Here is a 43,100-nt window from a genome sequence, read left to right as displayed (position 1 = left end):
CCCGATTTTCCGCCCAGGACTCACACCGAAAGCCCAGGATTCACGCTCAACGCCCTAGGCGCACAGTCAACTTCGCGGGCTCACACCGAAAGCCCAGGATTCACGCTCAACGCGCCAGGCGCACAATCAACTTCGCGGGCTCACACCGAAAGCCCAGGATTCACGCTCAACGCCCCAGGCGCACAATCAACGCCCTAGGCGCGCAATCAACCACCGCGGACGAGATTGACCGCTCGGGTATTCGCTCGTTCCCAACGTCAGAGCTTGCTGACCGGGGCATGGTTGTGCATCAGCTTGACCCGCCCCGCGCTGCCGAAGTCGATCAGAGACATCGCCGATTCGCCGACACCGGAAACTTCCTCGACGCGGCCCAGGCCGTACTTGTCGTGAGTCACCCGATCACCAGGCCCCAGAACCAGCAGCGGGCGCTTGCTTCCCGAGCGTGCCGGCGACGGGCGCGGGGCACCGAACCGGCCGGCACCGCTTACCGGCGCACTGAACGACGACTTCGGCGCGGTGCGCCGCCAGTCGATGAGCTGCTGCGGAATTTCCCGCAGAAATCGAGACTCCGGGTTGAGCATCGGCTGTCCCCACGAGGACCGGACGATCGCGCGGCTCAAATACAGCCGCTGCCGCGCCCGGGTGATGCCGACGTAGGCCAGCCGCCGCTCCTCCGACAGCTCGGTCGGGTCGTCCAGCGCCCTCATGTGCGGGAACATCCCGTCCTCCCAGCCGGTGACGAATACGACCGGGAACTCCAGACCCTTGGCGGTGTGAAGTGTCATCAACGTGACCACACCGGCACCGTGCTCGGGGATCTCGTCGCTGTCGGCCACCAGCGACACCCGTTCCAGGAACGCCGCCAGCACACCGGTGTCCGGCACGTCTTCGTCTTCGGGCGGGCGGTCGGATTCCAGCGCGGCGGCGTTCGCTTCGTCGATGGTGAATTCATGTGCGACGCTTACGAGTTCGTTGAGGTTGTCCAGCCGGGCCAGCTCCTGCGGGTCGGTAGACGACTCCAACTCTCTGCGATAGCCGGTCCGTTCCAGCACCGACTCCACCAGATCGCCCAGGTCGTCATCGAGGCGACCGCGAAGTTCGTCGAGCATCTCGACGAAACCGGTGATGGCCTTCTCCGCGCGGCTGTTGAGCATCGGAACCTTGCCGGCGGCCGCTGCCACCAGCGCATCGGCGAACGTAGCGCCGGTACTCTCCGCGTACACCGCCACACAGGCTTCGGCGCGGTCACCGATGCCGCGGCGCGGGGTGTTGAGGATGCGCCGCATGCTCACCGCGTCACCGGGATTGTCCAGCACCCGCAGGTAGGCGACGATGTCGCGGATCTCCTTACGCTCGTAAAAGCGCACTCCCCCAACGACTTTGTACGGAATACCGGAGCGGATGAAGACTTCTTCCAGCGACCGCGACGAGTTATTGGTGCGGTAGAAGACGGCGACGTCGTTGTAGGTGATATCACCGCGTTCGGCTAACGTGTCGATTTCCTGCGCGACGAACCTTGCCTCGTCGTGCTCGTTGTCCGCGACATAGCCGACGATCAACTCCCCCTCACCGGCATCGGTCCACAGCCGCTTCTCACGCCGACCCGCGTTGCGGGCGATCACCGAGTTGGCCGCCGACAGGATGTTCTGCGTCGAGCGGTAATTCTGTTCCAGCAGAATCGTTTTGGCATCCGGGTAGTCGCGCTCGAAGTCTTCGATGTTGCGAATGGTGGCACCGCGGAACGCATAGATCGACTGGTCGGCATCGCCGACGACGCACAACTCCGCCGGCGGCACCCCGTCGGCTGACAGTCCTGCGGAATCGTCCGAGCCGCGGCCCACCAACTCGCGCACCAGCACATATTGCGCATGGTTGGTGTCCTGGTATTCGTCGACCAGGACATGCCGGAAGCGCCGCCGGTAGTACTGCGCGATCTGCGGAAAGGTCTGCAGCACCGCGACGGTCTCGCTGATGAGGTCGTCGAAGTCCAGCGCGTTGGCCGCCCGCAGCCGCCGCTGGTATTCGCCGTAGACGGACGCGACGGTGCGGGCCAGGTCGTCTGAGTCGTCCGACAACGCCGACACCGCCCGGTGCGGGTCGATCAACTCGTTCTTCAAGTTGGAGATGGCGTTGGCCAGCAGCCGGGGCGAATACCGCTTGATGTCCAGGCCCATGTCGCGGCCGATCATCTGCAGCAGACGCCGCGAATCATCGGCGTCATAGATAGAGAAGTTGGAGTTCAGGCCCTCGATCAACGATGCCTGGCTGCGCAGGATTCGCACGCAGCTCGAGTGGAACGTGGACACCCACATGTACCGGGCCCGGTTGCCGACCAGCCGGATTACCCGTTCGCGCATCTCGGCGGCGGCCTTGTTGGTGAAGGTGATGGCCAGAATCTGCCCGACCCCGACTTCGCGGGCCGCAATGAGGTACGCAATGCGCCGCGTCAACACCGCCGTCTTACCCGATCCCGCGCCCGCGACGATCAGCAGCGGCGAACCCTCATGCACCACCGCCTGGCGCTGTTGCGGGTTAAGGCCTTCGAGCAGTCGATCCGCCTCTGGGACTTGGTTCGGGGCCGTTGCGTGCACACTCATGTCTGTCCAAACTTACCGCCGCGGTAGGACACCTTTGCGCCGGTGGGGCCCTTGGTGGCACACTCAGTTCGTGCTCCACACACAGCGTCGTTTTTTCTATGGGTACCGGCCAGCGGTGCCCGTGGTTTAGCTGCTGTCGCAGAGCCCCGTGGTCCGCTTCGGATTCGGGGCTCGATTCTTGTGGGAGGTCCTGACGCCGAATGAGACCAGAACCCCTACAACACAACAACGCGGAGTCAGCAGAAATGAACGCAGAGACAATCCAAGCCCCCGAGTCCGACATCGACGAGTTGCGCCATGAGATCGACCGGCTGGACGCCGAGATCCTTGCCGCGGTCAAGCGGCGCGCCGAAGTATCCCAGGCAATCGGCAGGGCGCGCATGGCATCCGGTGGCACCCGCCTGGTGCACAGCCGCGAGATGAAAGTGATCGAGCGCTACAGCGAACTCGGTCCCGACGGCAAGGACCTGGCGATGCTGCTCTTGCGATTGGGACGCGGCCGGCTCGGTCACTGAACGCGCAATTGCGGGCTGTGAACACCACCTACCAGCGAGAACTGGGTACCGGCCAAACCGGGGATTAGGGTCGAAGCATGACCCGCATCGGCGACGATGCAGTGGGGGCACCCCCAGTCGCGCAGCGGCGAGGGGAATGAAGCGATGAGGAGGAGCGCCGCTGATGACTGCCGTGCAATCAATCCCTGACATCACCGCCACGCCGGCATGGGACGCTCTGCGCAGACATCACGAAAAGGTCGGACAAACGCACCTACGGCAGCTGTTCGCCGACGATCCCGATCGCGGCCGTGAGCTCACCCTCACGGTCGGCGACCTCTACATCGACTACAGCAAACACCGCGTCACCCGCGAGACGCTGCGGCTGCTGGTTGATCTGGCTAGAGCCGCCAACCTCGAAGAGCGCCGCGACGCGATGTTCTCCGGCGTCCACATCAACACCTCGGAAGACCGGGCGGTCCTGCACACCGCGCTGCGGCTGCCCCGCGACGCCGAGCTGGTTGTCGACGGCCAGAACGTCGTCGAGGATGTTCACGCAGTCCTAGACGCGATGGGTGACTTCACCGACCGGTTGCGCAGCGGCGAATGGACCGGGGCCACCGGCAAGCGCATCAGCACTGTCGTCAACATCGGCATCGGCGGTTCAGATTTAGGCCCGGTGATGGCGTACCAGGCGCTGCGTCACTACGCCGACGCCGGGATTTCGGCGCGGTTCGTCTCCAACGTCGACCCTGCCGACCTGATCGCGGAGCTTGCCGACTTAGACCCTGCCACAACACTTTTCATTGTTGCTTCCAAAACGTTCTCGACACTGGAGACGATAACCAACGCCACCGCCGCGCGTCGCTGGCTGACCGACGCCTTGGGTGACGCGGCGGTGTCCAAACATTTCGCCGCCGTCTCCACCAACAAGCGTCTGGTCGACGACTTCGGTATCAACACCGACAACATGTTCGGCTTCTGGGATTGGGTCGGCGGACGCTACTCGGTCGATTCGGCGATCGGGCTGTCGCTCATGGCCGTCATCGGCCGGGAGGCCTTCGCCGACTTCCTGTCCGGATTCCACATCGTCGACGAGCACTTCCGGACGGCCCCGCTGGAATCGAATGCTCCTGCGTTGCTTGGCCTTATCGGCCTGTGGTACTCCAACTTCTTCGATGCGCAGTCCCGCGCGGTGTTGCCGTACTCGAACGATTTGGCGCGTTTCGCGGCTTATCTTCAGCAGCTGACCATGGAGTCCAACGGAAAGTCGACACGGGCCGACGGCAAGCCGGTGAGCACCGATACCGGCGAAATCTTCTGGGGCGAACCGGGAACCAACGGGCAGCACGCCTTCTATCAGTTGCTGCATCAAGGGACCCGGTTGGTGCCGGCGGACTTCATCGGCTTCAGTCAGCCGTTGGACGACCTGCCCACCGTCGAGGGCACCGGCAGCATGCACGACCTGTTGATGAGCAACTTCTTCGCCCAGACCCAGGTGCTGGCGTTCGGCAAAACCGCCGAGGAGATCGCCGACGAGGGCACCCCGGACGACGTGGTGCCGCACAAGGTGATGCCTGGCAACCGGCCGTCGACCGCGATTCTGGCAAACCACCTTACGCCGTCGGTGCTGGGCCAATTGATCGCGCTCTACGAACATCAGGTCTTCACCGAGGGCGTGATCTGGGGCATCGACTCGTTCGACCAGTGGGGTGTGGAGCTGGGCAAGACGCAGGCCAAGGCGCTGATTCCAGTGATCACCGGTGATGAGTCGCCGGAAAAGCAGTCGGACAGCTCGACCGACGCCCTGATTCGTCGTTACCGAAGCGAACGGGGTCGCGCGGGCTGAGTAAGGTCAGCCGCGAGGTCGCAGGCCTCGTTTTGGATACCTCATTCGTGTGCCGGTGCTATTTTGAATGACCCCGAGCACAGACATCCTCCGAGCTCGGCGCGACAGAGAGTTCTTGGGAGGAATTAAATGAAGAAGATCGCACTGGCAGCACTGGGGATCGTCGCGCTGGCCTTGGCGTCGCCGGCTAATGCCGATACTGCCCACTACCTTCAGTGCATAAAGCACAGCACGATGGCCGGGGTGTCGTTCCCGTTTGATGACAACACCGCGGTGCAGATCGGCATTGAGGCCTACCACGCAACCGGCGGACCTCCCCAGACGCCTGCGAAAGTCAACCCAGAGATCACCGTCCTCATGCAGAAGTACAACCTGAATGAGGCTCAGGCGAACGCAATTGCGCAATGCGTGACATATAGCAGCGACAACGCGCCGGATGGTGTGTGACGAAAGCTCATCGTGGTCGTCGTGTGACCGCAATCGACGACGACGTCAAAAACGCGATCGACATTGGATATGGCCGCGGCGGCGACGAACTATTGCAAAACGCCAATAATTGCCGGTTGACCTCGTAATACTTATGGCCATCTTCGTATTTCGGTCGGTCGACGGCGACCGCAGGGGAGGCAAGGATGGCTGGCCCGGTGGATGAGGTGATGTTCGGGCGTTATCGGCTGATGTCGTTGATCGGCGAGGGCGGCATGGGCAAGGTCTATAAAGCCCACGACACGGCGATCGACCGCGACGTCGCCGTCAAAGTGCTGCCCAGCGAGCTGGGCGCCGAGCCCGGGTATCGGGAGCGGTTTCGCCGTGAAGCCCATACCGCCGCACGTTTGAGCGAGCCGCACATCGTCCCGATCTACGACACCGGTGAGATCGACGGTCAGCTCTATCTGGTGATGCCGGTGATCGGCGGTGTAGACCTGCAGGCTCTGCTGAAACGCGACGGACCGATGAACCCCCAGCGCGCCGTCCACGTCATCGAGCAACTCGCGGCCGCCCTGGATGCCGCCCATGCCGTCGGGCTGGTGCACCGCGACGTCAAGCCATCCAACGCGCTGGTGACCGCGCGTGATTTCGTCTACCTGATTGATTTCGGAATCGCTCACAATGCATCGGCCAGCAAGCTGACGAACACCGGCATGCTCGTGGGAACCATGGCCTATATGGCCCCGGAGCGCTTCATTGGCGGGACTGCCGATGCCCGCAGTGATGTCTATGCGTTGGCGTGTGTGTTGCAAGAATGCTTGACCGGTCATCAGCCGTACCCGGGTAAGAGTATGGAGCAACAGATCGCCGGGCATTTGACGATGGACCCGCCCCGGCCCAGTGCGCAGCGTGCCGAAGTACCGGTGGCGTTTGACGAGGTGATCGCGACCGGTATGGCCAAAGACCCCGAGAAGCGGTACCAAACTGCTCATGATCTGGCCACCGCGGGTCAGCAGGCACTGGCTAGTAGGCCATCGGTCGTCACGCAATCCGCGCCCACGCTGGCGGCAATGCGCCCGCCGGCGCCACCACCGATACCGCCCGACCGTTTCCAACCGCTGGTCGGCCCGCCGCCGCCGGCGAGCAGACCGAAGTCATCGAAGGCCCCGATATGGGCCGCCGCAATCCTGGTGGCTGTCGCCCTGACGACTGTGGTCGTCGTTCTCGCGGTAGTCCTCAACATGCCCTCCAAGGGCGGTACCGCAGCGACCCACTCTCCCACCTATTCCACCTATCCCTCCGCTCCCACCTATTCGTCTTTTCCTGCACCGACGGCTACGCCCACCCCCACCTATCGGACGACACAGCCCCCGGTGGTGGTGCCGCCGACCACCAACCCTCCGGCTCCGGACCTTTACATCGCCATCGCCAGCTCGCCGCCGGACGGATGGGGTTGGGCACAGTCCAGCACCTCAATGGACGCGGCCAAGTCTGCGGCGATCGCGAAATGCAGTGAGGTGAACAAGAACTGCTCGTTGCGGGCTTGGGCTACAAACGGCTGTGTCGCGCTGGTGACGGGCAACGGATTTCTTCAGGGCGGATACGGATCGACCTTGGCTGCAGCCGAGCAAGACGCCCTGACTAAAAACCACGGCGGAAGAGTCTTGAAGTCAGTGTGCACATCCTGAAAGAGGTTGCGCCAGCAGCAATCTAGGCGCCGACAGGTCGGCCCGTCAGCTCGGAGCCGAGTCGACGGACGAAGGTGCGCAGCCGCTCCTGGGAAGCGGTCCGGGGATCACTGAGATGCAGCTGCAGCAATTCGCGACCGGCCGCATGCAGGATCCGCGCGGTGTACTCCGGCTCATGCAGCGCGGGATTGTGGCGCAGCAGTTCCCTGACAAAGAACTTGAGCACGACGGCTTGCGACTGCGCCAGGCGGGCATACAACTCCGGCGGAGCGCCCTGCGGCGGAAACAAGAACAGCCGCCAGGTAGCGGGGTGGGCGTCGACAGCGGCCAGCACACCGTCGAACGCGAGCACCAGAGACTGATCGTCGGCGGCAGCATCCAATCCGGAGATCGCCTCGGCGAACTGCGCGCCGGCCCGTGCCGCCTCACGGTCGATCAGTTCGACGAACAGGCCCGCCAAGTCGCCGAACTTCTGATAGATCAACGATCGATCGATGCCGGCAGCCTCGGCGATGCGGTTCGGGGTTGCCGCGTGGAATCCCTCGGCGTCGACGATCGCGTGTGTGACGTCGAGAATCTGTTCGCGACGCCCCTCGGCGGTCATGCGCCGCTTCGGATTGTCCCTGGCCGACCGCGTCACGCTTGACAGCATAACTAACACCTTGTGAGTATTACTCACTAAGTGTTAGTTAGCGGGAGGTTGTGATGGTCACGTACTACCCCGAACTCGCGCGGCGAGTCCGAAGCCAGCGCGATCTGCAGCCCGACCTCTACGGGGACTTCGACTTCGACCAGCAACCCGATCGCCTGGCCACGGAGCCCGACGTCGACTCCGCCCTGCCCACCTGGGTCGCCGACCGCGCGCCGATCCTGGAGGACGACCGCGTCATGGAATTGATCAGCACGGCCACCCTGCTTGGCGACGTCGTCGCCGATCCCTATGCGGCACTGATGAACTCGCACAGCGTCGCGCACCTGATCGAGATGCTCAAGACGGCGTGCCGCGAGGGAATCGAGGCGGTGCCCGACGCGCCTCCCGAGCTGGTGACATTCATCGCCGCCATGGAGGCCGCCCCGGAGTGGATCGACTTCGACCTGGTACGCGAAGGCGCTCGCCAAGAGCGCATTCCCGCGGCGCTGCTGGCCCCCTTCATCACGCGCGGAGCTTTCATCGCGACCTTCACCAACACCTATGCCGCGCTGCCGATGGCCTTGACCGGCGCTCTGTCGGGCAAGCGGGCTGCCCGCCGGGTCAACGAGACGGCCAGCTTCTTCGCCGTCACCACACTGCCCGGCGCGCTGGACCGGTACGGCCCCGGCTTTGAAGCGGCCGCCATGGTCCGGCTGATGCACTCGATGGTCCGCTACAACGCCCTGAAGAAACCGGACAAGATGGGCCGCAGATGGAACACGGCCATCTATGGCATGCCGGTGCCGCAGGTCGACCAGATGCCCGCCGGAATGATCGGCCAGTACCTGCTGGCCCGGAGGGCGCGTCAGCAGGGCCGGTCGAAGTTCACCGCCGAAGAACGTGCTGTCGTCGAATTCGCCAGGTATCGCTGCTTTTTGCTCGGCCTGCCGCAGGAACTCCTGCCCGCCGAACCCGCCGACATCATGCACGTGTTGCACGCCCGCTCGGCACTGCTGCGCGACGGATTCGACGACATCTGCCGCGAACTCGTCAGCGGCACGATGGCGGCCTATCTGCGGCCCAACACCACCCTGTTCGACCGTTGCGCCGAGGCGGTCGAGAAGAGTTTCAGCAAGCTCACCTTCGTCCGCACCTTCTGCGGCGGTGATCGCGACATCGCCGAGGCCATGGGTGTCTCCCTCGGGCCGACGGATCTCATCCGCGTCGCCCTCACCGCGCCCTTCATCATCGGAAGGTTCAACGTCGTGAGCCAGGCCAGTCGCGTTCCCGTGCTTCGGGACATCACTGACGCATACGTCATCGGGCTGCTCAAGCTCCGGCTGGCGACCTACGGCAAACCCGAATTCACCACCGACGCAGCGCATTACACCCCGGCGTCACACTGACTACCGGCGCGAGCGTGCGCAGTTGTACACGGTCGGGCGGCGTGTCGCGTACAAACACGCACGCTCGCGGCAGGAAAGCGTCAAGCGAAGCGCTTGGTCAGCGGCGGTGGCAGCACCCGCATCAGCTGCACCAGCGGCGCCCACGGCCACCACGGCACCGCGGCCCTGCTCGGTTCGCGTTCGATGGCGCCGACGAGTGCTTTGACGCCAGTTTCGTTGTCCACCATCAGCATTGTGCTCTCAGACTTGCCGGTCATCTCCGACTCGATGTAGCCGGGCTCCATCACCGAGACCTTGATCGGGCCTTTGGCATACTCGGCGCGCAGTGATTCGCCCAGGGAGCTCACCCCGGCCTTGCTCGCCGCGTAGGCGGCTTTGACGCCCGGCACCCCCTTGTTGCCGAGCACCGACGAGATGAGCACCAGATGTCCCGATCCACTCTTGTGGAACATCTCCAGCGCGCTCTCGATCTGCACGAGCGCGGATACCAGGTTGGTCTCGATGGTTGCCTTGTTCGCCCACAGCTTGCCGGAGCCCAGCTTGGCGCCCTTACCGATGCCGGCGTTGACGATGACGCGGTCGATGCCGCCCAACTCGTCGGCCAGCTCGGCGAACACCTTGGGCACCTGCTCGTGGTCGTTGACGTCCAGCGCCGCGACGGCGATCTTGACCCCTGGATACTGTTGGGACAGTTCGGTTTTGAGTTCTTCGAGCCGGTCGGTACGACGGGCGCACAGCGCCAGGTCGCGGCCCTTGGCGGCGAACGCGCGGGCCATTCCCGCGCCCAAGCCAGAGCTGGCACCTGTAATGAGAATTTTCTGCCGAGTCACCCGACCATTCCAGCAGACCCGCTGGTCCGCTTGCACCTGACCCTATTACGGGCAGTAGGTCGACTGTGCTAGGTGCACTTGTTGCTGTACCTGCTCCACAGAATGGTTAGGGTTGGCTTTCTGGAGGCCACTGACCACGGCGTCGAATGTATCTCCACGACCCAGGTGGTCACAGACCTTATGCGCATTGTCTAGCGCGTTCGGCGGTTTAAGATGTTCCCCTGGGTAAATTTGCTGGAGGGCAGCAAGATACTGGTCGTCCTGCGCCTGGTCAGCCGTTGCAGGCGCGGCGCCGACCATTCCCGCCGCGGCCAATCCCGCTACGCCAGCGGTGAATACTGCCAACTTCGGCCTTGCCCGTCCCCGACGTCGATCACGTGAAAGCATGGCGTCTCCTTGCTGTTTTCGCATTGCTACTGAGATCTCAGAATTTATTGGGATCGTTCTGTCGGGGATACAGGGATTTCCCTGGAATTCAGCTAGAGAACCTCAGCCGAGGCGACGCTCGTGCAGCGCGATTACTTCAGCAGCCGCGACATGCGCCGGTCGGCCAGCACCTTGCCGCCGGTCTGGCAGGTCGGGCAGTACTGAAAGGACTTGTCCGCAAACGACACCTCACGCACCGTATCGCCGCACACCGGACAGGGCAGCCCGGTGCGTGCGTGCACCCGTAGTCCGGACCGCTTCTCCCCTTTGAGCATCGCGGCACCCTGGCCGACGGACCGGCTTACCGCGTCGGTCAGCACCGAAACCATCGCGTCGTGCAGGGTGGCGAGCTGTTCGTCGGTCAGCTTCGCCGCGGTGGCGAACGGTGAGACCTTCGCGACGTGCAGGATCTCGTCGCTGTACGCATTACCGATCCCGGCGATCACTTTCTGGTCGGTGATGACGGTTTTGATGCGGCCGGTGTTTCCGGCCAATAGCCGGGCCAGGTCGTCGGGGCTGAGCTCCAGCGCGTCCGGGCCCAGCGCGGCGATACCCGGTACCTGCTGCGGGTCTTGAACATCCCGGACGAGCCACACCGCCAGCCGTTTCTGGGTGCCGGCCTCGGTGAGGTCGAAGCCCGGCGCGCTTCCAGGCGTGCCCAGGTGGACGCGCAGCGCGATCGGTCCCTTGCCGGGGCGCAACGGCGCGGGCGCCAACTGGTCGGACCACCGCAACCAGCCCGCCCGCGACAGGTGCGCGATCAACGACAGCTTCCCGACGCGCAGGCCGAGGTACTTACCCCATCGCTCGGCTCCCTCGACCGTCTGCCCGTGCAACGCATTGATCGGCGGGTCGAAGGTCTTCAGCACCGACAGCGCGGCAACATCGACCCGCCCGACGGTCAGACCGACGGCGTGGCGCCGCAAATGGTCAACCAGCGCTTCGATCTCGGGAAGTTCGGGCACGCGACCAGTCTGCCCCACCGCGCCCTTCGGTACCGCTTACGCGGGCGGCGTCCTGACTAGATAGGTGTCCATGATCCAGCCGTGTCGGGCTCGGGCGTCGGCACGAAGCGCTTGGATACGCGTCCCGACTTCGCCGACGGTGCCGTCGACCAGCAGCTCGTCGGCGGTGCCCAGATAGGCACCCCACCAGATCAATGTGTCGGCAGGGCAAACCCGAAAGGAGCAGTCCGCGTCGAGCATCACCACGGCCGAGCCGGCCAGCCCGTGCTCGCGCAGCTGCCTGCCGGTGGTGATCAGCACCGGTTCGCCGACCTCGTTGAGCGGGATGCGGTGCCGGGCCGTCAATGCCTGCACCGCCGTGATGCCCGGAATGACGTCATAGCCGATATCGACTTCGGCGGACACGGTGTCAAGGATGCGCAGTGTGCTGTCGTACAGCGATGGATCACCCCAGGCCAGGAAGGCGCCTACGCCGTCCGGGCCCAGTTCGGCAGTGATGGCCGACGCCCACACCCGGGCCCGGGCCGCGTGCCAGTCGGACACCGCGTGACGGTAGTCGCCGCCAGTAGCCCGGGGCGGGTCGGGGAGCTCGACGAATCGATACCCGGGCTCGCTGATGAACCGCGCGCAGATTTCCCGGCGCAGCGCAACCAGGTCGCTTCTCGTCTCACCCTTGTCCATCGCGAAGAAGACTTGGGTGTCGTTGAGCGCCTCGATGGCCTGGACGGTCAGGTAGTCGGGATCCCCCGCGCCGATGCCGATGACGTGGATGCGCCGACTCACCAGCCAAGCCTATTGCGGTCGGCCGAATCGATACCTCAAACCCCTAGCCGATACCTGCGGTACCGCATACCATAGGTATGACATCGATTGTGATCTGCCCGCACGTCTGACGCACCGAAGGGACGCCAACGATGACCACTGCGGTCAAGCCGGACGGGCCGAGTCGAGACGAGTTCTCCGAACGCCTGCTCAAGGGCTCGGTCAAGAAGTCATACGAGCCGGTCGTCGACATCGACTGGGATGCGCCGCTGGACCCGGACAAGTTCTTTCTGCCGCCTCGGCTGATATCGCTCTACGGGACCCCGATGTGGGACGAGATGACCCGCGAGCAGCGGATCGAACTGTCCCGCCAGGAAATGGTCAACACACTGTCCGCGGGGATCTGGTTCGAGAACATGCTCAACCAGTCGTTGTTGCGCACCATCCTGCACGAGGACCCCACCTCCAAGTCCGTTCATTACAAGCTCACCGAGCTGGGCGACGAGACTCGCCACATGGTGATGTTCGGCAAGGCCATCGAGCGCATGGGCGCCAAGCCGGTACAACCGCGCCGGATCCACCGGATGATCATCAACCTCCTGCCGCTGGTGTTTCAGCGTGGCTCGGCGCTGTGGGTGGCTGCCCTGATCGGTGAGGAAATCTTCGACTCGCTGCAACGGCAGATGATGGACGACCCGGAACTGCAGCCGATGATCCAGCGCCTGATGCGGATTCACGTCACCGAAGAGGCCCGCCACATCCAGTTCGCGCGCGACGGCGCACGCAAGCGGGTGCAGACGATGCCGCGGTTCAACAGGTGGGTGATGGCCAACGTCAACGGGCTCGGCGGCTACTTCTTCCGGTACCTGTTCAACAACCCGATTCCCTACGCGAGGGTGGGTCTGGATGCGGCGCGGGCACGCAAGCTGGCGCGCAGCAGCCCGCACCGGCACGAGGTCCACAAGTCCGGGTTCGCGCCGCTGGCGGCATTTTTGGCCGAGGTGGGACTGCTCGGACCGATCGCGCGCTTCGGGTGGAAGCGGACCAAGTTTCTGTGACGGCCATAGTCGTCGGCGCCGGTGTCATCGGACGGGGCGTAGCGACCGAGCTGCTGACGGCCGGCGTCACCGACTTCGTGGTCCTGGACAAGGCGCCTCAAGTCGGGCGCGACTGGCCGCCGGCGCTGGCCGACCGGCTACGGACCGGCTGCGAAATCGTCGGCTCGGTGTTCGACGACGACACCGACACCTGGACGTTGCGAACCAGCGCCGGCGAGACGTTGCGGGGTCGCGCCGTCATCGCCGCTCACCGACCGCCGTTCCAGCCATGGATACCGGAACTTAACGGGCACAACGACTTTCGGGGAGCGTCGTTCCACGCATCGGACTGGGATCCTGATTTCGATCCAGCCGGCAAGCGCATCGCGATGCTCGGCACGGATGCGGCTGCGGGCTATCACATCGGCCGGCTGAAGGAAGCGCCCGAGCCCTCGAAGGCCTCGGTTACCGTCTTGGCGCACGCACCGCGCTGGGTGGTCACGCACATGACGCCGTGGCTGCCGCTGCGCACCGTCCCGGTCCTGCGCTGGCTGCGCGCCCGCACCGGGCCCCGCAGCGGACCGTCGGTGGTCGACTCGCCGATCCACACTCTGACCCAGGCGGGCATCCGCACCCGCGACGGCGTTGAGCACCGCGTCGACGCCATCGTCTACGGCACCGGGTTCCAGATCCCCGACCGCGTGTCCGACGAGTCGCTGGTCGGAGCCTGCGGTCTGACCATCCGGCAGGCCTGGTACGACGGCATGGAGCCCTACGTGGGGATCGCCGTGCACGGTTTCCCTAACTATTTCTTCATCACCGGGCCCGATATCGGCATGCAGACCCGCTGCGTCGCCCAGTGCGTGGCGCTCCTGGACGGCACCGGTCGGACCCGCATCGAGGTGCTGCGCAGCAGCCAGCAGGTGTTCAACGAGCGCGCCCACCTGGGGCCGGCTCAGGTTCATCGGGCGATCAAGGCGTTCGACCTGACGTCCGGCGCGGCCGACGACGAGGAGACCTACGACGGCGCGGCGACGCTGATCATCGCCGGCGCCGCGCATCAGGTGCGCGTTCGGCTCCGAGGCCACCTCGATCCGATCGACGGCAATTACCACTGGCAGGGCACGGTATTCAGCTCGATACCCGACGACACGCTCAAACAGACGCGGGCGGCGACGCTGACCGTGGGCGAACGCACTGCTCCCGCGCGCATCGTCGAGCAAACACCGTGGGGCACACACTCCATCGCCGGGGTCGGCGCGCCGCCCTACCAGCTGATCTCTTAGCTGTTGACATCCGCGGAATACGGTTAAGCTGCCCCTAACCACACCGGAGGGTTGTCCACAACCTAAGTGGGTAATACACGTTAGTGTTGCGCGCAGCGGAGGATCAGACGCGACGAGATCGACATGTAAGGCGTAACCGACGGCGGTGCTTGCGACTGGCAACGTCGAGGCATCTTCCCGACTCGCCCCCGGATAGCGCTGCCTGCGCAACTCGCGCCGAGCGCACCGCGTCAACCAGCTCGCACGTCGAGGATGGTTAACGGAAATCAGAAGTTTTATGCCGCCGAAAGGCGGCATTCGTCGGCAATCGACCAGCTGAGGAACTCGAGGAGCACGAGATGGAACGGGACGACACGACGGCATCGGGCTGCCGGTTCGCGACGCCTTACCGCTTTTCGACCACATTTGGTGCGGGTGCGAAAGGGGCCGCGCGGTGAGCGCGATCGCCGATTCGGCGAGCCCGCTGGCCGTTGCGTCGCGTACCGAGGAATCAGTGGTCGTGCTGACCGTCGACGGTGTATTGGACACCGCCAAGTCGGCGGCCCTGCTGGACAGCATCATGAAGGCCACCCGCGAGGGGCAGTCCGCGGTCATCATCGACGTCACCGCGCTACGAGTGCCCGAAGAATCGGCGTGGTCCATCTTGTTGGGCGCGCGCTGGCAGACCGAAGGGCGCTCCGACGTGCCACTGCTGCTGGTCTGTGCGAATCGCACCAGCCGCGCGGCGATCGAACGCACTGGGGTGGCCCACTTGATGCCGGTGTACGCCAGCACTAAGACGGCGATGAAAGCCGTCGCCCGGCTTCCACGCAACAAGGTCCGGCGTGCGCAAGCGGAGTTGCCCGCCCACCTGACCAGCCTCCGCGAGTCGCGTCAGCTGGTCCGCGAGTGGTTCACCGCCTGGGCGCGGCCGCGGCTCATCCCAGTCGCGCTGGTGGTCGTCAACGTGTTCATCGAGAACGTGCTGGAACACACCGGCAGCGAACCGCTGATGATGATCGAGAGCGAGGGCCAGACCGCGACCATCGCGGTGTCCGACACCAGTTCCACACCCGCGGTGCGGCTGCCCTCGCCGGCGAAGGGCATCGACGTCTCCGGCCTGGCGATCGTGGCTGCGTTGTCGCGGGATTGGGGCAGCACTCCCACCGCGTCGGGCAAGACGGTCTGGGCGATCATCGGTCCGGAGAACCAGCTCTAGGCGCCCCCGGCGCGGGCCAAAATTAGAACACGTTCTAGTCTCGTGTTAGTGCCCGCCGACGGAAGGTAGATGACGTGCGGTTCAGCTTTGCGGAGTCACTGACCGATCCTTCGTTCTACATCCCGATGGCCAAGGCGGCGGACGAGGCCGGCTACCACAGCATGACGATCGCCGACAGCCTGGCCTACCCCTTCGAGTCCGACTCCAAATACCCGTACACACCCGACGGCAACCGCGAGTTCCTGGACGGCAAAGAGATCATCGAGACCTTCGTGCTGACCGCGGCACTGGGCGCGGTTACTTCGCGGTTGCGGTTCAACTTCTTCGTCCTCAAGCTTCCCGTCCGCCATCCGGCGCTGACCGCCAAGCAGGCGGGTTCGCTGGCCGCGCTGATCGGCAACCGGGTAGGACTCGGCGTCGGCACCAGCCCGTGGCCGGAGGATTACGAGTTGATGGGTATCCCATTCACCAAGCGCGGCAAGCGGATGGACGAATGCATCGAGATCGTCAAGGGTCTCACTACCGGCGACTACTTCGAGTTCCATGGCGAGTTCTACGACATTCCCAAGACCAAGATGAGCCCGGCTCCGACGCAGCCGATCCCGATCCTGGTCGGCGGCCACGCCGATGCCGCGTTGCGCCGTGCAGCGCGCCTGGACGGGTGGATGCACGGCGGCGGCAGCGATCCCGAGGAACTCGACCGGCTCATCGCCAAGGTCATGCAGTATCGCGAAGAAGCCGGCAAGAGCGGACCGTTCGAGATTCATGTCATCTCGACGGACGCCTACACCGTGGACGGCATCAAGCGGCTTGAGGACAAGGGCGTCACCGACATCATCGTGGGCTTCCGCTGGCCCTACATCAAGGGACCCGACACCGAACCGCTGGAGACGAAGATCCGTCACCTGGAACGGTACGCGGAGAAGGTGATTGCGAAAGTTTAGCGGCGGTCGCAAGCGCGGCGAAGCCGGGCGCAGCGGGCCGCCGCCATCAGATTAAGCGGTCACAGGGAATCCCATTTGGGCGCCCGCTTCTCTTGGTGCGCCTTGGCGGCTTCGGCCGGGTTGTTGGTGAAGCCGGTAAGCATCTGGGTACGGTTCTCGATCTCGACGGCATGACGCAAACTGGGCGCGTCCAGCGCGGTATTCAACCCAATCTTGGTCTGCCACACACCGAAAGCGTTGTTCTCGGCGATCGACCGCGCCATGTTCAACGACGCCGTAATCAGATGATCCGGCGCCACCACCTCGTGCACCAACTTGATGCGATAGGCCTCGTCGGCGTCGATGATGCGACCGGTCAGCATGAGTTCGCGCGCCACCCCGGCGCCGACGATCTTCGGCAGCAGATAGCTGGTGCCCATGTCCATCGACGAGAATCCCGCCCTGATGAACACCGATCCGAACCGTGCGTTCTCGGATGCGATCCGGATGTCGCAATGCAACGCGAAGGCCAATCCGCCACCGACCGCGACGCCGTTCACCGCGGCGATGACCGGGATGGGTAGTTCGTAGAGGCGGACGTACTGTTCGGCCAGACGAACTTGAGCGTCATAACTGGTCTTGAAGGGCGGGGTCGGCCGAGTGGTCTTGGTCCAAGCCTGACCTTCGCCGCTCAGGTCGGCGCCGGCGCAGAACCCGCGTCCGGCGCCGGTCAGTATCGCTACCCGGTATTCGCCTGAACCGAGTGCGTCCAGGCAATCGTCCATCGCGTCGATCAGCGACCCGTCGATGGCGTTCAGGCGCCTCGGGCGGTTCAGGGTGATCAGGGCGATTTCATCCTCGAGAGTTCCAAGTTCGACAGCAGCCATACCCGCACCGTAGGACACAGCGGGCGCTCAGGGATGCGACCTACCGTGGATTCGGCGCAACGTCGAAGGAGATTCCGCAAAATGACACGAACCGAAAGCGACACCTGGGACCTGGCCAGCAGCGTGGGGGCGACGGCCACCATGGTCGCCGCGGCCCGCGCAGCAGCGAGCCGGCGCGCGGAGCCGGTCATCACCGATCAGTTCGCCGAACCGCTGGTGCGCGCCGTCGGGCTGGAGGTGTTCACCAAGGTGGCCGCCGGCGAGCTGGATTTCGAGGATTTCGATCGAGACCTCGGATTTCCGCGGGTGACTGACACATTCGCGGCTCGCGCCCGCTATTACGACGACTACTTCGCCGAGGTAACCGCTGCGGGCATACGGCAGGTCGTGATCGTGGCCGCGGGGCTGGACTCGCGTGCTTACCGGCTTTCCTGGCCGACGGGAACGACGGTGTACGAAATCGACCAGCCCGAGGTGATCGGGTTCAAGACCTCGACGCTTCGTAAGCTCGGCGCCGAGCCCGGCGCCCAGTACCGGCCGGTGGGCATCGACCTTCGCGAGGACTGGCCGGCCGCACTACGGGCGGCCGGCTTCGACGCGACGGAGCCTACCGCGTGGCTGGCCGAAGGCGTGTTGATCGGCTTTCTGCCGCCTGAAGCCGAGGTTCGGTTGCTGGACAACGTCATTGCAATGAGTGCTGTGGGCAGCCGGTTCTCTGCGGACTACGGATCGCTCAACGCGGGTACGCCGGACGCGCGGGAACAGGCCCGGCTGATGGCCGCAGGCTGGCGGGCGCAGGGCCTGGACCTCGACATCGCCGAGCTTGCTTACCCCGGTGAGCACACCGACGTCGCCGCGCACCTGGAAGCACACGGCTGGCAGACGTCGACGCGCGGACTGCCCGACCTTTTCCGCGCTGCCGGGCTACCCGAGTTGGCGGAGGACGATCGGCGGAGCGCCGCGGCCACGATTCAGTTCGTGCGGTCCGGCAAGCAGTAGCCGCGAAGGCGGCGCCGCGGGAAATGCGTTGCCCGTTGCGCTTTCGCGTGAGCGCTGTGTACTGGTAGCCCCAGGAGTCACTCCAATCGCGGGCCTTCGCCTTGAGTGTGAACTGACGGCTTTCAGTGTGAAACAACGGCTTTCAGCGTGAACGTAGGGTGGGCCACAGCGCTAATTTTCACCCTGGCTTCACTCCCAAAGCCCTGGATTCACAGCCAAAGCCCAGACTTCACAGCCACGCTCACCTTGAGGCGATATGGACAACACTCCGAATTTCCAGTTACGGGTGGGACTCAGGACGAACGCTTGGCCAGCCACTCGGCCTGCATCACCAGCAGCGCCATCACTTCCAGCTGGGGTGTGTCGGTATCAAGTTCGCGGTAACGCTGGTAGACGTTGACGACGACGCGCTCGGCGTCCAGCCAGGTCGCGTATTCGCCGAGGTCGATCGTGTCGGCGGCCTCGGACCACGACAGACCCTTGCGGTAGGCGGCCTCGGTTTGTTCGGAGACGTGAGCGAGATAGCCGCGGACCGCGCGGATCCCGTCCGGATCGGTGACGGGACCATGCCCGGGCACCACCGTCGGCGCGTCCAGCGCGATCATCGCATCGCAGGCCGCGATCCAATTGGCGATCGGCCCCGCCCACACGATCGGCGTGCAGCCGATGAACAGCAGGTCCCCGCCGAACAGCACTCCGGCGTCGGGCACGTGCACTACCGAGTCCGCGGCGGTGTGCGCGGGACCCAGATTCAGCAGCGTGATCTGCCGGCCGCCGACGTCGATGGTGAGCTCGCGGTCAAATGTAAGGTCGGCGTTGCGCAGGTTGATGCCGCTGAAGTCAAAGTGCCCGAAGCGTTCTCGCGCGTACGGAGTGGCAACCGGACCGAGGTTGCCGGTCTGCGTCATGACCAGCATCTCCGGTGGCATGCCATGCGCGATCTCCTCGGCCGTGCCCGTGGCGGCGATGATTCGCACCGACGGGTCCAGCAGCTGATTGCCGTGCGTGTGGTCGCCGTTGGAGTGGGTGATCAGCACGTCGGTGATGGGTGCGCCATCGGTGATGGACTTCATCGCGGCGAGCATCTCGCGGGTCAGCGCCAAGTCGAAAAGGGTGTCGACGAGCAGCGAAGCACCGTCGCCGGCGACCAGCCCCGCGTTGCTCCAGCCGTATCCCCCATCCGGCAGTGTCCACGCCCACACCCGCTCGCCGACGTCGTGCAACCCGCGGGTGTAGGGGACCCGTGCGGGCGCGCGGTTGACCCGACCGGGGGCCGGTGCGGCATCCGGATTGGGCCGCGGCGCCAACGGGTGCGGCGCGCCGCTGGCGCGGACGGTTTGACGGGTCTCCCCCAACCCCTGTACCCGCAGGGTGACGACGTCGCCGTCGTGCAGCCAGCCCGGAAACGATTCCAGTGCGGTAAGACTCAGGTGTTCGACGAGAGTGCAGGTGGGTACTGTGCCGGAGCCGAAGACGTCGCCGGGGGTGAGCGTCACTCCGCGCGAGGCGTAGGAAATGACTTCACCGAAGCTCCAATCCATTTGCGCGGTGGACCCCGAACCGATCACGGTGTCGTTCACCAGTGCGCTCACCTGAAGGTCGAGCTTGCCAGGATGTGAGGGGTGGCGGTAGGGCTCCAGCTCATCCGGGGTGACGAGGTAGGGGCCCAACGTGACGCCGCTGTCTTTGCCTTTGGCCTGCCCGATCGCCAGCTGTCCCTCCAGCTGCTGCAGATCTCGGGCAGACCAGTCGTTGAAGATTGTGTAGCCGATGATGGCGCGTTCGGCTTCGTCGACAGTGAGGTCCTTGCCGCTTGTTCCGATGACCGCGGCGACCTCCAATTCGAAGTCCTGCCAGGCACTTCCGGGTGCCATCGGCGCGTCGTCGTAGGGACCCAGCACGGTTGCCGGACAGGCGAAGTAGAACGCGGGGACGCGGTACCAGGTGTCGGCGAGTACCCGTCCGGCACCGAGTGCGGCCTGACAGTTGCGCATGTGGTCCAAAAAACACAGTGAGTCCCGGATCGACGGCGGGCGCGGGATCGGGGCACGCAACCTTACGTCGGCCAACGGGACCGCGTCGTCGGAACCCAGTGCCTGCTCACCGGCTTCGCGCAGCCCGTCGGCGCCACGGCCGACCAGCTCCAGCAATGTCACACCCGGCGGCGCCGGATGGATCATGTCACCGGACAGCACTCCGGTACGTTCACCACCTTCCGGGCCTTGATACGTCACCCATTTCATTCGCGTATCACCTCACTCGGTTTCTTGTCCGGTCGCAGCCCCCGCCAACTCGGTTGGCGCAACCGGTTATCCGGGGTCCACTCGCTGTACCGCACCTCCCCGACCAGAACCGGTTCGACGAAGGTAACCCGCTTCGCGTCGGGTGCTGGGAGCGGTGCGTCGAACGGCGAGTTGTCGGTGTGCAGCGGTGTCAGCGTGGCCTTGAGGTTGGCTAGGTCGCGTTCGGTGAAGCCGGTGCCGACCCGTCCGGCGAAACGCAGGCCACCGCCAGAGGGGATGCCGATCAGCAGCGCGCCGATGCCGCTGCTGCGTCCGCCCTCTCCGGCACGCCACCCGCCGATGACGACTTCCTGCGTGTTCCAGTGCTTGTCCTTGACCCACGACGCCGACCGGCGGCCCGGCTGATACGTGGAGTCGCGCCGCTTGGCGACCACGCCCTCCCAGCCGTGCTGGCGGGAGTACTCGAGCGCCTCGGCGCCGTCACCGGGCAGCAGCTCCGGAACAATGAGATCGCCTGCGGCGGCAAGTGTTTCCAGCAGCTTTCGCCGGTCGGAGTAGCGGGCCCGCAGCAGCGAGCGGCCGTCCAGATAGAGCAAGTCGAACGCCCAGAACTCGATGCGGGTGGCGCGCACGCGGTTCTGCATTTCGTTGAAGCTGGGCACACCGGACTTGTCGAGCGCCACCACCTCGCCGTCGATCACCACGTGGTGGTCACTGAGAGCTTCTGCCAATGAAAGCAATTGGGGATATTCCTTGGTGACGTCGCGTCCGCTGCGGGACCTTAACCGCACGTCGCCGTGATCGGCGTCGACGAGTAACCGGTAACCGTCCCACTTGCCTTCGAAGGCCCACTGACTCGCCCTGAGGTTCGCCACCGAACCGTGGGTCGCAAACATCGGTGCCAGCGAGTCGAAGTCGAAGAACTTCTGATCCTTCATCCGGTGCGCCAGCCACTGGTCGCCGTTGGTTTGAATCAGGGCGTAGCGCCCGGAGATCCGGCTACCGTGCAGGTTGACAATGACCTCACCTTTTTCGGCGGAGTCATTGAACTTTTCGGTCTCGTAGGTTCCCGAGTCCCAAATGATCACCTTGCCCGCACCGTACTCGCCCTTCGGGATATTGCCCTGGAACGTGCCGTATTCCAAGGGGTGATCCTCGGTGTGTACCGCCAGGTGATTGACCGCCGTCGTCTCGGGCAGGTTCTTCGGCACCGCCCACGACACCAGCACCCCGTCTCTTTCCAGCCTGAAGTCGTAGTGCAGCCGGCGGGCGTGATGCTCCTGGATGACGAACGTATTGTTATGGCCGGTAATGGGTTTGGCGGCCGGCACCGGTTCTGGCGTCTTGGATGAGTCGCGCATGCTGCGGTACTTGGTCAGCCGGTCCGCGCCGGGCATATCGGCGTCCAGCGCCGCCAGCAGATCGCCGTCGCGGGCCACTCGGGTCAGTACCTCGTCGTAGCGCAGCTGGCGCAGCGAATCTGGGTCGTCGAGTTCCTCCCAGCTGCGTGGTGCCGCGACCGTCGGGTGCTCCCGGCCACGCAGTGAGTAGGGCGCGATGGTGGTCTTCGCACCGTTGTTCTGGCTCCAGTCCAAGAACACCTTCCCGGCGCGCAGACTTTTGGTCATCGTCGATGTCACCAGCTTGGGCATCGTCTTTTCCAGTTGCTGCGCAACGCGTTTAGCCAAAACAGAGGCTCCCCGGCTACTCACCGGCTCATCTAGCGGCGCGTAGAGGTGCAGGCCCTTGCTGCCGCTGGTGAGCGGGAAGGTGGTCAGCCCGATGTCGGTGATCAGATCCCTTACGGCGCGGGCCACCTCGGCCAGCTGGGCCATCGTCACGCCCTCACCGGGGTCCAGATCGAACACCAATCGTGTTGCCGGGCCCGGGTTTAGCTTTTCGCCTTTTCGGGTCCACTCGGCGACGAAGCGCCACTGCGGCACGTGCACCTCGAGCGCCGCCTGCTGCGCGATCCAGGCCAACCCGGGCGCGCTCTCGATGATCGGATACGTCGTGGTTCCGGACCGGTGCGTCACGCTGGCGCGCGGCAGCCAGTCCGGCGCCGAAGATGCCAGCTGCTTTTCGAAAAACGAGGCCTCCTCGACGCCGTTGGGCCAGCGTTTGCGGGTTGCCGGGCGCCGTGCGATATGCGGGACCATGAACTCGGCGATCGCGGTGTAGTAGTCGAAGACGTCGCGCTTGGTGGTTCCGGTGGCGGGGTAGAGCACTTTGTCGGCGTTGGTCAGCGTCACCCGCTGTTCCGGAGCCTTCGAGCCCATGGTGTCAACGTACTTCGTCGGGCTCGGCGGCCGGTAGAAGTAAGCACGGCGAAACAGCGGTTCCGGTGCCGCCGTCAGTACGCCAACCCGCCCATCAACAGCCCACTGTGGCGCATTTCACTGCACCGGTTAAACGCCTGTTGACGCCTGCAATATCCGATGTAACGGCGCGGTGCTCACTTAACGATTGCCGTCACGGCGGGTAGGTTCGACGACCAATGCGCCATGCCGACTGCCTGACGAGTGTCGTCACCCAGGGCTGCACCACTGCTGTTCCGCTGAGTAACGCCACATTGAAACTACATTCCCAACGGATGGACGTGCCCACCTATGACAGGTCGGCACTCCAGCGGGGTGTCGTTCACATCGGCGCGGGCAACTTCCACCGTGCTCATCAGGCCGTTTACTTCGACGACCTGGCCTGCTCGGGCATTTCCGATCAGTGGGGCGTCACCGGCGTCAGTCTTCGCTCCCGCGACGTCAAAGACGTGCTGTCGGCTCAGGATGGGCTTTACACCGTCGTACAACGCGGCTATGACCGCCAAACGGCCCGTGTGGTCGGCTCGATCGGCTCCTACCACTACGCGCCGAACGACACCGCTGCGGTCCGCGCCGCTCTGACTGATCCCCAAACCCGCCTCGTCAGCCTCACGATCACCGGCAACGGGTACTTCCTGGATCCGGTGACCCGCGAGTTCGATGCGGACAACCCCGACGTGCGTGCCGATCTTGTCGCGACGGATGGCTTTGCCACCGCGTGGGCATATCTGGCCGAGGCACTCGAGCAGCGTCGTCGCGCCGGTACCGCCCCGTTTACGGTGCTGTGTTGCGACAACATTCCCGACAACACCCAGGCCGCGCGAACCGCTCTGGTGTCGTTCGCCGCTCTACGCGATCCCGGGCTCGCCCGCTGGATCGACACACATGTCGCTTTCCCGTCGACCATGGTCGACCGCATCACCCCGCAGACGTCGAACTCGGAGCGCCAATTCGTCGAGCGCACCTTTGGCGTCGCCGACAAGTGGCCGGTGCTCACCGAACCGTATAGCCAATGGATCATCGAGGACGCCTTCAGCGACGGCCGCCCACCGCTCGATGAGGTCGGCGCCCAGTTCGTGACCGATGTCAGCGATTACAAGCTTCTCAAGACCCGTCTGCTCAACGGAACTCATATTGCGATCGCGTGTTTGGCCACGCTGGCGGGCTTTCAGCGCACCGACGAAGCGATGGGCAACCCCGTCATCTTCGATTACGTCGAGCAGCTCATGCGCGATGAGGTTCAGCCGCTGCTGCCGGCGGTGCCGGGGATGAACACACCCGGCTATCGGAACACGTTGCTCACTCGGCTGAGCAACCCCCGGATGAGCGACCAGTTGTCGCGACTGGCGCGCCGGGGATCGGAGAAGATGGCGTCGTTCCTGCTGCCGTCCCTGCATGAGGCGATCGAGCAGGACCGGCCGCACACGCTGCTGATGTTGGCTCTCGCGGGGTGGGCGCGCTATCTGCGCGGCTACGACCTCAACGGTCGCACAATCCGCATCGACGACCCGGAGTCAGGATTGCTCACCAAGTTGGCGACCATGGGAGGCGATAACCCTCGTCCGTTGCTGCGGCATGAAATCCTCGCCGACCTCCGTCTGATTCCCGGTTTCACAGAGCGCCTTGGCGTCATGATCGCGGACATCGATGAGCATGGTGTGATACCCACTCTGCGTCGAGCGTTGCAGGACAATGCGCGGGAGCTGGTGTTGCAATGAACCAGCCCGTCACGTTCATCCGCCCATTCGACCCGGCGCCGATCACCACCTTGCTCTGTGACGCCGATGACAACCTATTTCCTTCCGAGAGGCCGGCGTTCGACGCGTCGACCGAGGTTACGAATCGTTTCCTGGCCAGGTTCGGCGTGACCGCCCCGCTCAGCTCTGATGAGTTGCGTAAGCGGGCCGTCGGGAAAAACTTTCGTACCACGGCTCTCGACTTGGCGGTGCAGTGCGAAGTGCCGCTCGATGAGACGTTGGCGCAGGGGCGTCCCGCCGCGGTGGTTGCTTCAGCCGGCGACTTGGCGAGCGGCGACACGTTGTCCGCCGACGAACTCGAGCAGTGGGTGCGCGAAGAGCGCGAACGGGTCACCGCTCATCTGGCTGTCACCCTGACACCCGATCCGCAGGTGCTGGAACCGTTGCGAAACCTCGCGACGCACTACGCACTCGCGGCGGTCAGCTCCAGCGCCAGCAAGCGTCTGCGTGCGTGCTTCACGGCGACTGGCCTCGACTCGCTGATTCCAGAGTCTGTGACCTTCAGCGCGGAGGATTCTCTTCCGGTGCCGACCAGCAAACCCGACCCGGCGGTGTATCTGCACTCCGGCCAGGTACTGGGCGTCCAACCCGAACAAGGGCTGGCCATCGAGGACTCGGTGGCCGGCGTGGGTTCCGCGGTCGCAGCCGGCTACGCCGCCGTCGGAAACCTGATGTTCGTGCTGCCTGACGAACGAGATTGCCGCCGTGCAGAATTGATCGATGCCGGCGCAGTCGCGATAACCGACTCGTGGCGCGCCCTCGCTGACGCCCTTATGTTGTCGACCGCGACAGGTGGAAGCTCCCCCCGTAGGTAGGCGTCCGCGACCCGATTCGGGCCGTGGTCCGGGGAGGAGGTGGACAATCGTGTCCAGCGTGATGAACCTGAACAATGCAGCTCTGACGAGGCTGTCGATCGAAAAGCCGAGCTATGACCGCGGCGCCATCGGCGTCGGTATTGCCCATATCGGCGCCGGTCACTTCCACCGCGCCCATCAGGCCGCGTACATCAACCTGCTGCTGCAGCAGGGCCTGGCGCACGAGTGGGGCATCTGCGGTGTGGGGGTGATGCCGGCCGACTGGACCATGCGCGACGTCCTCGATGGTCAGGACGGCCTCTACACGCTGGTCCTGGAAAATCCGGACGGCAGCCGGGACGCACACGTGATCGGCTCGATCATCGACTACCGCTACGCGCCCGACGATCCCGAGTCGGCGCTGGAGGTACTGGTCGCGCCGTCCACCCGGATCATCTCGCTGACCATCACCGAAGGTGGTTATCGCGACCCGGACGGGCCCGCGTTCGCATTGATCGTCGAGGCCCTGGAGCGGCGCCGCGCGCGCGGGATCGCCGCACCGACGATCGTGTCGTGCGACAACATCGAGAACAACGGTGAGATCGCGCGACGGGCCGTCCTCGCGAATGCCGAAAGCCGAGATGCCGGCCTGGCGCAGTGGATCGGCGACGAGGTCCGGTTCCCGAGTTCGATGGTGGACCGGATCACCCCGGCCACAACCCTGCAGATGGCCGCGGAGGTGCGGCGCGATTTCGGCGTCAACGACCGGTGGCCCGTGGTGGCCGAGCCATTCACGGCCTGGGTGCTCGAAGATGATTTCGCCGATGGCAGGCCACCGCTGGAAAAGGCGGGCGTGCTGCTGGTTGACGACGTCGCTCCGTACGAGTTGATGAAGCTGCGACTGCTCAACGCCGGCCATCAGTGCCTGGCCTACTTCGCCCATCTGTGCGGCTTCAAATTCGTCCACGAGGCCGCGAGCGATCCGTTGTTCGCCGAATTCCTGCTTGCCTATTTCGAATCCGAGGCCATCCCGACGCTGCCACCGGTGCCCGGGATCGACCTGCACGACTACACCCGCACGCTGGTCGAGCGGTTCTCCAACCCGGGCTTGCGCGACACCGTGGCGCGGCTGTGCGCCTACTCGTCGGATCGCATCCCGAAATGGCTGATCCCGGTGATCTGCGACAACCTCGCCAGCGACGGCCCGGTCCGGGTGACGGCGGCGGTGGTGGCCAGCTGGGCCCGCTACGCCGAGGGCACCGACGAATGGGGTTCGCCGTACGAGGTGGTGGACCAGCTCGCGGACTCGCTGATCCCGATCGCGCGCTCGCAGTACGAGAATCCCACCGCGTTCATCGAGATCGCCGCCGTGTTCGGCGATCTGGCCCACCAGCCGCGCTTCGTCCAGGCATACCGCTGGGCGCTGGACTCGTTGCACAACCGCGGGGCACGGGCAACCCTGGAGGCGTTGCTACACGATGAGGCGGTGGACCCATGACCCGCGGGCTGGTGATCGGTGAGGCACTGATCGACACCGTCAACGGGGTCGATCATGTCGGTGGCAGCCCGTTGAATGTCGCCGTCGGATTGGCCCGGCTGGGACGGGGCGTGGATTTCCTGACCCACATCGGCGACGACGCACCCGGCCGGCACATCGCCGAATACGTCAAAACTGCTGGCGCACAATTAATCCCAAGCAGCGTTGCAGCTTCCCGGACACCTAGCGCGGTGGCGACCCTGGCCGCCGATGGCTCGGCCAGCTATGCCTTCGACCTGGACTGGGAGCTCTCCGGCATACCACCGGTGCCGCCGCCGCTTTTCGTGCACACCGGATCCATCGCCGCGGTGCGCGAGCCGGGCTGCCTGGCCGTCGCGGCCCTGCTCGACGCCTACCGCGTGTCGGCCACTCTCACCTTCGACCCCAACGTGCGACCGTCGCTGATCGTCGACCGGGATCTGGCCCGGGAAAGAATCGAGCATCTCGTTGAGCGCAGCGACGTCGTGAAGGCCAGCGCGGACGACCTGCGCTGGCTCAATCCCAACCACCCGCCGGAGGTGACCGCCCGAACCTGGCTGGCGTCGGGGCCCGCGGTTGTCGCGCTGACCCTGGGCGATCAGGGTTCGGCGGCGTTCTGCGCGGCCGGCGAGGCCCGAGTGGCCGCGCGGCCGGTGCAGGTGGTGGACACTGTCGGCGCCGGTGACGCTTTCATGGTCGGCCTGCTCGACACGCTTTGGGAACAGGGCCTTTTGGGTGGCGGGCGCCGCGCCGCGCTCCGTGGTATCAGGCTGGATGCGCTGACGGCGGCGCTTGACGCGGGGAGTGTGGCGTCGGCGCAGCGGGTCGCGCAGGCTGGGGCATAAGTAGCGCGAGAAGACGCAAAAGCCCCCGAATTCCGCCCGAATTAGGGGCTTTTGCGTCTGCTCGGCATTACGTGGGCATACTTACACCATGCGCTCCATCTGGAAGGGTTCGATCGCCTTCGGGCTGGTAAACGTCCCGGTCAAGGTGTACAGCGCCACTGAAGATCACGACATCAAGTTCCATCAGGTGCACGCCAAGGACAACGGACGCATCCGATACAAGCGGGTCTGCGAGGTGTGCGGCGAAGTCGTCGAATACAGCGATCTCGCCCGGGCCTACGAATCTCCCGACGGCCGAATGGTCGTGATCACCGACGACGACATCGCCACGTTGCCCGAAGAGCGCAGCCGCGAGATCGAGGTTCTGGAGTTCGTCCCGGTCAGCGAGGTCGACCCGATGCTGTTCGACCGCAGCTACTTCCTTGAGCCGGATTCGAAGTCGTCCAAATCGTATGTGCTGCTGGCCAAGACTCTCGCCGACACCGACCGGATGGCGATTGTGCATTTCACGCTGCGCAACAAGACCCGGCTGGCGGCATTGCGCGTCAAGGATTTCGGCAAGCGCGACGTGATGGTGGTGCACACCTTGTTGTGGCCCGACGAGATCCGCGACCCCGATTTCCCCGTGCTGGACAAGAAGGTCGACATCAAGCCCGCCGAACTCAAGATGGCCGGGCAGGTGGTGGACTCGATGGCCGACGACTTCAACCCCGATCGCTACCACGACACCTATCAGGAGCAGCTGCAAGAGCTGGTCGACGCGAAACTCGAAGGCGGGGAAGCGTTTACCGCCGAGGAGAAACCGACGGAGCTGGACGAGGCCGAAGACGTCTCCGACCTGCTTGCCAAGCTGGAAGCCAGCGTGAAGGCCCGCTCGGGTAGCAGCAAACCTGCAAAAAAGACCACCGCGAAAAAGGCCAGCCCCGCTAAAGCGGCCAAGAAGACCCGCGCAAAACAGGCGTCGAAGTCCTAACCAAAGCGGCCTCGATTCACATATGCTCATCGTGCTGCCGATCCTGAACCTAGGAGTCCTGTGAAGTTCAAACGAACTGGCACCGCGTTAAGCCTGGTGGTCGCCAGCACACTGCTGTTATCGGCTTGTGGTGGCCATTCGAATACCCCGTCGGCGTCAACATCGAGCACTCCCTCGGTGCCGGTGAACTGCGGCGGTAAGAAGAAAATCAAGGCCGCCGGTTCGACCGCGCAGAAGAACGCCATCGAACAATTTGTGTATGCCTACATACGCGCATGCCCCGGCTACACGCTGGACTACGAAGCCAACGGCTCCGGTGCCGGACTGAAACAATTCATCGGTGGCCAGAGCGACATGGCGGGTTCCGACTCGCCGATGGATCCGGCCAAAGGTGAGACCGACCGGGCATCGGAGCGTTGCGGATCGCCGGCGTGGGATCTACCGGTGGTGTTCGGTCCCATTGCGGTCACCTACAACATCAGCGGCGTGACCTCGCTGAATCTCGACGGGCCCACGGTTGCGAAGATTTTCAACGGCGGCATCACCAAATGGGATGACCCGGCGATCAAGGCACTCAACGGCAACAACGCTCTACCGCCGACGCCCATCCACGTCGTCTTTCGCTCCGACGAGTCCGGCACTACGGACAACTTCCAGAAGTACCTCGATGCCGCTTCCAACGGCGCGTGGGGAAAAGGCGCCGGAAAGGTGTTCAAGGGTGGCGTCGGTGAGGGCGCCGAACACAATGACGGCACGTCGCAAGCTCTGAAGAGAACCGACGGGTCGATTACCTACAACGAATGGTCGTTCGCCGAGGGCCATCAATTGATGAAGGCGCAAATCATCACCTCAGCGGGTCCCGATCCGGTGCCGATCAACACCGAAACGGTCGGCAAGACGATTGCCGGGGCTACGATCAAGGGCCAGGGCAATGACCTGGTGGTGGACACGTCGACGTTCTACAAGCCACAGCAGCGCGGCGCCTACCCGATTGTGCTGGTGACCTACGAGATCGTCTGCTCGAAGTACCCCGATACGCCCACCGGCACTGCCGTAAAGGCTTTCATGCAGGCCACAATTGGTGACGGCCAAACCGGTCTGGACGAGTATGGCTACATTCCGTTGCCGAGCGCGCTTCAATCGAAACTGGTGCCGGCGGTCAACAGTATCGCGTAAATGCGTGCATCACCCTGAGCCACAACGGGTTTGGGTGTGCTCCGACCGATAAAAGTCGATGCTGTCCGCTGGCAACTGTGTGGGGAGTTTTCAAGATTCACTGTGAGTAACGCGATTCTGTAGCGCGTTGGTCGCCGAGGATTTACCGTGTGGTAACCATCGGTTTTCCGAAGGCTTGTTAGGGCCGTCCGGAATGGGTGGCGGGTGAAGGGAGCGTCGACGGTGAGTAACGCCGTTTCGCGGGAAGGGTCCCTGTTCGGGCCCTATCAGCTGGTGCGTCTCATAGGTCGCGGCGGGATGGGCGAGGTCTATGAAGCCGAGGACACCCGCAAGCACCGGGTAGTGGCGGTCAAGCTGATCTCGGCGCAGTACTCCGACAACTCGGTGTTTCGTGCTCGGATGCAACGTGAAGCCGACACCGCGGGACGGCTGACCGAGCCGCACATCGTGCCGATCCATGACTATGGCGAGATCGATGGCCAGTTCTACGTGGAGATGCGCTTGATCGACGGCGTCTCGCTGCGGCAGATCCTGACCCAGACCGGTCCTATGGCCCCGGCGCGGTCGGTCGCGATCATTCGCCAGATCGCCGCCGCGCTGGATGCCGCCCACAGCGCCGGCGTCACCCACCGCGATGTCAAGCCGGAAAACATCTTGGTCACCAACCAGGACTTCGCCTATCTGGTTGATTTCGGTATCGCCCGCGCCGCCTCTGATCCCGGACTGACCCAGACCGGAACGGCTGTCGGGACCTATAACTACATGGCCCCGGAGAGGTTCGGCGACACTGAGGTCACCTACCGTGCCGATATCTACGCGCTGGCCTGCGTGCTGGACGAGTGCTTGACCGGTTCGCCGCCATATTCGGCCCAAAGCGTCGAACGACTGATCGCGTCGCATCTGATGGAGCCTGCGCCGCGGCCCAGCCAGCTTCGGCCCGGCAGAGTACCGGCGGCATTGGACGATGTGATCGCGAAAGGCATGGCCAAGAATCCGCTGGACCGCTATCTGAGCTGCGGTGATCTGGCTGAGGCCGCTCATGACGCGCTCACCACATCCGAGCAGCGCCAGGAAGCCACCATTCTGCGGCAGGGCGACAACGAGACCCTGATGGCCCCTGTTGTCGATCCGAATGTGGCCGGCTGGTCCAGCTACAGCGGCTCGGGTGCCCAGCCGCAGCAGGCCTCCGGCGGCTACCCGCAGCAAGGCTCCGGCGGCTACGCACAGCAAGGCTCCGGCGGCTACCCACAACAGGCCTCCGGCGGCTACCCACAACAGACTTCCGGTGGCCACCCGCAACAGGCGACAGGTTCCTACGCGCAGCAGTCCTCGGGTGGCTACCCGCAGCAGACCTCGGGCGGCTACCCGCAGGCACCGACGGCCATGGGACCGACACCGCAGCAGCAGGGCTCGCGCGATTACCCACAGGCCGCAACGGCCATGGGACCGACGCCGCAATACTCCAGCGGGGACCAGACCATGATGGGGCCCGCGCAGCAATTTCCCACTGGTAACGAGACCATGATGCGTCCCGTGCCGACGGACAGCGGCGGTCACACGCCGGCGCCCAACACGTCCGACCAATGGACCCAGGCCAGCCCTGCAGTAGGCGGCGGCTGGCCCAGCCAGCCGGGCGTCGGCGGCACAGGCCAGCAGGCACCGCCCAGCCAGCAATTCGAGCCCGCGGGCAAGCGCCGGGACAAGAAGAAATTGCTGCTTATCTTGGCAGGAGCCGCGGCGCTCTTGCTCGCGATCGTGTTGATCGCCGTGTTCGCGTTTGGCGGTTCGGAGAACACCCCGGGACAGGCGGAGCTGAAGCCGGGGCAACAACAAGAGCTGCCGTTCAAAGGCCTCAACTTCCACCTGTCCCCCGGCGGGGTGGCGGTGGACAGTTCCGGCACCGTCTACGTAACCAGCCAGGGCATGTACGGCAAGGTGGTGGCATTGCCCGCCGGGTCGAGCGCGCCGGTGGTGAAGCTATTCACCGGACTGTACGAGCCCAAGGGCATAGCGGTGGACAGCAGTAGCAGGATCTATGTCGCCGATTCCAACATGCGAGTCGTGACGATGGGAGCCGGATCGAACAACCAGACCGACATGCCTTTCGCCGGTCTCGACTACCCCGAGGGCCTGGCGGTGGATTCCCACGGCGCCGTCTATGTCGCTGACCGCGGCAACGCGAGGGTGGTGAAGCTGGAGCCGGGGTCGACCAACCAGATCGTGCTCTCATTCGACGGGCTCAAAAACCCCGACGGCGTCGCCGTGGACAGCAGTGGCAATGTCTACGTCACCGACACCGACCACAACAGGGTGCTGAAACTGGATGCCGGGACGGGCACCCAGTCTGTCCTGCCATTTACCGGCCTTACCCTGCCGTGGGGAATCGCGGTGGATAAGGACGGCGCCGTCTACGTCACCGACCACGACAACAACGCTGTGCTGAAGCTGCCGGCCGGAGCGAACGCCTCGACGGTGTTGCCATTCCAGGGCCTCAACACGCCCTTGTCGGTGGCGGTGGATAAAGACTTGAACGTGTACGTTGCAGATCGCGGCAACGGGCGGGTGCTGAAACTCAAGCAGTGACCGGCTACCGGCGTCGTCGGCTGGTAATTAAGCGGATCGCCGCGGCGGTCAGGTTGATCAATGCCACGATCAGAATCAACGTCAGCGCAGCACCCCAATACCGCAGGATGCTGGCCATTTGCGGTTGGTTGTATTCGGTATAGATCAGCAGCGGCAACGAGGCCATATTGCCGTGGAAAATGTCGTAGTTGATCGACCGGCTGTACCCCACCAGCACCAGCACCGGCGCCGTCTCACCCAGGACGCGGGCGAGCGCCAGCAGGACACCGGCGACGATGCCCGGCATCGCGATGGGGAAGACGATCCGTACGATCGTTTTCCATTTGGGAATTCCCAACGCATAGCTGGCTTCTCGCAGTTCGTCGGGCACCAGCCTGAGCATCTCCTCGGTGGCCCGGATCACCACCGGCAACATCAGCAAGACCAACGCCAACGACACCGCGAAGGCGCTCTGCTCAAATCCCAGGGTGAAGATCCACATGCTGAAGATGAACAGCGCAGCGACAATCGAGGGCACCCCGGCGAGCACGTCGACCATGAAAGTGGTTAGCCGCGCCAGTCGTCCAGAACCGTACTCCACCAGGAACACCGCGGTCATGATGCCCAGCGGCACGGCGAGGATGGCAGCCATTCCGGACTGCACCACGGACCCATAGACGGCGTGGTACACGCCGCCGGCAAGCTCGTTCGGCAACACTCCTCGCAGCGAGTGGGTCCACCAGCCCGATCGGGTGGCCGCATACCAGCCGCGCGCGATCACCACCCACAGCACCCAGACCAGCGGTATCAGCGCGATGATGAATGATGCGACGAAAAACGTTGCCGCAATGTTGTTTTCGATTCGTCGCCGGAGGCTCAGCTGGCGAACCACCGTCGCTTTCAGCGGCCGGTCGAGCGCATCGATACTCATTGCGCGCTCACCCGTTGACCTTTCCGCCGGCGATCGCCCGAGCAATAGCGTTGACCACGAACGTCAGGACGAACAGCGCGAATCCCGCGGAAATGTAGGCTCCGGTCGGCAGTGGTTGGCTGAATTCCCCTGCTGCGGAGGCGATCTTGGAAGCGAACGTATTACCACCGTCAAACAGCGACCACTTCCCCGGTTTGGGTGCCGAGCGCAGGATGATCAGCACGGCCACCGTTTCGCCCAGCGCGCGACCAAGACCCAGCATCGACGCCGCGATCACACCGCTGCGACCGAAGGGCAGCACGGTCATTCGGATGACTTCCCATTTTGTCGCGCCCAGCGCTTGGGCTGCCTCGATGTGCATATGCGGCGTCTGCCGGAAGACTTCTCGCGACACTGAGGTGATGATGGGCAGGATCATCACCGACAGCACGATGCTGCCGGTGAAGATAGTGCCACCACCGGCCAGCGATACGTTGCCCGACTTGAACAGAAACAACCATCCCAGGTGGCTGTTGAGAAACCGGGCGAATGGTTCGATCTGCGGTGCCAGCACACGGATCCCCCACAGGCCGAAGATGATCGACGGCACCGCGGCCAACAGATCAACCACCGCGGCAAACGGACGGGACAACCTCTGCGGTGCGTATTGGGTGAGGAACACCGCGATCCCGATCGCGATCGGTACGGCCAACACCAGCGCGGACATCGAACTGAGCACCGTGACCATCAACAGGTCGCGGATGCCGAAATTGAGGTTCTTGTCGTCGTAGGTGTCGAATAGCGCACTGGTGAAGAAGTTTGCGTGGTTCGCGCGCAACGACGGGACGGCACGAAGCAGTAGGAATACTGCGATCAGCAGGATCGCGGCGACGATCGTGGAACCGGCTGCCCCAGCGGTCAACTTGAACAGCCGGTCGCCACGTCGTGCCGCGCGCCCATCCGGGGCCGCTAGCGCGGACTTTGACCCGTTTGGGCGTTGCCGCCGCGCTAGCGGTCCGCGGACCATAAGGAAATCAAATCAGGCAATGGCGTTGACCGCAGCCGACAACCTCGTTTTGAAACTGTCCGGAAGCGGGACATAACCGTTGTCCGCCAAGCCATTTTGTCCAGGGCCAATGGTGGCCTGCAGGAACGCCTTCACGGCTGGGCCGGTATCGGCGTCCGGATACTTCGAGCAGACGATTTCGTAGGTCGCCAGCACGATCGGGTAGGAGCCCTGCTGCGACGGGTTGTAGAACGACGACGTGTCGATCTTCAAATCGTTGCCCTGCTGCGGAAGCTTAGCCCCGGCGATCGTCTTTCCAACCGAGTCGGTACTGATCGCGACCGCATCGCCACCCGCCGACGTGGCAACCTTGGCCGTGTTCAGCTTCTGCGACTGGGCGAACGACCACTCGGTGTAGGTAATCGAACCTGGGGTGGTCTTGACGGCGTCCGCGACGCCCTGGCTGCCCTCGGCGCCCTCGCCAGTGCCGCCGTTGAACGTCTTTCCGCCGCCCTTGCCCCAGGCACCCTTGGAAGCGGCATCCAGGTATTTCTGGAAGTTGTCCGTAGTACCCGACTCTCCCTTGCGGTAGACGACGTGAATCGGGTCACTGGGCAAGTGGGAGCCCCTGTTCAGATCCTCGATCGCGGGATCGTTCCATTTGGTGATGTCACCTTTGAAGATCTTCGCGAGCGTAGAGCCGTCCAGGTTCAACGAGGTGACGCCGTTCAGGTTGAAGGCGACCGCGATCGGGCCGAAGACCACCGGCAGGTTCCACGCCGGTGAGCCGCAGCGCCCCTGCGCCGCAGTCGCCTCGTCGGGGCTAAGCGGTACGTCTGAGCCGCCGAAATCGGTTTGCTTGCCGGTGAACTCGCGGACTCCGGCGCCCGAACCACCGCCCGTGTAGTTCAGCGTGTGATCGGGGCAGGCCTGCTCGAATGCCTTGGAGAAGAGGTTCATGGCGCTTTGCTGCGCCGTCGACCCACTGGCCTTCAGCGTTTTCTTACCGCCGCAGCTGACGTTCCCTCCGCCTGCCCCCGACGGGCCCGACGTTGCGCTTCCTCCGGTGGCATTCTTGTCGCTACCACATCCTGACAACACCAGTGCGCCGGTTGCCAGGACGCTCACCACGGCGCCAAATCGTTTGAGTTTCAATTTAGTTCCTCACGGTTGAAATGAAACATGTTCGCCGCCGCCCCTCTCCAGCAGCTTTGCCAGCCGTCTTCTGCAGGCACGACGTTACATTAGCAACATGTAACATTCGATAGTTTCTTCGGGCGACACTTTCTTGAGGGAGTAGTCGCTGCTCAGCCACTCCGGACCGCCCTGGATTCGTTCGCTACATCCGTGTGCCAAACTAGAACCTGTTACAAAAAAGCTGCCATCCTCATCGGCTGGGTTGGTGCCGGCTTCGGCCGACAACTGAAAACAGAGAGGCCGCAATGATCCTGGACAGGTTCCGTCTCGACGATAAAGTCGCTGTCATCACCGGTGGCGGTCGCGGGCTGGGGGCGGCCATCGCGCTGGCTTTCGCCGAGGCCGGAGCGGACGTTGTGATCGCTTCGCGAACGCAGTCTCAACTAGAAGCCGTCGCCGAACAGGTCCGCGCCACCGGCCGGCGCGCGCACGTCGTCGCCGCCGATCTGGCCCATCCCGAGTCAACCGCTGAGCTGGCCGCCCAGGCCGTCGACGCGTTCGGGAAACTGGACATCGTCGTCAACAACGTCGGCGGGACTATGCCGAATACGTTGCTGACCACTTCAGTCAAGGACCTCAAAGACGCGTTCACCTTCAACGTCGCCACCGCCCACGCCTTGACAGTCGCGGCCGCTCCGTTGATGCTCCAGCACTCCGGCGGCGGCAGCATCATCAACATCACCTCCACGATGGGCCGGCTGGCCGGACGTGGCTTCGCCGCCTACGGCACCGCGAAGGCGGCGCTGTCGCACTACACGCGGCTGGCGGCGCTGGACCTGTGCCCTCGCATCCGGGTCAATGCCATCGCACCTGGCTCGATCCTGACCTCGGCGCTGGACGTAGTGGCCGCCAACGACGAGCTGCGCGCCCCGATGGAGAAGGTGACCCCGATGCGTCGCCTCGGCGACCCCGTCGACATCGCGGCCGCGGCAGTCTATTTGGCGTCCCCAGCGGGCAGCTTCCTCACCGGCAAGACGCTCGAGGTCGACGGCGGCCTCACCTTCCCCAATCTCGACATCCCTGTCCCGGACCTGTGATGACTCGCGAGAAGACGCAAAAGCACCCGCACGCACGGCGTGTCGGGTGCTTTTGCGTCTTCTCGCGGTCTCATCCAGACCCCTAAGGAGCCCGTCATGGCCATACCCGTCGTCCAGCTTGGCACCGGCAACGTCGGCATCCACTCGCTGCGCGCGCTCATCACCAACCCGGACTACGAGCTCACCGGCGTCTGGGTGTCATCGGATGCCAAGGCCGGCAAGGACGCCGCCGAAATCGCCGGCCTTGCGGAGTCGACCGGCGTGAAAGCCAGCACCGACCTGGACGCCGTATTGGCCACCGGTCCGCAATGCGCGGTCTACAACGCCATGGCCGACAATCGGCTGCCCGAGGCGCTGGAAGACTACCGGCGTGTCCTGGCAGCCGGGGTGAACATCGTCGGCAGTGGGCCCGTCTTTTTGCAGTGGCCGTGGCAGGTACTGCCCGAGGAGCTGATAAAGCCACTGGAAGACGCTGCTCGCGAAGGTAATTCGAGCCTGTACGTCAACGGTATCGACCCGGGCTTCGCCAACGACCTGTTGCCGCTGGCCTTGGCCGGCACCTGCCAGAGCGTCGAGCAGGTGCGGTGCATGGAGATCGTCGACTACGCGACTTATGACAGCGCCGTCGTCATGTTCGACGTGATGGGCTTCGGTAAGCCGATGGACGATATCCCGATGCTGTTGCAGCCCGGCGTGTTGAGCCTGGCGTGGGGATCGGTGGTCCGGCAGCTTGCGGCGGGCCTGGGTATTTCGCTGGACGAGGTCACCGAAACCTACGTCCGGGAACCGGCACCGGAAGCCTTCGACATCGCCTCGGGTCATATTCCCGAAGGCAGCGCCGCGGCGGTGCGGTTCGAGGTGCGCGGCATGGTCGACGGCGAGCCCGCCGTCGTGCTGGAACACGTCACTCGGCTGCGTGAGGACCTGTGTCCGGATTGGCCCCAGCCCGCGCAGCCGGGCGGTTGCTACCGCATCGAGATCACCGGCGAACCGTCCTACGCCATGGATATCTGCCTGAGCAGCCGCAACGGCGATCACAACCACGCCGGGCTGGTCGCAACCGCGATGCGGATCGTCAACGCGATCCCGGCCGTGGTGGCTGCCGCACCGGGGATCCGCACGACCCTCGATCTGCCCCTGGTCACCGGGCGCGGGCTCTTTGTGCCGAGCAGACGCAAAAGCCCGTGATTCGGCCCCGGATTAGGGGCTTTTGCGTCTGCTCGGCGGGGTGAAACAATTGCGTTCCTTTCGGCGTTGCGATCAGAGTCGTTGCGCCGAAAGGGGATCCCATGTCGAATCGTCGATTTCTGATCACCGGAGCGTCAAAGGGCATTGGCCGCGAGGTGGCTGACCGGTTGGCAGCCGGGGGACACCAGCCGATCGGCCTCGCCCGGTCTGCGCCTTCGGATTTTCCCGGGCAGTTCCGCGAGGTCGACCTCGCCGATCGGGCCGCGACCGCGAAAGCCCTCGAGCGGATTGTTGCCGAAGGCTCCGTCGACGGGGCGGTCAACAACGTGGGTTTGGCGCGCTTCGGCCGCATCGGCTCGATAGACCTTGACGATCTGTTCGCCACCTATGACATGAATGTGCGCACCGCGGTTCAGGTGGTGCAAGCGGTGCTGCCCGGCATGTTGGCCAATAAATGGGGTCGCATCGTCAACGTCACCAGCTTGACGACGCTCGGGGTCGCAGAACGCACTCCGTACGCCGGCGCGAAGGCCGCGCTCGAAACGGCAACGCGTATCTGGGCCGGTGAGCTTGCCTCCACTGGCATCACCGTCAACGCGGTAGCTCCCGGACCCATCGAAACCGAGATGTATCGCGAACGTAGCCCCGTGGGATCGGAGCGCGAATCCCGCCTGCTCGAAACCATTCCGCTGCGCCGGGTTGGCACTCCCGCTGAGATCGCCCATGTGATCTGCATGCTCTTGCATGACGACGCCGGGTACCTGACGGGTCAGATCGTTCGGGTCGACGGCGGCGGCAGCATCATCTCGGCCTAACGCGCCGGCGAGCAGACGCAAAAGCCCGTGATTCGGGCCCGGATTAGGGGCTTTTGCGTCTGCTCGCGGTCCTTCGGTTAACCTCACTTTCCTATCCGGGTTGACGAAATTGAGGGTCGAAACGTTGGCGCAGGGCACTCAGACCTCGCTCAAGACGAGCTGGTATCTGCTCGGTCCAGCCTTCGTCGCGGCCATCGCCTATGTCGACCCCGGAAATGTCGCGGCCAACGTCAGCTCCGGCGCGCAGTACGGCTACCTGCTGCTGTGGGTCATCGTCGTGGCCAACGTGCTGGCGGGCCTGGTGCAATACCTGTCGGCGAAGCTCGGGCTGGTGACCGGTCGCTCGCTGCCCGAGGCGATCGGCAAGCAGATGAGCCGCCCGCTGCGGCTGTCGTTCTGGTTGCAGGCCGAACTCGTGGCGATGGCGACCGATGTCGCCGAAATGGTCGGCGGGGCCATCGCCTTGCACGTGCTGTTCAATCTGCCGCTGCTGGTGGGCGGGGTGATCACCGGCGCGGTGTCGCTGCTGTTGCTGATGGTCAAGGACCGTCGCGGCCAGCTGTTGTTCGAGCGTGTCATCACCGGGTTGCTGCTGGTGATCGCGGTCGGCTTCGCGGCCAGTTTCTTCGTCGCGACTCCCCCGCCCGGCGACGTGCTCGGCGGACTGGTGCCGCGGTTCCGCGGTACCGAGACGGTGCTGTTGGCCGCCGCCATCCTGGGCGCCACCGTGATGCCCCACGCGGTTTACCTGCATTCGGGTCTGGCCATCGACCGGCATGGACATCCCGAAGAGGGCCGACACCGCCGTCACCTGCTGCGAGTCACCCGCTTGGACGTAGTCCTGGCGATGGCGGTCGCCGGAACGGTGAACGCGGCGATGCTGCTGGTCGCTGCGATCAACCTGCAGAACCACGGCGTGGCGGCTTCCATCGAGGGTGCCTACACGGCCATCCACAACACCTTGGGGGCCACCATCGCGGTGCTGTTCGCGATCGGGTTGCTCGCGTCCGGCCTCGCGTCGTCGTCGGTGGGCGCGTACGCCGGCGCGCTGATCATGCAGGGGTTGCTGCACCGGTCGATCCCGATGCTGGCGCGCCGCTTGATCACGCTCTGCCCGGCCGTGGCGATTCTGGCGCTGGGCTTCGACCCGACGCGCACCTTGGTGCTCTCCCAAGTCGTGCTGTCTTTCGGGATACCGTTCGCGGTGCTTCCGCTGGTCCGGCTGACCAGCAATCGCAAGCTGATGGGTACCGACACCAACCATCCCGTCACCACCGTCGTCGGCTGGGCGGTGGCGATCATGGTCAGCCTGCTCAACGTCGTGCTGATCTATCTGACGGTGAGCGGGGCGGCGTAGCGCGCAGGTCAGACCGTGCGGCAGGATGGAAAGCGTCGTCAACCGTGAAGGCTTGCGGGGAGTTAGCTTGCGTCAACATATTTCGGTGACGGGCTGAATGCCGGCCCGCCGCCATTCTTATTTCGCATACGGTTCCAACCTGTGCGTCAGGCAAATGGCAGCGCGCTGCCCCGACGCAACGGATCCCCGCCCCGCGGTGCTCAACGATCATGACTGGCTGATCAACGAGCGTGGCGTTGCCACCGTCGAACCGTTCGTCGGCAACCAGGTGCACGGCGTGCTCTGGCAGGTGTCCGACCACGACATGACCGCCCTCGACAGCGCCGAAGGGGTACCGGTGCGCTATCGGCGCGACCGCCTGACCGTGCACACCGGCGTCGGGCCGGCACCGGCGTGGGTCTACATCGATCATCGCGTGACTCCGGGTCCACCCCGGCCCGGCTATCTGTCGCGGATCATCGACGGCGCCGTGCACCACGGGCTGCCGCAAAGCTGGATCGACTTCCTGCATCGCTGGGACCCCGTGCATTGGCCGCGGCCAGTAGTGCCGTCTGCGGATGGGCCGCATTCACTTTCGGCACTGTTGATCGAGCCGGGGGTGGTCGAGACCAGCCGGCTGCGGTCGCGTTTCGGCTTTCTCGCCATTCACGGCGGCGGCCTCGAGCAGATGACCGACGCAATCGCCGAACGCGCTGCCGAGGCGGCCGGGGCGTCGGTGTATGTGCTGCGGCATCCCGACCGATACCCGCACCACCTGCCGTCGGCCCGTTTCAACCCGAGCGAGTCAGCTCGGCTGGCCGAGTTCCTGGAACACGTCGACGTGGCGGTCTCGCTACATGGGTACGGCCGCATCGGACGCGGCACCCAACTGCTGGCCGGAGGCCGCAACCGCGCACTGGCCGCTCACGTGGCCCGGCATATCGACCTGCCGGGATACGAGGTTGTCACGGATCTCGACGCCATCCCGCCTGAACTGCGGGGTCTGCATCCGGACAATCCGGTCAACCGGGTGCGCGAGGGTGGGACGCAGCTGGAGCTGTCGGTTCGAGCCCGGGGTCTCAGTCCGCGCAGTTTCGCCCCGTCGACGATGCGGGCCGGAAAGGGCCGGTCTAACCATGGTTCGCGCGACGACGGCTGGCCACCAGTCACCACAGCCCTGGCGCAGGGCTTGGTGGCCGCGGCACGGTCCTGGTAAGTGTTACTTAGATCGTTTAACGGAGGTAGTCGGTGGCCAAGGACTTTCGCTTCGCGCTGAGCATCCGCTTCTTCAAATCCCGCGTGGCATTGGAGGAGACAGCCAAACGCGTGGAAGACCTTGGGTTCGACGCGATCTGTGTGCCCGACCATCTCGGCGCGGCTGCACCCATGCCGACGCTGACCGCCGTGGCGATGGTGACCACGAGGCTCCGGCTGAGCATGTATGTGCTCAATGCCGCCTTCTACAAGCCGGCCCTGCTGAGCAGAGATCTGGGCGCTCTGGACCAGCTCAGCGGCGGACGTCTGGAGATCGGGCTGGGCACCGGTTACGCCCGTGAAGAGTTCGACGCCGCCGAACTGCCTTATCCCAGCGCCGGAGCCCGGGTCGACTACCTCGAGCACATGACGAAGTACCTTAAGCAGCACCACCCGACCACACCGATCCTGATCGCCGGCAACGGCGACCGGGTACTGACCCTGGCCGCTCGGCATGCCGACATCATCGGCCTGACCGGTTCCCGTGTGCGCGACGTCGACGACCCCCTGGCCGAACGCATCGAGTTCGTCCGTAACGCCGCCGGTGGCCGCTTTGACCCACTGGAGCTGAACCTGGCGATCACCGCCGTGCCGGCCGAGGGCGAGACCATGCCGGACTTGTCAATGACGCGCAGGTACGCATCGGAGCTGTCCGATGAAGAGTTGTTGGAGCTGACTTCGGTGCTCAGTGGGTCACCCAGCGAGATGGCCGATACGTTGACCGGCTATCGCGAGAAGTACGGCGTCACATCCTTCACCGTGCAGGACAAACATATTGACAACTTCGCGAAAGTGATCGCTGAGCTGCGGTGATATTGATGCACTTTCGATACAGATGTAAATTTGATGTTCGTCGCGGACTTGAGCACATGGTGCAGATTTATCCGCGACGCGACGTGGCTTCCGACACCTGGCAGCCGCCCACACCGCGCCGCCTCGGTCCGTTTCGTGTGTCCGAAGACGCGTGGCGCGAGCTCGCCAACAAGGCCTGAGTCACCCGTGCTCTCGATCGATACGAACGTCCTGCTGTATGCGCAAAACCAGGATTGCCCCGAACATGGCGCCGCCGCCGCCTTCCTCGTTGAGAGCGCTGGTCGGACGGACGTCGCAGTTTGTGAGCTCGTGCTCATGGAGCTGTATCAATTGCTGCGGAACGCTGCGGTGCTAACGCGGCCGCTCGACGGCCCCGAGGCGGCGGAGGTCTGTCAGACGTTCCGTCGTAACCGGCGGTGGGCGCTCATCGAGAACGCCCCGGTGATGAAGGATGTGTGGGTATTGGGGGCAACGGCCGGAACTGCTCGCCGGCGCCTATCTGACGCTCGCCTGGCGCTGACCTTGCGCCACCACGGTGTCAACGAGTTCGCCACTCGAAATGTCAACGACTTCAGTGACTTCGGCTTCTCACGCGTGTGGGACCCGATAACGCCGGCCCGCTGACCCGGCTTGTTGAGAGCGTTTGCGCGCAGATTTGGAACCCGCCGCTCACCTGCGCCTTCGCCACTGTAGCGAGCTGTAGCAGAGATTGCTACGATTGCCTCCATGGCTAGGACGATCGCGCAGCGCGACCTCCGCAATGACAACGCGAAGGTGATCAACGCGGTAGCGGCGGGTGAGACGTTCGTCGTGACGCGCAATGGCGAACCGGTGGCCGAACTTCGGCCGATGCGGGCCGTCCGCCGCACATTCATCACTCGCGATGAACTCGCGGCACTGGCCGGCGCAGCGGTGCGCATTGATCATCGTCAGTTCCGCGCCGACCTGGACCG

General features: G+C 64.5%; 37 protein-coding genes and 2 pseudogenes (1 of these 39 cut by a window edge). 26 read left to right on the top strand and 13 right to left on the bottom strand.

The annotated features are described in order from the left end of the window. Window positions 1-257: 257 nt before the first annotated feature. Window positions 258-2,597 carry a DNA helicase PcrA gene (pcrA, locus tag AC5Y21_RS17605; protein ID WP_499914107.1) on the bottom strand — a complete coding sequence of 780 codons (2,340 nt, stop codon included), beginning with the start codon at window positions 2,595-2,597 and terminating at the stop codon, window positions 258-260. A 200-nt stretch (window positions 2,598-2,797) separates the two neighbouring features. Between pcrA and AC5Y21_RS17600 the strand changes: the two genes are divergently transcribed. From AC5Y21_RS17600 to AC5Y21_RS17585, 4 genes are all read left to right on the top strand, one after another. Beyond that, window positions 2,798-3,112, top strand: coding sequence for a chorismate mutase (locus tag AC5Y21_RS17600; protein ID WP_499914105.1), 315 nt, complete (start codon window positions 2,798-2,800; stop codon window positions 3,110-3,112). 163 nt (window positions 3,113-3,275) lie between these two features. Then, window positions 3,276-4,940, top strand: a complete 1,665-nt coding sequence (gene pgi / locus AC5Y21_RS17595; RefSeq protein ID WP_499914104.1) for a glucose-6-phosphate isomerase — start codon at window positions 3,276-3,278, stop codon at window positions 4,938-4,940. Between the two features lie 129 nt (window positions 4,941-5,069). Further along, a complete protein-coding gene (locus tag AC5Y21_RS17590) occupies window positions 5,070-5,387 on the top strand; it encodes a hypothetical protein (protein ID WP_499914103.1) in 318 nt (105 codons plus the stop codon). 185 nt (window positions 5,388-5,572) lie between these two features. After that, window positions 5,573-7,057: a protein kinase domain-containing protein gene (locus tag AC5Y21_RS17585; protein WP_499914102.1), complete on the top strand. Its 1,485-nt coding sequence runs from the start codon at window positions 5,573-5,575 to the stop codon at window positions 7,055-7,057. A 22-nt stretch (window positions 7,058-7,079) separates the two neighbouring features. Here AC5Y21_RS17585 and AC5Y21_RS17580 read toward each other — a convergent pair whose 3' ends face one another. Continuing rightward, window positions 7,080-7,661: a TetR/AcrR family transcriptional regulator gene (locus AC5Y21_RS17580; protein WP_499914120.1), complete on the bottom strand. Its 582-nt coding sequence runs from the start codon at window positions 7,659-7,661 to the stop codon at window positions 7,080-7,082. A 101-nt stretch (window positions 7,662-7,762) separates the two neighbouring features. Between AC5Y21_RS17580 and AC5Y21_RS17575 the strand changes: the two genes are divergently transcribed. Next, a complete protein-coding gene (locus AC5Y21_RS17575) occupies window positions 7,763-9,094 on the top strand; it encodes an oxygenase MpaB family protein (RefSeq protein ID WP_499914100.1) in 1,332 nt (443 codons plus the stop codon). An 80-nt stretch (window positions 9,095-9,174) separates the two neighbouring features. On the opposite strand, the gene AC5Y21_RS17570 is transcribed toward AC5Y21_RS17575, so the two are convergent. The 5 genes and pseudogenes from AC5Y21_RS17570 to cobF all read right to left on the bottom strand — a co-directional run bounded on the left by AC5Y21_RS17570 (window position 9,175) and on the right by cobF (window position 12,098). After that, a complete protein-coding gene (locus AC5Y21_RS17570; protein WP_499914098.1) occupies window positions 9,175-9,924 on the bottom strand; it encodes an SDR family oxidoreductase in 750 nt (249 codons plus the stop codon). A 45-nt stretch (window positions 9,925-9,969) separates the two neighbouring features. Next, the gene (locus AC5Y21_RS17565) at window positions 9,970-10,224 is read right to left on the bottom strand and encodes a DUF732 domain-containing protein (RefSeq protein ID WP_499914118.1); all 255 of its coding nucleotides are present in this window, start codon (window positions 10,222-10,224) and stop codon (window positions 9,970-9,972) included. A 218-nt stretch (window positions 10,225-10,442) separates the two neighbouring features. Next, complete coding sequence (locus AC5Y21_RS17560) at window positions 10,443-10,946, bottom strand: zinc finger domain-containing protein (RefSeq protein ID WP_499914116.1); 504 nt, start codon at window positions 10,944-10,946, stop codon at window positions 10,443-10,445. A gap of 123 nt (window positions 10,947-11,069) precedes the next feature. Beyond that, window positions 11,070-11,315 (bottom strand): annotated as a pseudogene (locus AC5Y21_RS17555) (DNA-formamidopyrimidine glycosylase family protein); the annotation flags it as partial. 36 nt (window positions 11,316-11,351) lie between these two features. Next, the gene (cobF, locus tag AC5Y21_RS17550) at window positions 11,352-12,098 is read right to left on the bottom strand and encodes a precorrin-6A synthase (deacetylating) (RefSeq protein ID WP_499914097.1); all 747 of its coding nucleotides are present in this window, start codon (window positions 12,096-12,098) and stop codon (window positions 11,352-11,354) included. Between the two features lie 131 nt (window positions 12,099-12,229). Between cobF and AC5Y21_RS17545 the strand changes: the two genes are divergently transcribed. The 4 genes from AC5Y21_RS17545 to AC5Y21_RS17530 all read left to right on the top strand — a co-directional run bounded on the left by AC5Y21_RS17545 (window position 12,230) and on the right by AC5Y21_RS17530 (window position 16,542). After that, complete coding sequence (locus tag AC5Y21_RS17545; RefSeq protein ID WP_499914095.1) at window positions 12,230-13,135, top strand: AurF N-oxygenase family protein; 906 nt, start codon at window positions 12,230-12,232, stop codon at window positions 13,133-13,135. Window positions 13,136-13,407: 272 nt separating this feature from the next. Next, entirely contained in the window at window positions 13,408-14,400 is a 993-nt protein-coding gene (locus AC5Y21_RS17540; RefSeq protein WP_499914115.1) for a DUF4873 domain-containing protein, read from the top strand. A gap of 433 nt (window positions 14,401-14,833) precedes the next feature. Then, complete coding sequence (locus AC5Y21_RS17535) at window positions 14,834-15,598, top strand: STAS domain-containing protein (protein WP_499914093.1); 765 nt, start codon at window positions 14,834-14,836, stop codon at window positions 15,596-15,598. 74 nt (window positions 15,599-15,672) lie between these two features. Beyond that, window positions 15,673-16,542, top strand: coding sequence for a TIGR03619 family F420-dependent LLM class oxidoreductase (locus tag AC5Y21_RS17530; protein WP_499914091.1), 870 nt, complete (start codon window positions 15,673-15,675; stop codon window positions 16,540-16,542). 59 nt (window positions 16,543-16,601) lie between these two features. Here the strand turns inward: AC5Y21_RS17530 and AC5Y21_RS17525 are convergent, their stop codons facing one another. After that, complete coding sequence (locus AC5Y21_RS17525) at window positions 16,602-17,408, bottom strand: enoyl-CoA hydratase/isomerase family protein (protein WP_499914089.1); 807 nt, start codon at window positions 17,406-17,408, stop codon at window positions 16,602-16,604. Between the two features lie 81 nt (window positions 17,409-17,489). On the opposite strand from AC5Y21_RS17525, the gene AC5Y21_RS17520 reads away from it, so the two are divergent. Beyond that, window positions 17,490-18,407: an SAM-dependent methyltransferase gene (locus AC5Y21_RS17520; RefSeq protein ID WP_499914087.1), complete on the top strand. Its 918-nt coding sequence runs from the start codon at window positions 17,490-17,492 to the stop codon at window positions 18,405-18,407. A 293-nt stretch (window positions 18,408-18,700) separates the two neighbouring features. Here AC5Y21_RS17520 and AC5Y21_RS17515 read toward each other — a convergent pair whose 3' ends face one another. Both AC5Y21_RS17515 and AC5Y21_RS17510 read right to left on the bottom strand, forming a co-directional pair. After that, window positions 18,701-20,650 carry a fumarylacetoacetate hydrolase family protein gene (locus AC5Y21_RS17515; protein WP_499914086.1) on the bottom strand — a complete coding sequence of 650 codons (1,950 nt, stop codon included), beginning with the start codon at window positions 20,648-20,650 and terminating at the stop codon, window positions 18,701-18,703. Beyond that, the gene (locus tag AC5Y21_RS17510; RefSeq protein ID WP_499914084.1) at window positions 20,647-22,929 is read right to left on the bottom strand and encodes an ATP-dependent DNA ligase; all 2,283 of its coding nucleotides are present in this window, start codon (window positions 22,927-22,929) and stop codon (window positions 20,647-20,649) included. The genes AC5Y21_RS17515 and AC5Y21_RS17510 overlap by 4 nt, the downstream gene beginning before the upstream one ends. Before the next feature lie 218 nt (window positions 22,930-23,147). Here AC5Y21_RS17510 and AC5Y21_RS17505 point away from each other — a divergent pair, with 218 nt between their 5' ends. From AC5Y21_RS17505 to AC5Y21_RS17475, 7 genes are all read left to right on the top strand, one after another. After that, window positions 23,148-24,686, top strand: a complete 1,539-nt coding sequence (locus tag AC5Y21_RS17505) for a mannitol dehydrogenase family protein (protein ID WP_499914082.1) — start codon at window positions 23,148-23,150, stop codon at window positions 24,684-24,686. Continuing rightward, window positions 24,683-25,540 (top strand): HAD-IA family hydrolase, encoded by an 858-nt coding sequence (locus AC5Y21_RS17500; protein WP_499914081.1) that lies wholly within the window; start codon window positions 24,683-24,685, stop codon window positions 25,538-25,540. The genes AC5Y21_RS17505 and AC5Y21_RS17500 overlap by 4 nt, the downstream gene beginning before the upstream one ends. A 61-nt stretch (window positions 25,541-25,601) precedes the next feature. Next, window positions 25,602-27,017, top strand: coding sequence for a mannitol dehydrogenase family protein (locus AC5Y21_RS17495; protein WP_499914114.1), 1,416 nt, complete (start codon window positions 25,602-25,604; stop codon window positions 27,015-27,017). Then, a complete protein-coding gene (locus AC5Y21_RS17490) occupies window positions 27,014-27,880 on the top strand; it encodes a carbohydrate kinase family protein (protein WP_499914080.1) in 867 nt (288 codons plus the stop codon). The genes AC5Y21_RS17495 and AC5Y21_RS17490 overlap by 4 nt, the downstream gene beginning before the upstream one ends. 88 nt (window positions 27,881-27,968) lie before the next feature. Then, window positions 27,969-28,853 carry a non-homologous end joining protein Ku gene (gene ku, locus AC5Y21_RS17485; RefSeq protein WP_499914078.1) on the top strand — a complete coding sequence of 295 codons (885 nt, stop codon included), beginning with the start codon at window positions 27,969-27,971 and terminating at the stop codon, window positions 28,851-28,853. Between the two features lie 60 nt (window positions 28,854-28,913). After that, on the top strand, window positions 28,914-30,029 hold the full coding sequence (gene pstS / locus AC5Y21_RS17480; protein WP_499914076.1) for a phosphate ABC transporter substrate-binding protein PstS: 1,116 nt from the start codon (window positions 28,914-28,916) through the stop codon (window positions 30,027-30,029). Window positions 30,030-30,251: 222 nt separating this feature from the next. Further along, window positions 30,252-32,612, top strand: coding sequence for a serine/threonine-protein kinase PknD (locus AC5Y21_RS17475; protein WP_499914074.1), 2,361 nt, complete (start codon window positions 30,252-30,254; stop codon window positions 32,610-32,612). Between the two features lie 4 nt (window positions 32,613-32,616). Here AC5Y21_RS17475 and pstA read toward each other — a convergent pair whose 3' ends face one another. From pstA to pstS (AC5Y21_RS17460), 3 genes are read right to left on the bottom strand one after another with little or no spacing between them, the layout of a single operon-like run. Continuing rightward, window positions 32,617-33,522, bottom strand: a complete 906-nt coding sequence (gene pstA, locus AC5Y21_RS17470; RefSeq protein ID WP_499914072.1) for a phosphate ABC transporter permease PstA — start codon at window positions 33,520-33,522, stop codon at window positions 32,617-32,619. Between the two features lie 7 nt (window positions 33,523-33,529). After that, entirely contained in the window at window positions 33,530-34,528 is a 999-nt protein-coding gene (gene pstC, locus AC5Y21_RS17465) for a phosphate ABC transporter permease subunit PstC (RefSeq protein WP_499914070.1), read from the bottom strand. 12 nt (window positions 34,529-34,540) lie between these two features. Then, entirely contained in the window at window positions 34,541-35,662 is a 1,122-nt protein-coding gene (gene pstS / locus AC5Y21_RS17460; RefSeq protein WP_499914068.1) for a phosphate ABC transporter substrate-binding protein PstS, read from the bottom strand. 287 nt (window positions 35,663-35,949) lie between these two features. Here pstS (AC5Y21_RS17460) and AC5Y21_RS17455 point away from each other — a divergent pair, with 287 nt between their 5' ends. From AC5Y21_RS17455 to AC5Y21_RS17415, 9 genes and pseudogenes are all read left to right on the top strand, one after another. Next, window positions 35,950-36,741 (top strand): SDR family oxidoreductase, encoded by a 792-nt coding sequence (locus AC5Y21_RS17455; protein WP_499914066.1) that lies wholly within the window; start codon window positions 35,950-35,952, stop codon window positions 36,739-36,741. Window positions 36,742-36,837: 96 nt separating this feature from the next. Continuing rightward, on the top strand, window positions 36,838-37,929 hold the full coding sequence (locus tag AC5Y21_RS17450; RefSeq protein ID WP_499914064.1) for an NAD(P)H-dependent amine dehydrogenase family protein: 1,092 nt from the start codon (window positions 36,838-36,840) through the stop codon (window positions 37,927-37,929). A 101-nt stretch (window positions 37,930-38,030) separates the two neighbouring features. Beyond that, window positions 38,031-38,744, top strand: coding sequence for an SDR family oxidoreductase (locus AC5Y21_RS17445; protein WP_499914062.1), 714 nt, complete (start codon window positions 38,031-38,033; stop codon window positions 38,742-38,744). A gap of 100 nt (window positions 38,745-38,844) precedes the next feature. Further along, window positions 38,845-40,101, top strand: coding sequence for an Nramp family divalent metal transporter (locus tag AC5Y21_RS17440; RefSeq protein ID WP_499914060.1), 1,257 nt, complete (start codon window positions 38,845-38,847; stop codon window positions 40,099-40,101). A 97-nt stretch (window positions 40,102-40,198) separates the two neighbouring features. Continuing rightward, the gene (locus AC5Y21_RS17435) at window positions 40,199-41,296 is read left to right on the top strand and encodes a poly-gamma-glutamate hydrolase family protein (protein ID WP_499914058.1); all 1,098 of its coding nucleotides are present in this window, start codon (window positions 40,199-40,201) and stop codon (window positions 41,294-41,296) included. Between the two features lie 32 nt (window positions 41,297-41,328). Further along, window positions 41,329-42,147 (top strand): LLM class F420-dependent oxidoreductase, encoded by an 819-nt coding sequence (locus AC5Y21_RS17430; protein WP_499914056.1) that lies wholly within the window; start codon window positions 41,329-41,331, stop codon window positions 42,145-42,147. Between the two features lie 35 nt (window positions 42,148-42,182). Next, window positions 42,183-42,326: pseudogene (locus tag AC5Y21_RS17425) on the top strand (antitoxin); the annotation flags it as partial. 7 nt (window positions 42,327-42,333) lie between these two features. After that, window positions 42,334-42,771, top strand: a complete 438-nt coding sequence (locus tag AC5Y21_RS17420; protein WP_499914054.1) for a type II toxin-antitoxin system VapC family toxin — start codon at window positions 42,334-42,336, stop codon at window positions 42,769-42,771. Between the two features lie 102 nt (window positions 42,772-42,873). Next, window positions 42,874-43,100, top strand: the 5' portion of a protein-coding gene (locus AC5Y21_RS17415; RefSeq protein WP_499914052.1) for a type II toxin-antitoxin system Phd/YefM family antitoxin. The gene runs 22 nt beyond the window's last position; the window shows 227 of its 249 coding nt (coding positions 1-227); it begins with the start codon at window positions 42,874-42,876; the stop codon falls past the right edge of the window.

Source organism: Mycobacterium sp. NGS41, from assembly GCF_059812725.1.
Note: the sequence above shows the minus strand (reverse complement) of the source record. Positions and strands in the feature narration are given on the sequence as shown.

Excerpts from the sequence above, each read along its gene's own strand:
- pcrA (WP_499914107.1), bottom strand. The coding sequence starts at position 2,597 with ATGAGTGTGCACGCAACGGCCCCGAACCAAGTCCCAGAGGCGGATCGA.
- AC5Y21_RS17600 (WP_499914105.1), top strand. The coding sequence starts at position 2,798 with ATGAGACCAGAACCCCTACAACACAACAACGCGGAGTCAGCAGAAATG.
- pgi (WP_499914104.1), top strand. The coding sequence starts at position 3,276 with ATGACTGCCGTGCAATCAATCCCTGACATCACCGCCACGCCGGCATGG.
- AC5Y21_RS17590 (WP_499914103.1), top strand. The coding sequence starts at position 5,070 with ATGAAGAAGATCGCACTGGCAGCACTGGGGATCGTCGCGCTGGCCTTG.
- AC5Y21_RS17585 (WP_499914102.1), top strand. The coding sequence starts at position 5,573 with ATGGCTGGCCCGGTGGATGAGGTGATGTTCGGGCGTTATCGGCTGATG.
- AC5Y21_RS17580 (WP_499914120.1), bottom strand. The coding sequence starts at position 7,661 with ATGACCGCCGAGGGGCGTCGCGAACAGATTCTCGACGTCACACACGCG.
- AC5Y21_RS17575 (WP_499914100.1), top strand. The coding sequence starts at position 7,763 with ATGGTCACGTACTACCCCGAACTCGCGCGGCGAGTCCGAAGCCAGCGC.
- AC5Y21_RS17565 (WP_499914118.1), bottom strand. The coding sequence starts at position 10,224 with ATGGTCGGCGCCGCGCCTGCAACGGCTGACCAGGCGCAGGACGACCAG.
- AC5Y21_RS17545 (WP_499914095.1), top strand. The coding sequence starts at position 12,230 with ATGACCACTGCGGTCAAGCCGGACGGGCCGAGTCGAGACGAGTTCTCC.
- AC5Y21_RS17525 (WP_499914089.1), bottom strand. The coding sequence starts at position 17,408 with ATGGCTGCTGTCGAACTTGGAACTCTCGAGGATGAAATCGCCCTGATC.
- AC5Y21_RS17520 (WP_499914087.1), top strand. The coding sequence starts at position 17,490 with ATGACACGAACCGAAAGCGACACCTGGGACCTGGCCAGCAGCGTGGGG.
- AC5Y21_RS17515 (WP_499914086.1), bottom strand. The coding sequence starts at position 20,650 with ATGAAATGGGTGACGTATCAAGGCCCGGAAGGTGGTGAACGTACCGGA.
- AC5Y21_RS17510 (WP_499914084.1), bottom strand. The coding sequence starts at position 22,929 with ATGGGCTCGAAGGCTCCGGAACAGCGGGTGACGCTGACCAACGCCGAC.
- AC5Y21_RS17505 (WP_499914082.1), top strand. The coding sequence starts at position 23,148 with ATGCGCCATGCCGACTGCCTGACGAGTGTCGTCACCCAGGGCTGCACC.
- AC5Y21_RS17500 (WP_499914081.1), top strand. The coding sequence starts at position 24,683 with ATGAACCAGCCCGTCACGTTCATCCGCCCATTCGACCCGGCGCCGATC.
- AC5Y21_RS17495 (WP_499914114.1), top strand. The coding sequence starts at position 25,602 with ATGAACCTGAACAATGCAGCTCTGACGAGGCTGTCGATCGAAAAGCCG.
- AC5Y21_RS17490 (WP_499914080.1), top strand. The coding sequence starts at position 27,014 with ATGACCCGCGGGCTGGTGATCGGTGAGGCACTGATCGACACCGTCAAC.
- ku (WP_499914078.1), top strand. The coding sequence starts at position 27,969 with ATGCGCTCCATCTGGAAGGGTTCGATCGCCTTCGGGCTGGTAAACGTC.
- pstA (WP_499914072.1), bottom strand. The coding sequence starts at position 33,522 with ATGAGTATCGATGCGCTCGACCGGCCGCTGAAAGCGACGGTGGTTCGC.
- pstC (WP_499914070.1), bottom strand. The coding sequence starts at position 34,528 with ATGGTCCGCGGACCGCTAGCGCGGCGGCAACGCCCAAACGGGTCAAAG.
- AC5Y21_RS17455 (WP_499914066.1), top strand. The coding sequence starts at position 35,950 with ATGATCCTGGACAGGTTCCGTCTCGACGATAAAGTCGCTGTCATCACC.
- AC5Y21_RS17450 (WP_499914064.1), top strand. The coding sequence starts at position 36,838 with ATGGCCATACCCGTCGTCCAGCTTGGCACCGGCAACGTCGGCATCCAC.
- AC5Y21_RS17445 (WP_499914062.1), top strand. The coding sequence starts at position 38,031 with ATGTCGAATCGTCGATTTCTGATCACCGGAGCGTCAAAGGGCATTGGC.
- AC5Y21_RS17435 (WP_499914058.1), top strand. The coding sequence starts at position 40,199 with ATGCCGGCCCGCCGCCATTCTTATTTCGCATACGGTTCCAACCTGTGC.